The organism is Mesorhizobium sp. M1295 (assembly GCF_040318135.1).
Lineage (GTDB): Bacteria > Pseudomonadota > Alphaproteobacteria > Rhizobiales > Rhizobiaceae > Mesorhizobium.
The window spans coordinates 111712-169382 of sequence record NZ_JAMYLU010000004.1; the positions used below are offsets into that span (position 1 = coordinate 111712).

A 57671-nucleotide genomic window follows, 5' to 3' on the forward strand; every position below is an offset into this window, starting at 1 on the left:
TCTGGTTCATTTGCTGCGCCTTGAAGGCGAGGTCCGAAAGCGTGATCAGCGAAACCAGCGCTGTCGATTTCAGAAGCTCGATGAACAGATTGCCCCAGGGCGGGATCATCGCGACAAAGGCCTGCGGCAGGATGATCCGGCGCAACATCTGTGGGCGGCTCATGTTCAATGCCGTACACGCTTCCCGCTGCCCGCGGGCGACGGACTGGATCGCGCCGCGCACGCACTCCGATCCGTAGGCGCCGACATTCAGGCCGAGTGCGAGCACTGCCACCACGAACGCGTTGATCGTGACGCCGAATTGCGGGAGGACGAAAAACAGCCAGAACAATTGCACCAGCGCCGACGTTCCGCGAAAGATCTCGACATAAACCGTGGCCAGCCATCTGAGCGGCGTTGGACCGTACATCCTTGCAAGTGCTGCAAGCACGCCCATGATAATTGCGAGCAGGCTGCCGAGGACGGCGATCTCGACTGTCAGGACCGCGCCTTGCAGCAGCCCCGGCATGAACACTCGGTAGCTTTCCTGTGTTGCCAAGGCGCCGATCACGACGAGCGCGATGACCAGCATGGCAACGAGCGTACGGATACCCATGCGATTCCCCCGGGGAAAAAGGGCGGCGCTTTCGCGCCGCCAGCAGTTGGGAACCTATTTGCCAGCACAGAGCTCTGCGGTCGTCTTGTTGGGGAGATAGTCCTTGCCGAAGCCGAGTGGCTCGACCAGCGCGATATGCTCCGGCGAACCGAGGAACTTCTTCAGCTCGGCGTTGAACGCCTCCTGCAGGTCGGTGTCTTCCTTGCGGAAGCCGAAGCCGCCATGACCTTTCACCGACTTGCCGGCGACCTCGCCGAAGGGCTTGGTCGATTCGACGCCGTCGGCTTTCTTGGCCATGTCCGCGATCGAAAGAGCGGTCAGTGCGGCAGCGTCGGCGCGGCCCGACTGGACGGCGGCGACCAGGCTGGACTGGTCGGGCAAGGAGACGATCTGCCCACCGGCAACGCCCGCTTCCTTGGCGAAGCCGCCTTCGACGGCACCGGCCATCACGGCAAGCTTGAGATCCGGATTGTCCTTGATGCTGGAAAAATCCTTGATGCCTTTCGGATTGCCTTTTGCCACCAGCATAGCCTCGCCGATGCCGTAGGACGGCTCGGAGTAGTTGATCTCAGCGCAGCGCTTCGGAGTGATGAACATGCCGGCGGCGATGATGTCGAAGCGGCCGGCCTTGAGACCCGGAATGAGCGAGCCGAATTCGGTCAAAACACCGTCGACCTGCGGTATGCCCATCTTGGCGAGCACCGCCTTGGCGACTTCTGGCGCTTCGCCGGTCAGCTTGCCGTCTGGCGTGGCGTAACCGAACGGCGCCTCGTTGGCGAAACCGACGCGGATGTAGCCGTCCTTCTTGGCCCGTTCGAGGGTGGTTTCCGCGTGAGCGGACAGCGACGTCAATGACGTCGCGGCGAGCGCGATGCAGGCAGCCGCTTTCACGACCATGCGGCGCGATATCGATGATTTGAGCATGCTTTTCTCCCATTGAACAACTGTGGATGGTTCCCGGGGCGCGGCCTTCTTCGAGGTCGACGCCTGCTTGATCAGACGTATACAACTGCCCTAGACATTTCGCAAGCAGAGATATAGAAACCATGTAAATTCGGCGCTAATTCGTAGTTATCCAACAAACTTGACGTCGAGTTGTGCACAATTTCGCCTGGTTTGCCCATTTACAAGAGGGCAACAGCGTACCCAGAAGGCAGGACTTCGGTGGCGACCGCGAACGAGTTCGGGACATTCACGCAAGCGGAGTATGGGCAGCGCCTGGCCGGCGTGAAGACACGCATGCAAAAAGCCGGCTTCGATCTCGTCGTCTGTCAGGATCCAGCCAACATGTGCTGGCTGACCGGCTATGACGGATGGTCGTTCTACGTTCCGCAGTGCGTGCTCGTCCATCTGGAGGAGGACCGGCCGATCTGGTTCGGCAGGGCGCAGGATGCCAAGAGCGCACGCCTAACCACCGGCCTGCCCGAGACAAACATCGTGCCGTTCTCGGAACGGCTGGTGCAGCAGCCGGTCGAACACCCTTATGACGAACTCGCGCAACTGATCCGGTCGCGCGGCTGGGGAAAGGCCCGCATCGGCGTCGAGATGGACGCGCATTATTACACTGCGCGCTGCCACGCCCACCTTGTCGAGGGGCTGCCCGACGCGCACTTCGCCAACAACCACGATCTCGTCAATTGGGCGCGGCTGGTGAAATCCGAAGCCGAGCTGGTGCTGATCCGCGAGGCGGGTGCGATCTGCACGCATGCAATGAACCGCGCCATCGAGAAAATGCGACCCGGTGTGCCTCAGAACCATGTCATTGCGGAAATCTATCACGCACAGATCATGGGCGTGCCCGGAGCTGGCGGCGACTATGCCGCGATCTGTCCGCTGATGCCCGTTGGCGAAGGCACCAGCACGCCGCATCTGACGTGGTCCGACGCGCCGCTGCCGGACAGCGGCCTCGCCATTCTGGAGATCGCCGGCGTGCGCCGCCGCTATCATGCAGCCCTGACCCGGACGGTACATTTCGGCAAGCCGCGGCAAGCCATCCTCGACATGGCCAAGGCGATCGTCGAGGGCGTCGACGCTGGCCTCGAGAAGGCGCGCCCCGGCAACACCGCCGAAGAGGTGGAAGCCGTCTGGCAGGCAGTCCTGCGGAGGAACGGACTGAAGAAGGAAAGCCGCGTCGGCTATCCGGTCGGGCTCGCATACCCGCCCGATTGGGGTGAACGCACCGCAAGCCTTCGTCCCGGCGACACCACCGAGATGCAGCCTGGGATGTGCTTCCATTTCATGGCCGGCGTTTGGCTCGACGATTTCGGCATCGCCATCTCGGAATCGTTCGTCGTCACGGAACGCGGCGGCGAACGCCTCTGCGATGTGGCGCGCGAACTCATCGTTATCGATTGACATGGCGGCCGGGAAGCCGGCTGCCGAAAAGACCATGCCTGCCACCAAGCCGGCAACAAGCACGAGGACGCCCGATGGACCGTAATCCCTTTTCCGAAGCCGAAATCGCCGGCCGCCTTGCCAAGGTCCGTACTACACTGGCCGAGCGTGAGCTCGACGCGGCGGTCTTCGCCTCGCCGGAGAACGTCTTCTATCTCACCGGGCTCGATCACTGGGGGTATTTTGCCCCTCACCTGCTGATCGTCCCGCTCCAGGGAAAACCTGTCCTGGTCACCCGCTCGATGGAAAAGGTGACCATCGAGAAGCGGGTGAAGGCAGCGGAATTCCGTGGCCACTCCGACAGCGAAACGGCGGCCGACCTTGCCGCGCGGGTCCTTGCGGAGCTCGGCCTGTCCAGCAAGCGGATCGGCCTCGAATACTGGACGGCCGGCCTTAGCCATGGACTTGCCGTAGCACTCCAGATGCAAGCGGATGCCAAGTGGAGCGACGTCTCCGGTCTGATCGACAAGATGCGGCGGGTGAAGAGCGCCGAGGAACAGGTGCTGATGCGGCGCGCCGCAAAGGTGACGGACGCCGCCGCCGGTGCCGCGATCGCCGCGATCTCGGATGGCGCTTCCGAACAGGAGGTCGCCGCCCAATGTGTTGCGGCAATGATCCGCGCCGGCGGTCATGCGCCGGGCTTCGGACCGTTCATCCGCCCGGCCGCGCGCCTCGGTGAAGAGCACACGACCTGGGGCGACGGTATCTACCGCAAGGGCGAGCCGGCCTTCGTCGAACTGTCCGGCTGCATCTCACGCTATCACGCGCCGCTCGGCCGGCTCGTTCGCATCGGCCACATCAGCGACGAAGACGCCACAATGGCGACGGTGACCGCCAAGGCGTTCAACGCTGTCGTCGAGGCGCTGCGGCCGGGCGCCAAGGCGCGCGATGTCTACGCCGCCTGGCAGGCCGTCGCCGACGAGGCCGGTCTTTCCCACTATCGCCGCCATCACTGCGGTTACCTAGTTGGCGCTGGCCAGCCGCCATCATGGACCGGCGGCAATTCGGTGACCGGCTTGAGGCACGATTCCGACCTTGAGATCGAGACCGGGATGAGCTTCCACATCCTGTCGTGGCTGATGGGAACCGGTCGCGGCGATGACTTCGTCTCCAACACGGTGCTTTTGACCGACGCGGGTGCTGAAGTGCTCACCCGCACGCCGGCCGGCCCGATCGTTCGATAGGCCCGCACGTATGGCGCGCTACTCGGCACTCTCGATTTTCCGCAACGCGCTGTCTGGCCAGAAGAATTGGCAGCGCGCCTGGCGGGCGGCGGAGCCAAAACCGTCCTATGACGTGATCGTCATCGGCGGCGGTGGACACGGCCTCGCCACCGCCTTCTACCTTGCCGATAACCACGGTATCCGCAACGTCGCGGTGCTCGAAAAGGGCTATGTCGGCGGCGGCAATGTCGGCCGCAACACCACCGTCATCCGCTCCAACTACCTGCTCGACGGCAACACCCAGTTCTACGAATTCTCGATGAAGCTCTGGGAGACCATGTCGCGGGTGCTGAATTTCAACGTCATGTTCTCCCAGCGCGGCCAGCTCGTCACAGCGCATTCGGCCGATCAGCTCGACGGTTTCAGCCACCGCGCCAACGTCATGCGGCTGAACGGCATCGATGCCGATATCCTCGACCGCGAAGAGGTGCGCCGGCTGGTGCCCTATCTCGATTTTTCCGACACTGCCCGCTTCCCGATCCATGGCGCCATCTTCCAGGGCCGGGCGGGCACGGCACGCCACGACGCCGTCGCCTGGGGCTATGCGCGCGCCGCCGATAGCCATGGCGTCGACATCATCCAGAACTGCGAGGTGACAGGCTTCCTCCGCGACGGCGACAGTATCGTCGGCGTCGAAACGACGAAAGGCCGGATCGGCGCCGGCAAGGTCGGCCTCGCTGTTGCCGGGCATACATCCGTGCTCGGTGCCAAGGCCGGCCTTGAACTGCCGATCGAAAGCCACGTCCTGCAAGCCTTTGTCACCGAACCGCTGAACCCGCTGGTAGATCACGTCGTCGCCTATGGCGCCGACCACTTCTATGTCAGCCAGTCCGACAAGGGCGGGTTGGTCTTCGGCGGCAATCTCGACGGCTACAATTCCTACGCCCAGCGCGGCAATCTCGGCGTCGTGCGCGAGGTGGCGGAGGCGGCGATTGCATTGATGCCGTGTATTTCGCGCGTCCGCCTGCTGCGCCACTGGGGCGGCGTCATGGACATGACCCCCGATGCCAGCCCGATCATCTGCCGGACGCCGATCGACGGCCTCTATCTCAACGGCGGCTGGTGCTATGGCGGCTTCAAGGCAACGCCAGCTTCCGGCTGGTGCTTCGCCCACACGATCGCCACCGGCAAGCCGCATCCCTTGATCGCGGCCTACGGGCTCGATCGTTTCCGCACCGGCCACACGCTCGATGAGGCCGGCGTCGGCCCTTCCGCTTGGCTGCAATAGGAGGCGGAACAAAATGCTGCGCATCGAATGCCCCTGCTGCGGCCCGCGCGACCATGACGAGTTCCGCTACGGCGGCGATGCCTCGGTCACGCGTCCGGCCCATGACGATCCCGATCCGGAGGCCTGGTACCGTTACGTCTATATCAGGACAAACCCGGCCGGCCCGCACCGTGAATACTGGCAGCACGTGACCGGTTGCCGGCAATGGCTGGTGGTCGAACGCGACACCCGCAACCATGCCGTCGCATCAGTCGACTTCGCCAGGAAATCAACTCTCAGGAAATCACCGGCATGAGTTCGAACCGCAAACGCCTGCCGGTGGGTGGCCGTATCAGTCGCGAGGTGCCGCTCGATTTCACCTTCGACGGCCGCAAGCTGATTGGATATCGCGGCGACACCCTTGCCTCCGCGCTGCTCGCCAACGGCGTCACTCTCGTCGGGCGCAGCTTCAAATATCATCGCCCGCGCGGCATCTTTTCCGCCGGGCCGGAGGAACCGAATGCGCTGGTTACGCTCGGGATCGCAGGCAGGCGCGAGCCGAACCTGCCGGCGACGACACTGGAACTCGCCAACAGCATGGACGTGGAAAGCCAGAATCGCTGGCCATCGCTGGCCTTCGACGTACAAAGCGTCAACGGGCTGTTGGCGCCGTTTCTGTCCGCCGGCTTCTACTACAAGACCTTCATGGGCCCGACGCGCCGCGCCTGGATGTTCTACGAGCACTTTATCCGCAAGGCGGCCGGTCTGGGCAGAGCCGGCACCGGCCCGGATCCCGACCGCTACGAGGTTCGTCATGCTTTCGCCGATGTCGCAATTGTCGGCGGCGGCCCGGCGGGATTGTCAGCAGCGCGGGCAGCCGCCGCGGCCGGGGCGCGGGTCGCGCTGATCGAGCAGGATTTCCTGCTTGGCGGCCAGCTTCTGGCGGAACCGTCCGACAGCGCAGCGGCCGCATGGTTGAGGCAGGCCGAGGCCGAGTTGAAGGGCTTCGAAACCGTCGTGCTGATGAAGCGGACAACCGCTTTCGGCAGCTATGACGGCAATGTCATCGGGCTGGTCGAACAGCGCGATCCAACCGGTCCGAAGCCGAACGGCGAGGCGCGGCAAACGGTCACCATGCTGCGCGCCCGCTCGATCGTTTTCGCCACTGGCGCCATCGAGCGACCGATGGTGTTCTCGAACAATGACCGGCCCGGCGTCCTGCTTGCCTCAGCCGCCCGGACCTATCTCAACCGTTTCGCTGTCCTGCCGGGCAAGAAAATCATTGTCGCCACCACCAATGACGGTGCCTGGCGCACCGCCTTCGACTATGCCGCAGCCGGCGCGGAGGTGACGGTTGCGGATCTGCGCGCAGTCCCGCCCGCAGCACTTGCCGCGGAAGCCGCACGGCTCGGCGTAATGATACGGGCCGGGACGCGGATCGTCGACCTGCACGGCGGCCATGCCGTCAGGCACGTAACGCTCAACGGGCCGGAGGGCCAGTCCTCGGCCGCCTGCGACCTGGTCTGCGTGTCCGGCGGCTGGTCGCCAACCGTGCATCTCACCTCGCACCTCGGTGTCAAACCTGTCTATCGCGACGATATCGGCGGCTTCGTGCCGGGCGCGTTTCCGGCCGGCCGGCTAGGTGCCGGCGCGATGATTGGGGCCTATGCAACTGCCGATGCCATCGAGGACGGTCATCGCGCCGGCATCGACGCGGCAGCCTCCGGCGGCAAGTCGGCGCCGGTTCCCGCTCCGGCCAAACTCGATCTCGGCGACACCGCCACGACGCTACTTCGCGAAGCGCCTTCTGTCGGACATGGAAAAGCCTTCGTCGATTTTCAGATGGATGTGACGACGAGGGATATCGAACTCGCCCATCGCGAGGGCTATGAATCGGTCGAGCATCTGAAGCGCTACACCACGCTCGGCATGGGTACCGATCAAGGCAAGACCAGCAATTTTCCGGCGCTTGCCGCGATGGCGGCGCTGCGCAACGCAACGATTCCCGAGACCGGCGTCACGACCTTCCGCCCGCCCTATACGCCGGTTGCCATCGGGGCGCTTGCCGGGCGCGCCATCGGCCATCATTTCAAGCCGATCCGCCGCACGCCAATGCACGACTGGCACATGGCCAACGGCGCCGAGATGCTCGAGGTGGGGCTCTGGATGCGGCCCTATTTCTACCGGCAGTCCGGACATGACGTGAATGAAGCCTATGTCGCCGAAATGCGGAATGTACGTCAGGCCGCGGGGCTGATGGACATCTCCACGCTCGGCAAGATCGACGTCCAAGGCCCGGATGCGGCAATCTTCCTCGACCGCGTCTACGCCAACGGCTTTGCCAAGCTGGCGGTCGGCCGCGCCCGCTACGGCGTCATGCTGCGCGACGACGGCATCGTCTTCGACGACGGCACCACGACGCGGCTGGCGGAAAACCGGTTCTTCATGACCACTTCGACCGCCAAGGCCGCCGATGTGCTGTCGCGTCTCGAATTCCTGCTCGACACGGCCTGGCCGGATTTGCGCGTGGCCGTCACTTCGGTCAGCGACGAATGGGCGGCGATGTCGGTTGCCGGGCCTAACAGCCGCGCGATCCTGAATGCAGCGTTTCCCGCTCTCGACGTTTCCGACGCGGCGCTTTCGCATATGGGACTACTCGAAAGCGGATGGGGGGGCCGTGCGCTCCGCATCCTACGTCTCAGTTATTCCGGCGAGCGCGCTTACGAAGTCTATACCGGCGCCACTGCCGGTGAACAGCTCTGGAGCCGTCTGCTCGAAGCCGGCAGACCATTCGACCTGAAGCCTTACGGCGTCGAGGCGCTAGGTGCGCTGCGCGTCGAAAAGAGCCATGTCGCCGGACCTGAAATCGATGGACGCACGACGCTCGACGATCTCGGCCTCGGCCGCATGGCCGGCAAGCGCAGCGGCTTCGTCGGCGACGTCCTGCGACGGCGCCCTGCCCTCCACGCGCCCAACCGGCAGCGCCTGGTCGGACTGGAATGCATCGAGGACGGAAAACGCCTGCGCGGCGGCGCCATCCTGTTCCTGCCGGATGAGAAACCCTATGGCCATGGGCGCGGTCGCATCACCTCCGTCACTTTCAGCCCCGAGCGCGGCCATTATGTCGGGCTGGCCCTGCTTGCCGGCGATGTCGCGGCAGAAGGAAGCGAGGTCGTGGCGGTCTATCCGATGAAGGCCGAAACAGTTCGCGCCCGCATTGTCTCGCCAGTATTCCTCGATCCACAGGGAGAACGGCTGCATGGCTAGCTTGACCTCTTCTCGGGATTTCAGCCTATCCGTGGCCGATTGTCCGCTTATCCAGATCGAGGGCTGGGACGGGACACTGAGACAATTCGAAAAGAGCGTCTCGGCGTCGCTCGGCACGAAATTTCCCGCTTCGGTCGGAGAGACCGTTCGCCACAAGGGGCTTCTAATCATCCGCATTGCACCTCGCCGCCTCTGGCTGGTTCTCGACGAAGGCACGCAAGCGCCCGCGCTTTCCGTCGACCCCGATCTCGGCTGTTCTGTTCCCCTCGGCGAAGGTCGTGTTCGTTTGAAAATGGCCGGCCCTGACATCGCAAGGCTTCTGTCCGGCTGCATTACCGTCGACTGGCACGCGCCGGCCGCCGCTCCGGGCCGCGCCGTGCAGACATCCTTCCATCATGTCTCCGTGCTCTTCCTGCGCACCGGCGAGGCCGCGTGCGAACTCATCGTGCCGCGAAGTTTTGCCCGCAGCCTCTCGGATTGGATTGCGGATGGCTAGCCAATGGTGGTTTCTCGGGCAAGGATCGGCTTTAGCGGCCGATCCAAGCCGCTATCACGAAACCGTTACTCTCTTGCTGGCCAGTCTTGCAGAAGCGTAATCCCAAATTTCGGCGCGGCTGCTTTGAGCCGCTCGATATCGGCAGGCGTCGGCGGCCCGACCACCTCTCCCTTGCCGAGTTCATGGCCACCTTCGGCGAGGAACTGCTCGAACACACTTGGCGTGTCTATCAGGATGTAGCGAACGGGCTGGTTGCCGGGATTCACGAGCTGGTGCGGGATGCCGCGCTTCAAAAACATGCTCTCACCGGGCGAGAGCGTTCGGACCTCGCCGGCCACAATTGCGGCCAACTGCCCTTCGATGACGTAGACTGTCTCGTCGTCATTCGCGTGAACATGGATTGGTGTTTTCGTCTGCCCGTCGCTTCGGTTTTCGAAGAGACTCAACAAGCCTCCCGTCTGTTCGCCGGAGACCAGTCGCTTCATGACGATGCCTGCGAGCACGAATTCCTTTGGGTCAACATCTGTCATTGATCCAATCTGCCAGGTACATTCGGAGTAGGCCCGTACCGTGCCGTCAAGCAGACAAACTGCGCAGCGACATCCGGCAAACGTCGAACGGGCTCACGGGTTCCCGGTCGCCGGAGTTCCCTCTTCCCAAGCTCACTTTGGACGAAAAGCCGGCTAACCGGACATGCTGGCCGACACCGACATACGCCAACTCGAGGGCGCCGCAGAGGTCCGTCTAATTGACGGCGAAGCTGCAACGGGCTGCCAGGCTCTCGCCAGGCCCAAGCACCGACAGTCCATTCCATTTGTCGATCGAACCACGATTGTGAGCATCGACCGCATGACTGACCGGTTCAAAACAGAAGAAGTCGCTCTCGTCCGATGGCGAATAGACCAGGTAGAAGTTCAAGGGCGACGAAGCTTCAATCCGCAGGCTGCAACTGTGCTCCGGCCACGATATGGTAGCGACGCCGTCCCAGCCGGCAAACAGATTGTTTATCCATCCGCTCGGCAATACGGCCGGGGGCGCCGAAATCCCAATCGGGACGGGTTTTGACATCCACAAACCGTTCGGGGAGATGGCTGGGCAGTTCGAGACAAACCTGCGAGGCCGGCGCATGAAGCGCGGTCCGTGCCGTTCTCGGGAACCATGGATGGATACCAAGCCCGAACGGCAGCCTGACCGAGGCCCGATTGACGATGCGAAGCTTCAGCTCGAGCCCCTGTCCGGTCAGAGCGTAACTCACCTCGGCGCGATATCGATATGGGCCGGGTCCGTTGCTGATGAGCGACAGCTTTGCGTTATCTTGCGCCACGCTGTCGACGTCCCACTCGCTCGAAAATCCATTGCCGTGAACGGGAAATGGCTCGCCTGCAACATTGGCAGGCAGTTCGTGGAATTTGGAGTCGAATGTGAATCCGCCGCCCGAGATGCGATTCGACCACGGCAAAAGCAGGTTGCAGGCAAGGTCGAATGGGCTGCTGCTCCCGCCGTTTGGCCAAGGCCTGAAGATCGGCACGCGCCCATGGTCCAGTCTCGCAAGACCTGCCCCAAGCGACGGGACGATTTCAGCGGACAGGTCTCCGCTTCCGATTTTGATCGTTCGGACCATCAGCTTCAGACGGTATCGGCCTTGGCAGCGGCGATCGGCTGTGGATGGCAGCCTTTGCGAGCCACTGCAAGGAGGTCGTTCGACGCGATCCCGATGAGCGCCTTCATCTGATCGTGAGCGTCGTCGGCCCTGCGCATCCGGATTGCCTCCAGCACGTCGCCATGCGCGCTCAGCGTCTGCTGGTAATTAGCGGTGGCCGATGTGGTCAATCGGAAGGAGAAGCTGAGGGCGGCAGCAAGCATATTGCCGAGATTGGCGAACACCGGGTTGCGGCTGGCACGAAGGATGGCCGTATGAAACCTGACGTCGGCATCGAGACACGCAGCAAGGTCGTCCTGCGGAGCAATGCGCATGGCCTCATAGGCGGCTTCGATGACTGCGAGATCGCCTGACGTCGCCATCTTGGCCGCAAGGTGGGCGGCCGCGGGTTCGATGATCAGCCGCGCCTCGATCAATCCGCGGACGAAATCGAGATCGGGCTCGATATCGCGCATCCATTCCAGAACCTGTGCATCCAGCCTGTTCCATTCGCTCGACACGCGCACACGCGTCCCGGCCCGCTTGCGTGCCTCGATCAATCCTTTCGCCGAAAGCGTCAGAAGAGCATCGCGAAGCGCCGTGCGGCTCGCCCCGTAGATAACGCAAAGTTCAGCTTCCGTCGGCAAGACGGAGTGCTGCGCGTAGGAGCCGGCGAGGATTCGCTGTCCGAGATCGCGTGCGATGCGATCCTTGAGCGATGACGTGGCGCCATCTGCGGCAGGAATGTCCTGCTTGCCTTGGCCAGTCGAAGCGATCGCCGTGTCCATCGTCATGTCCTGTTCAAGTGGTACTCGGCAATTACCACAGCAAGTATCAGCAGCGAGCCCTTGGCAAGCAACTGATAGAAGGTTGGCACGGACGTCAGTATCATTCCGTTGTTGAGGACACCAATAATGGCGACGCCCAGTAGTGCGCCGACGATCGTGCCCTTACCGCCCTGCAAGGCGCAGCCACCCAGAACGGCCGCTGTGATGGCCTCGAGTTCCAGGCCTTGGGATCCGGATACGGGCTGCCCCGAGCCGGTACGGGCAGCCAACAGAATCCCGGCCAATCCGGCCGCCACTCCACTCATGATGTAGATGCCGACACGGTAGCGGTTGATGTTGATGCCGGAGAAGCGTGCAACAACGGGATTGCCGCCCAGGGCATAGATGTTGCGGCCAACGATCGAGCGGGCAAGGAAGAGATGGAACACGATCGCGGTCAGCAAAAGAATCCAGATCAGCAGAGGCAGGCCGAGGATTCGTCCGATCCCAATGAAGCGGAAAGTGTCGCTGAAAATCGCGATCGATTGCCCATCGGATATGATGAACGCGATGCCGCGGAAGATCGCCATCGTACCGAGAGTCGCGATGACAGCGTTGACCCGCCCGTAGGTGATGATGATGCCGTTCACGAGGCCGGCAAGACCACCCAGGACCAGGCCGGCAAGAATGCCCGCTGCCGGCGATCCGGTCGCCTGGATGGCCATTGCCGTCGATACTGTGGTCAGACCGACGATTGCGCCGACGGCAATATCAAGCCCGCCGGCGACGATGACCACGGTCTGGCTCATCGCCAGGACGCCCAGGATGGTAATGCCCAGACCGATGTTCAGCAGGTTTCGGCTCGAGAAGAACACGTCGCCTCTCAGAGTGCCGAAAATGAGCACGAGAATGGCGAGAGCAACCAGGAGGCTTATGTTGTGAATGCCGATGCGCTCTGCCATGCGCAAGGAAGCGCGTCTTTTGCCGGTTTGTGTTGTTGCTGTCCTGAGCTCAAGGCTGTTCACTGAATTTGTCCTCCGAGCGATGCTACAGATTGCGGCATGGCGTGCTTCAGGATCGTGGCCTCATCGATGTCTGGGCGGGAAAGTTCGGCCGTGATCCGGCCTCCAGCCATGACAAGCACCCTGTCGGCGAGCCCGATCAGTTCGGGCATTTCCGAGGAAATCAGGATTATGCCGATGCCGCTTGCGGCGAGTTCATCGATCAGGCGATAGATTTCCGCCTTGGCGCCGATGTCGATGCCGCGGGTCGGCTCGTCGAGGATGAGAAGCATCGGCTGCCGGGCAAGCCAGCGCGCGAGAACGACCTTCTGTTGATTGCCACCCGACAATTTCGAAACCTGTTCGTCGAGGTTGGGCGCCTTGATCGACATCTTTGCTGCAAGCGGTGAGACGATCTCCAGTGCCTTGCGCCGGTTGAAGAAGCCGAAGGTCGACGTCTTGTCGGGCACGCAAAGCGAAGCGTTGTCAAGAATGCTTCGGAACAGCAGCAGGGCCTCGTGCTTGCGGTCTTCGGGGGCGAAGCCGATGCCTGCCACGATCGCTGCATGCGGACTGTTGGGGCCAACGGGCACGCCGCTCATCGTTATGGTTCCGTCGAGGCGCCGATCATAGCCGACAATCGCCTTTGCCAGCTCGGATCGACCCGCACCCATAAGGCCGGCAATGCCGAGCACCTCGCCGCGGCGGACCTTGAGGCTCACATCGGTGACGTGGTCGGTGGTCAAGCCCGCCACCTCCAGCAACGGTAGCCCCGATTGCCACGTCTCGCGCGTAAACAGATCGGCGATGTCACGGCCGACCATGAGTTTGGCTATGGTCTGCTCGCTGGCACCGTCCGCGCGGGAATCGTCGACCAGCCGGCCGTCCCGCAAAACGACAATGCGATCCGCAAGGTCGATGACCTCGTTCAGCCTATGAGAGATGTAGACGATCGAAGTGCCCTCTTCGCGCAGCCGCCGAATTACTGAAAACAGACGGCGCGCTTCGTCGTCGGTCAGCGACGAGGTCGGCTCATCGAATGCGATCAGCTGGCCGCCAGCACGTATGGCGCGCATGATTTCGATCATCTGGCGCTGTGCCGGACCGAGCGTGCTGCAGAGTTGACGCGCCCGCATATCCTGCTGCATGCCGAAGGTCGCAAGCACCTTGTCGGTCTGCTCCTCGAGCCTATGCCAGTCGAGCAGGACGCCTGCCAGCCGCGGCAGTTCGCCGACGAAAATGTTCTCGGCCACGGTCAGGTTCGGAACGATCTCCGGCTCCTGATGGATGACGCGTATTCCGGCTCTGTGGCTGTCGCGCGGTTCGCTGAAAACGATCGGCGTGGAGCCATGCAGCACGGTGCCGGTGTCCGGTGCGAACACGCCCTCGAGAATTCGCATCATTGTCGATTTGCCGGCCCCATTCTCGCCAACCAGGGCGAGCACCTCTCCTGGCCGAAAGGCAATCGAGACATTGTCGAGGGCCTGCACGATGCCGAAGCGCTTCGATATCCTGTCGAGCGAGAAGAAATCCGATTGCATCAAAGCTCACTCCCGAGAAGCGATCCCGTGTCGGTGGCGTGTGCCCGCTGACGAACTGCCGATTTGAGCGTCATGCGCCTTGCGGCGCATGACGCGTGGCCGGTTCAGTGGCAGAGCTTGGCTTTATAGTCCGACGCAAAATTGTCGGCGGTGATGTATTCCGGGTCCGTGAAGGACTGAACGGGAAGCTTCGTTCCGTCCTTGATGGAGGCCAAGAGAATCTTCACCGCCAGCGCGCCATGATTTTCCGAATTGAGCCACATCGTACCACGGAACGCCGAGGGCTTTCCGGATCCGAAGGCGTCACAAGCGCGGCTCCCGTCGATGCCGATCCCCATGCCCTGGTCTGGGGTATAGCCCGCATTCTCCAGGGCTCGCGCACCACCCAGCACGCCATCATCGTTGCATGAATAGAATATCCAGTTCGTGACGCTGGGATTGGCCGTCAATGTGGTGGTCATCACGTCGATGGCGTTGACCATCGTATTGTCGTAGGGGACGCGAACGATATTGCCCGGCTTGAAATCGGGCACCGCCTTCAGGAATGCTTCTTCCGCGCCCTTGTTGCGCTGCATGCAGGTATCCGCTTTGCGGTCCTCGATCGAGGCGATGCGCACCTCTTTGCCGGCCCAGCCGTCGGCCTTGTAGAGCTTGGCAAGTTCTTCGCCCACCCGCGCACCGATGTTGTAGGCATTCATGCCGACATAGGGGACCTGAGTGCCGTCCTCGTAGTAGATGTCGTCATCGACCGCCACCAAGGGAATTTTTGCGGCCTTTGCTTTCTCGGCGATGACCGGTCCCAGCGCCTTGTCGGGGACGACAATGGCGATGCCTTTTACGCCATCGCCGACCATCGTATCGAAGGTCGTGATCGTCAAATTGGCGTCGAACTGAACGTCCTGCGACACGAACGCAGCCCCTGCCGCCTCGGCCGCTTTCTTGGCGCCGCCGACTTCGGCGACAAACCATGGATGGTCTCCCATCTTGTTGATGTAGCCGATCTTGATGTCGTCTGCGCTTGCTGCGCCACTCATCAGTCCGGCAGCCAATACCGCAAATGTCGCCAAAGCCTTTGTTGTGGTTTTCATGAAGATCCTCCCTGAGAGCTCGATGGTCGTTGCTAGTCGTGGTAGAGAACCGAGCGCCCACCATCGATGGTGATCGTCTCGGCATTTATGAACGGCGCTTCGTCCGAAGCGAGGAAAACCGCCGTCATTGCAACCTCGTCCGGCCGGCCAATGCGCTTGGGCGGATGAAGGTCGTAGGCTCGCCGCTTCTCCTCGGCGGGGTTCGGGAATGTGTTCCAGTAGGCTTCCGCGATCGGCGTCTCGATATAGCCGGGGGCGATCGCGTTCACCCGGATACCGCGCGCGGCATATTCGATGGCCAGCGAACGGGTCAGGCCCAAAAGTGCATGCTTGGCGACCGGATACGGGAATGTACGGGGAATGATCTGGAACGCGTGACAGCTCGCTATGTTGACGATAGACCCCGAGCCCTTCGCCAGCATCGTCGGCAAGACTGCCTTGGCGCAGAACCATGCGGCCTGGAGGTCTAGCTTGAGACAGCGGTCCCATTCCTCATCCGGCATCGCCAGTGGTTCGTAGAAGACGTTGGCACCGGCATTGTTGACGAGAACGTCGACGCCGCCATAGCTCGTGATCGTGCGGGCGACCATGTCCGCGACCGCGGATGCGTCCGTGACATCCGTCTCGACGAACGATACGTCGGCGCCTCCGACACGCAGTTCGTCGGCGATCGCTTTGCCGCTTGCCGCATTCAGTTCGGCAATGACGGTCTTTGCCCCATGCATCGCAAAAGCCCGGGCGGTGGCGGCACCGATGCCTTGGCCGGCGCCTGTGACGATTGCGATCTTTCCTTGCAGCCGGCCTGCCATTGCATTCACCAGTCGACCACGGTGCCGTCCGGCATGACGGCGTTGCGGGCATGCAGCACTTCCTGCTTGAAGGGGTGGCGCGCGATAACGTCCTCATTGACGGTGACGCCAAGGCCCGGCAGTTCGGGCAGATCCCAGCGGCCTGGCTTGCGCCGAATTGGCCAGGTAACGACATCGTCGTACCAGGCGACGGCACCGGACATCTCCTCCTGAATGACAACGTTTGGGGTCGATATGCCGAAATGAAGAGCAGCCACACCGGCGATCGGACCGAGGGGGTTGTGCGGCGCAAGGCCGATGCCTGCGGTTTCCGCCATGGCCGCGATCTTCTTTGTCTCGAGCAGACCGCCAGTGTGGCAAATATCAGGCTGGGCAATGTTGAAGGCGCGGGCTGCGATCGAGTGCGTGAATTCGCGGCGCCCGATCAGCCGTTCGCCGGACGCGATCGGCACGGCCGATCGCGCCGTGATATGCGCCAGTCCGGCAACATCTTCGGGCGGCACGGGCTCTTCCGCGAACATGATGCGGGCCGGCTCGATTGCCTTGAGGTAATCCATCGCCGCGTTAACCGATGCAGGGCGTCCGTGGAAATCAACCATGATGTCGATATCCGGGCCTACCGCCTCGCGAAGTGAGCCAACCATGTTGGCAACAGAATCGACTGCCTTCGCAGGAGACACGTAGTGGGTGTAGGGAATGCAGACGACCTTGACCGCATCGTAGCCTGCTTGCGTCACGATGCGTCCGCGTTCCACGATGGCATCCGCGGATCCGGTCTCATAGACCGCCTTCATGTCCCCGAGGCCGAGATGCGTATAGGTGCGCAGATAGTCGCGGACCCGACCGCCCAAAAGGCGCCAGACGGGGACGCCCAACGACTTGCCCAATATGTCCCAGAGCGCGATCTCGATGCCGCTGACGGCGGACATTCCCTCGACGCCAAGACGCCAAAAGCCGTGCCGCGTAAGTATCTGGTAGCACTGCTCCACATTGCGCGGATCTTGCCCGATGAGCAGGGCCTCAAGGTCCTGAAGCGCCCCAACGACGGCTCGGGTCTTCCATTCCAGCGTTGCCTCACCCCAGCCAAACAGCCCGGGCTCGTCGGTTTCGACGCGAACGAAGACCCAGTTGCGCATTTCCGCATTGCAGACGCGCGCCTTGATGGCCGTGATTTTCATTGGTCCTCCCAGACCTGCCGTCTTTTTTCGAGGCAATATGTATGATTTATTATGGATAATATGAACGAGTCAAGCGCAACATCGATGTGGACCAGCGCCTCGCCTCGACGTTCAGCGCAAATGCGCAACCATCATGTCCTCGCCACCCATCCAGCGCAGGCATCAGCAGCTCACTCAGCTTGCCTGATCAGTATTCGCTGACGTCGATGACAGCCTGGGCAAAGGCTTGCGGGGCTTCTTGAGGCAAGTTGTGGCCGATACCGCCGATGATGATCCGGTGCGTGTATCTGCCCGAGAATTTCTTGGCGTAGGAACTGCTGTCGGGATGGGGTGCACCATTGGCATCACCCTCAAGGGTAATGGTCGGCACTGTGATCACGGGAGCTTCGGCCAGCCGGTTTTCCAGAACGTCATATTCCGGCTCGCCATGTGCCAGGCCGAGCCTCCAGCGGTAATTGTGAATGACGATGCTGACGTGATCCGGGTTGTCCAGGGCTGCGGCGCTGCGCTGGAAGGTGTCATCGTCGAAATTCCACTGCGGCGAAGCGAGTTTCCAGATGAGTTTGGCGAAATCGCGCGTGTATTTCTCGTAGCCGGCGCGGCCGCGATCCGTGGCGAAGTAATACTGATACCACCATTGAAGCTCCACCTCCGGTGGCAGCGGCACCACGCCGACCTGCTGATTTCCGATTAGATAGCCGCTCACCGAGACGATCGCCTTGCAACGCTCCGGCCAGAGCGCGGCAACGACATTGGCCGTTCGGGCGCCCCAGTCGCAGCCGGCGATCGTGGCCTTTTCGATCCCCAGCGCATCCATCAGCGCGATCGCATCCGCGGCGAGCGCCGACTGCTGGCCATTGCGCATCGTCTCGTCCGACAAAAATCGCGTAGTGCCGTAGCCCCGCAGGTAGGGCACAATCACGCGGTACCCCTTTGCGGCAAGCAGGCGAGCGACGTCGGTGTAAGTGTGAATGTCATAAGGCCAGCCATGAAGCAGGATCACTGGGGCACCTTCGGCGGGCCCTAGCTCCGCATATCCGACGCTCAGCTTTCCGGCATTGACCTGGCTGAGCGAGCCGAATGATTTCTGCCTGGGTTGCATCGCGGATGCCTTCGCCTCGACCGTCCAAGTGGCTGCCGGTGCGTTCAAGCCGAGTTCGGTGGCGGCGAACGTCATTGCCGTTGCACCAACAATGCGTCGGCGGCGATGATCGACCGTCTCGGGAGCTTTATTCGCATTCATGATGAAGCCTCTATGATGACCAACAAGCGGGAGCGACCAGAACCCGCCGCCGTATCGGCCGACAGGAAATATTGCGCCTATTCCGACGGTGACTGCGACGAATCCAGGATTGTAACCGCTCGGCCAGGAGGCAGTGCGGCGAATTCTGACCGGATGCCGGTAAGGTCCAGCGTTTCCTCGATTTCCCTCCTGAGAAATTCGAGACGTAGGCCGTCCCCGCGCTTGGAAGCGGCTGGATGTAGCATCCGCAGAAACGGCAGCATGAGAATGACTCCTGATCTTTGTTGGGGTGAGAGGATATATTGCGTCTGATCTTATGCTCGGAGCCACCCTCGGCTTTTAGACGAGGCCCTCACGATCCATTGCGATGCGCACGGCCGGTCGCGCAGCCATTCGGGCGCGAAGCGCTTGCAAAGGCGCGGGAACAGGGACGTGGAAGCGGGCCGCCCAAAGCAGCATCACGAAAAGATAAAAATCCGCCACGCTGGGTTTGTCGCCGAACAGATAGTCGGTCTCGAGCCCGTCAGCGACGAACTCGAGTTGGCTCGTAATCGCCGCGCTCGCCTTGGCCTTTTCGGCATCGCTGCTTTGGTGCCACATCGGCTTGAAGCTTCGGTGTATTTCAGTTGAGACGTAGGCCAGCGCTTCGAGAACGCGGGTACGGCCCAACGGCCCCGCCACTCCCAGTGCCGGGTATTGTGACGCAATCCAGTCGAGGACTGCGATATTTTCCGTCAGCGCTTCGCCGCTATCCAGCACGAGGGCTGGAACATAGCCCTTGCGCGTGACGGTGGTGAAATCATCCCCGGAGCTCGTTCGTTTGGTTTTGAGGTTCACGCTTTCGCGCTCGAAGGAAACACCGGCCTCTTCCAATGCGATGTGATCCGCCAGGCTACAGGCGAGAGGGCTGTAGTAGAGTTTCACCGTTTTCCCTTTCTGACCCCGATTGAGTTCCGCAATTGGTCGTCGCCGGGCGAAAACCTGCCCAGCGCCACGCGAGACAACTGCTCCAAAAACTCGCACTTGGCGGGGACGACGACTACGACACCGACAGCTAGGCATGCCTGTGCCGAGGTATGATCGGGCTGAAGTTCGGGATCGCCGTGCGCAATGCCGGACGGTATCTCAGCTCAGTGGCCAACGGTTACCTGGAGGAATTCAGAACCTTCCATGACGGCGTCATCGCCAGCCCGGCCAGTCCTTCGCTCAGGAAATCATAAACGAAAGTATTGGACGCACGCGCCGTTGGCACGATGGCTCACACCCGGCCACGGCCGGCATATTCCGCGCGGCATGAGCAGACTGGAAGGCGAAAGCTGTGGCCTGCTTTTGCTCGATTGCCACCAACGCGATGACGCAGCTTCCAACATAGGAGTCGCCATCATGGCCGACCTTTCCGAAACCTCCACAGCCGAGCACACATTGCACGTCGAAGCGCCCGACGCGATCGAGGTCGACGTCTCCTCGCTGAGGCCAGGAACGTCGCTGATCGTCGACTGGCACGGCAATCCGGTGGTCGTGCGCAACCGCACTGAGCAAGAGATGAAGGACGGCCAGTCAGTCAGTCTCGCCGAGCTCAAGGATCCAATCGCCCGCAACGCCAACCTGCCGGTCGACGCGCCGGCAACCGACGCTAACCGAACTATGCCGGGCAAGGAAGCCTGGGTGGTGATGGTCCAGGTCTGCACCCATCTCGGCTGCATCCCGCATGGTCAGGAAGGCGACTTCGATGGCTGGTTCTGTCCGTGCCACGGTTCACAATACGACACCGCCGGCCGCATCCGCAAAGGTCCGGCACCCGAGAACATGGCGGTACCGGTGTTCCAGTTCGTTTCCGACACCAAGATCCGCATTGGTTGAGGCAGGGGGCATTTCGATGAGCGGCGACAAACACTCGACCTATACGCCCAAAACCAGAATCGCACGTTGGTTCGATGCCCGCCTGCCGCTGCCGCGGCTGGTGCACGACAGCTTCATCGTCTATCCCGTCCCGCGCAACCTGAACTACGCCTATACGTTCGGCGGCATTCTCACGATCATGCTGGTTTCACAGATCCTGACCGGCATCGTGCTGGCCATGCATTACGCTCCTGATACGGGACTGGCCTTCAATTCAGTCGAGGAGATCATGCGCGACGTGAATTCGGGCTGGTTGCTGCGCTATCTCCATTCCAACGGCGCGTCGTTCTTCTTCATTGCCGTCTACATCCACATCTGCCGCGGGCTCTACTATGGTTCCTACAAGGCGCCGCGTGAGCTGCTGTGGGTGCTCGGTTGCACCAATCTCCTGCTGATGATGGCGACGGCCTTCATGGGCTACGTGCTGCCTTGGGGACAGATGTCGTTCTGGGGCGCTACTGTCATCACCAACTTCTTCACGGCCGTCCCACTGATCGGCGACTGGCTCCAGCAGCTTTTGCTCGGCGGGTTCGCGGTCGACAATCCGACGCTGAACCGCTTCTTTGCGCTGCATTACCTGCTGCCATTTGTGCTTGCGGGCGTGGTGACCTTGCATATCTGGGCGCTTCACGTCGTCGGCCAGAACAATCCGACCGGCATCGAGGTCAAATCGAAAACCGATGTCGTGGACTTCACGCCCTATGCCACCGTCAAAGATGCCTTCGGCATCCTCGTGTTCCTGTTCTTCTTCGCCTATTTCGTCTTCTACCTGCCGAACTATCTCGGCCATCCCGACAACAACACGATCGCCAATCCGCTGAAGACGCCGGCCCACATCGTGCCGGAATGGTATTTCTTGCCGTTTTACGCGATCCTGCGGGCCATCACCTTCAATATCGGGCCGATCGATTCCAAGCTCGGCGGCGTGCTCGCGATGTTCGGCTCGATCGCGGTGCTGTTCCTGGTGCCGTGGCTCGACACCTCGAAGGTGCGCTCGGCGGTCTACCGCCCCTGGTACAGGGTGCTCTTCTGGCTGTTCGTTGCCAATGCCCTCTTTCTCGGCTGGCTCGGCTCCCGACCGGCGGAAGGCGCCTACGTCGTCATGTCCCAACTGGCGACGCTTTACTATTTTGCGTTCTTCGTCATCGCCATGCCGGTGCTCGGGCTGATCGAAAAGCCGCGACGGCTGCCGAATTCGATCACCGAAGCAGTTCTCGAAAAAGACAAGGCCAGCGGCCGAGGCCCGATCGCCGGGCCGGAGGCCAAACATTGAACTGTGAATGGCGGTGATCGTTCATGAACTGGTGGAACTCTCCTCTGGTCTACATCGTGTTGCTCGGCCTCGCCGGGATCGTCGTTTGGACCCTCATCCCCAGACGCTTCGCCAATGCGAAGCTGGTCGTCCAACTCAGCTTTTTCCTCGCGATGTCGGCCATGGTTCTCGACCTGCGCGTCGTGCCATACGAGGCCGCAGGGGACAACGAGACAACCGGAGGAGCGATCCTCATGGGCTCGGTCAAGCTGCTCTGGTGGGTTCACCTTGCCTGGGCGCTAATCGGATTTGTCCGTATCTATCTCGTTTTTGAGCGAAAGCCGCGCGAGGCACGTCTCCTGCAGGACGTCGTGGTCGGTATCGTCTATGCTGGAATGTTCCTGTCGATCCTGGCGTTCGTCTTTGCGGTGCCGGTCGGAACGCTCATTGCCACGTCCGGCGTGTTTGCCGTCATCCTGGGACTGGCGCTCCAGAATACGCTCGGTGACGTATTTTCGGGGATCGCGCTTAACCTCGGCCGCCCTTACGTACTTGGAAACTGGATCATTCTGAGCGACGGAACCGAAGGCCGCGTTGTCGAGACCAACTGGCGGTCGACCCAACTCCTGACCCCGACCCACAATGTCGTCGCGCTTCCGAACAGCCTTCTCGCCAAGATCGGGGTAACAAATCTAAGCGGTCCGGACGAGAGCCATGGACTTGCCGTAACCGTCAAGATGGCGCCAACGAAGACGCCGGCGATCATCGTAGACCTCATGCGCACCGTCTTGCTGAGCTGCAATTCAATCCTCCAGGACCCTTCGCCTTTGGTCACAATCAGAAGCCTGGATGCGGCAGCTATCGAGATCGAGTTGTTTTTTCGCGTCGCAAATCTTGACCAGCGAAGTGCCGCTCGGAACGAAATCTTCGATCTCATTTATCGCCATTCAAAGTCGACCGGCATGCTGCTGGCGGAGCCACTTTCGGCTTCGATTGCCATGACCAACCGGCTGAGCGACGAGAAGGCAGCCTCCCAAAGCTTCACCCCGATCGAACTCATCAGGTCCATACCGGTATTCTCGGCGCTAACGGATACCGAGCAGGAGTCGCTCGCCGCAGCGGCCTCGGTTCGCACCTACCATAAGGGCGAGATCATCGCACGACGGGGAGAGATGCTGCCGTCGCTCATGATCGTACGGACGGGAGTTATCGTCCGGCAAATTGGCGAGGACGATGCTCACCTGCAGGAGATCGGCCGGCTTGCACCCGGCGATTTCTTCGGCGAGACCGGCTTGCTCGCCGGCATTGGCGAGATGTCGAGTTTGCGGGCAATGACCCCCGTCGAGGTTTACGAGATAGACCAGGAAAGCTTTGCGCCGCTGCTGCACGAAAGGCCCGAAATGGCTGAAGATCTTGCGGCGATCCTGTCGAAGAGGGTGTCGGCTCTTAATGAAAGCGGCATCGCCGGACAGAACCACGCGAGCTCCAAATTCGCGCTCCTCAAAGCCATTCAGACAGTCTTTCGCGCCGCTCCGTTCAAGCGCGTTCGAGCACCTGGCTGACAAGGCATGCAGAAGGACAGAGATCCATGACCATCCGCCAAAGCGATATCACAGGCATCGATACAATCATCCAGCCGGCTATCCGTGATTTTGCCGACGGACTGAAGATAAGGCGCGTATTGCCCTCCTCGAATCGCCTGATGATCGGGCCCTTCATCCTGTTCGACCATTTCGGCCCCGCTATATTCGACGCAGGTCACGGTTTCGATATGGGACCGCATCCGCATATCGGCGTTGCGGCCGTGACCTACCTGATCGACGGCGAGATCGTCCACCGCGACAATTTCGGTAAAGTGCAGACCATCCGTCCTGGCGAGGTCAACTGGATGACGGCCGGGTCGGGCATCGTCCATTCCGAGCGCACGCCACCGGAAGTCCGGGCGTCGGGAAGCAATCTCTTCGGCGCTCAGGCTTGGATCGCCCTCCCCTCCCGCTATGAAGAAATTGCCGCCGACGTCGCACATTTTGGCGCTCCCGAAATACCCAGGATCTGTGCCGACGGCGTCGAGCTTACGTTGATCGCCGGCGCGTCCGACGGGTTGGTCTCGCCGGTAAGGACGTTCTCCGACATGGTCTATGCCGAAATTGTGCTCACGAGCGGTGCGCGATACCAGGTGAAACCCGAACACCGTGAGCGTGCAATCTACATCGTCGCCGGTGAGGTTGGAATTGTCGGCCAGTTCGGGACGTTTCATGAGGCCGAATTGATAGCTCTGGCGCCCGGCGCTGAGATTGTGCTCCAGGCGCCTGCCTTCCATGCGGCGAGGCTGATGCTGATAGGAGGCGAGCCCTTTTCCGAGCCACGTCATATCTATTGGAACTTCGTCTCCTCTTCAGCCGAACGGATCGAGCAGGCAAAGGCGGATTGGCGCGAACGCCGCTTCTCCGGCGTGCCGGGAGACCACGAGTTCATGCCTCTGCCAGATCGCAGCGTGTGAGGGATAAGGCAGCGGATGGTGACCTCAGCGCCGCGACAGCTTTACGCCGGTGGCGTAGGCAGACCACTACGATATCAAGTAGAGATCGTTCATCGTTTCCTCGTCGAGCAAACCGTCGAACCAGACGTCGAAGATTGTCTCGAGCAGGAACTCGTCGTTGCTTGCTTCGGAAAACAGCGTGAGGGACGCGTGCAACTTCTTCGCATCAACCTCACCGAAGACAGCGCGAGCGCTTAGGCCGGAGAGCCGCTGCAGGGTGCCAACACATTCCCGATAACGGCCTCCTAGGATCGGAAATGAGAGATAAGCGCTGGCTTCGTCGAGCGATGTGATTGAATATGGCTCAGGCGCAGTACCGCTTCGCCTGGTGGCCAACCTTGGGAAGATGAACTCCATATAGGGAGTGCACATCATTCCTTGACGGAGAATAGCCAGCGCGTCGTCGTAGACCGGATCCTGTGCGCTGACGAACCTCTGCAAATCATACTCGTCGTGCATTAGGATAGATCCCTGGGAAACCCTCAACATTCGTGCCCTGACTAGCCGTCGACGACATCTGCATAGTCCGGGTGCTTGGCGAAAAAGCGGCTCATGAAGGGACATTTCAAGATCGCTTTACGGCCGGTTTTGCGGAGCAGCTCGAAGGTGCCCTGCGCCAATCGCGACGCGATCCCTTGTCCGGAAAATTCCGACGGGACTTCGGTGTGTATCAGCGCGACCTTCCCGCCCTCGAGCCGATAGTAGGCCGCCGCAAACATATCGCCGGCGATCGGCAGCTCGAAACGGTCCTGTTCGACGTTTTCAACGACTTGTGCATCCATCTTTATCTCTCGATTGTATGTCACGTTTGTCACCGGAGGGAGATTGGCCGGCCGCTATCGCACCGCAGGCAACCGCAGAGTGACGGTCGTGCCTGCCCCAAGTGTGCTCTGAATATCGATGCTTCCGCCTGACTGCTCGGCAAAGCGCTTCACCATCGGCAAACCGACGCCGCCGAGGCCTTCGCTTTTGGTGGTGAAGAACGGATCGAAGGCGCAGACCATCGTCTCGCTGGTCATCCCGATACCGCTGTCCGCGACACGGATATCTACCTGACCGGCGGTAGAGCTTTCAGAGGCCAAGCCGGCATCGATCGAGATGAAGCCGCCGTCAGGCATTGCATCGCGCGCGTTGAACAGAAGATTCAGAACCGCATTTTGCAATCCAAGGCGATCGCATCTCACCAAAGGCAGGTCCGATCCAACCCGAAGCTCAAGACCGAAATTGGCATCCAAGGCGCTCCGCACGAGGGTTTCGATCTCAGCCAGGCAAGCACCTACGTTTGTGTATTCGATTTCCGCGGGGCTCTCTCGGGCCAGGCTGATGGTTTGCCGGACAAGGCCACCAGCCCGTTCCAAAGCCGTTTTGGCGCCGGCAACTACAGGCCCAAGCGCCGGAGCCGCTTGGATGCTCGGATCGCGGGCCAGGTGGTTCAACGCCGACGAGGCGACCTGAATGAGATTGCCCAGGTCATGGACGATGCCGGCCGTCGACATTTGCACGGACATACCACTTCCAGGACCATCGGACGGGCTGTCGAAGACATCTTCTTTTATGTCCGGACGAAACATTTCATTACCCCGTTGGCTCAGCCGACACCTATTTGCTTCAATACACTATAATTTATGGTATTTATTATCCATTATGTCTAAGAAGACTCCGATACATACTTCTGTATATCCAAACGCGAGACCATGATCTATTGATAGCCGATCCCGCTGATGTAGTTGGCAAGCAGCCGTTCCTGCAGTTCCTCTTGTTTGAAGAGCGCCTTCATCGCATCACGGATATCGAGGACGCCTAGCGGTTTCGAGTCAGCCCCGAGCACCGGCACATTCTGCAGGCCTTGCGCGGCCATGGTCTGCCAGACTGAATGAAGATCATCATCGGGACCACAGGACACGATGGACCGGCTCATCAATGCCGCAATCGGCGCTTCTGTTGGCCCTGAATTCGCTAGATGGCGGACAAGGTCGGACTTGCTCAGCACGCCTGCCGCCTCCCCACTGCCGTGGCACACCACGACCAGGCCTATTGCGGGCCTGGAAAGTGAGAGTGCTGCACTGCGGAGTGGAGCGTCGACGTCGATCACCATGAGACGGGCCGATATTACTGGATGCAGACTGTCAATGCGCATGACGCCCTCCTGAGAGCGCCTCGCGGCCGCGGCCGGGAGGCTGGGATCGGTTCCAGGGTTTGGTCGCCGAGGTCGGCGCCTTTGCCTGGCCGGTCAGAATGGCGCGAAAACAAGCGCCATTCTGACCCATTCCAAAGATTAGCTTAGCGCTGCTTTGCTCAGGCCAAACTTCGCATCCCCCGAGCCCGGGACCGGTTTGAAGCCGATGTTCAGACGGTTCCAAGAATTGACCGCCATGACGACGAAGGTCAGATCGGAGATTTCCTTCTCGGAAAGCTGCGACCTGACCCGATCGTAGATCTCGTCCGGGACACCCTGCTCGGGCAGCTTGGTCAAGACTTCCGTCCATGCCAAGGCTGCACGCTCGCGAGGAAGGAACAGGGTCGAATCCCGCCAGGCTGCCAGGTGGTAAAGGCGCAGTTCGCGCTCGCCATGAATCTTCGCCTGTTTGACGTGCATATCGAGGCAGAAGGTGCACCCGTTCAGTTGCGCGGCTCGGACGGCAACAAGGTCGCGGATCGGTTCTTCGATCGACCCCTCTCGCGTCTCACCAAGAAATTCAATAAATTTCTTCAGAAGTTCCGGCGACTGCTCCGCATAACTCGCGCGTTGGGCGACGGCTTTTCCTTTCGGAGCGACCGGTGACGCTGCAATATTCATTACTTATCTCCTTGAGGTGTTTGCAATCCATTGCATCGTAAGAATGACCGGTGAGCCAAACTGTTGCTATCGTGCCGATGATATGTATTGCCATTCGATCGGTTTGGGGCGCCTAAACCGAAGTATAGGAAGCGGTGGAAATTGGCACCCTGAACGCTGCCCTCGGCAATTCGCTTTGCCGCAGGCATGCGACAGGTGCGCGGCGTTTGGGTCACTTGAAGGGCGAGGCTGAACCGACCGGTGTCGATAGAACCTGGATCGAAACTGCGCTCACTCTTCGAAGGGAGCGTTCATCACAAGATCAACTGCCGAAGTCGCCTTGTAGCCTGAAACAAAGCGCTCGCCGAAGTCCCGGGCAAAGTTGTCGTAGGTGGTTTCCGGCCTGACCTCGGCGATATGGCAAAAGCATCGGGCCATCCGTCGCTTCATTTGGAGGCGTGGAAACTCACCGATGATCTTTGCAATCTCGGCTGACGAAACGAGGCTGTATTGCAAGCCGACGACATCGAGGCAGATGCCGGCTGTGCAAAGCGCCACCTCAGCCTCCTTGTAGAGGCCGATCGACGGCGTCGAGTTGAGGGCGATGCTGTCCCAGATCAATTGGGCGCGCCGCTCGTCGAAGCCGCCTTCCCGAACGAAGGTGCGGGCGAGATCGGCGCCTTCCACTTCGAAACGGCGCGGCCCGGCGAAGTCCTCATTGAGCGTGACGTCATGCAACAGAGTTGCAACGGCAACAACCTCCGCGTCGTGCTGGATATTCTGAATCTGTCCGATCCGGGCCGCGAAAAGCCAGGATCGGACCACGTGGTTGAACAAGTAAGGTTCACATCGCTCGCGAGCATGTTCGATCGCTCGGCCGACAAGCGGTGTATCGGGGACCGAAATCCCCGCAAGTGTGCGGCTGGCGATCGAATTCATGTCACTGACCGTCCCTTCGCATACGCCCCGATGGTCCGGAGGGCCACGATTTCATTTCGCGTTCGTCGTCAGTTCCGTCTCGCTGGTGTCGACGACGAAAATAGCAAGCAGACGAGCGCCTTCCGTCTTGCTGGCGTTTTCGCTGACGGCATGACGGTCGCCCGGGAATTCCGAGAAACTCTCGCCGGCGCTATAAGTCTTCACCGGCCCATCGTTGACCTGGCTTCGGATCGCTCCCTCCAGGACCGTGGCATAGATGAACGCGGATTTGGGATGGGTATGGGCCGGCGACGTACCCCCCGGCGCGTACTCGACGAGCACGGCTTTCATGCTCTTGCCGGGCACGTTTGGAAGGGCCTGGTCGTAGACAAGCTTCACACTGGCGGCGTCATTGGCCATTGCTGCGGTGACGGAAGCGGCGGTGAGCGCGGCGCAGAGAAGTGTTTTGATCATGTCTGGTCTCCTTGTTGTGCGAATGGTGGACTATCCGATGATTACTTATTTCGGTGGTGTGTATCGGCTGAGCCAATCATCGAAACGCACGGCGCCGATGCGCGCGTTCTCGCCGGGCACCAGCGTTCGATCGTCGATTGCCACCTGGCCGTAGTAGAGGGCGCCGGGATCCGGGACGACTTTGCGCGGGTCGTTGGTGGCCTTCAGGAAGCGCTCGACAAGTTCGCTCATGCGAACGCGCTCCGGGCCGGCAATTTCGATCATGCCGTTCAACGGCGCGGCAAGCGCGACGTCCGCCATCGCATCGGCAACATTATCAGCCGCCATGGGTTGGAAGTAGGCCGGTGACATATGAATGGTATCTCCGACAGCGCCCGTGTTTGCGATGGCGGCGGTGAATTCGAAGAACTGCGTGGCGTGAACGATCGTGTAGGGAATTCCGGACTCCCTGATCAGCTTTTCCTGAAGCAACTTGCCGCGGAAATAGCCCATGCCCTGCAGCCGGTCGGTACCGACGACCGACAGCGCCACGTGATGACGGACACCGGCAGCCGTTTCGGCGGCAAAAAGATTACGCCCGGATGCCTCGAAGAACTCCAGGGCAGCCTTTTCCTCGAACGACGGCGAGTTCGCGAGGTCGACGACGACCTGCGCACCGGAAAGCGCGGCGGCCAGACCCTCTCCCGTAACGGTGTTGACGCCCGAATTCGGCGACGCCGCAAGCACGTCGTGTCCTTTGTTTCGCAGTCTCTCCACGGTCTTTGAACCGATCAGCCCGGTTCCGCCTATGACGACGATCTTCATGTCTAGTCTCCTGGTGTTGCGTGTCTATTTTCGTTGCTCGATCGGATGCTGGGCGTTTCCGGCCTGCTACTGACTGACCGATGCAGCAGCATCCTCGATGAGTGACGTGACCTCGTCGGGATGCGAGACCATGAGCGCGTGGGACGCGCCCTCGATGACGACGGTCTTTACCGCGTGCGCACGCTTGGCCATGAAACTCATGACGGCTGCCGGGATGTTCCGGTCATCTGAGCCGTAGATCATGTAGGACGGCAGCGTCTTCCATGAGGCGACGCCCGAGGCTTCAGCCAGAGCTGCCTGCGCAACAGGGCGTTGAGTGGCAGCCATCAGCAAGGTCTGCTCTTCCGGAACGTCGGCGGCGAACTGGGCGCGGAACTTGGCCGGCTGGATGAAGAGGTCTTGTCCGCCGTCCGGCAACGCGACTGGAGCAAGCGCGCTACCCAAGGTGCTGCCGGGAAACATGCTGGACAATGTAAGGCTCGATTCGCCGGTATCCGGCGCGAATCCCGCCACGTAGACCAAGGCCTTCACATTAGGATTGCCATTGGCGGCCTCGGTGATGACAGGCCCGCCGTAGGAATGCCCCACCAGCACGACCGGCCCGGAAACCGACCGGACGATGGCTGAGACTGCTTTCGCATCGCTGGCAACGCTGCGGAGCGGATTGGCTGCGGCTATCGCTACATAACCGTCTTTGCTGAGTTTCGTGATGACTGCGTCCCAACTCGACGATTCCGCGAAGGCGCCGTGCACCAGTACGATCGTCGGCTTGGGCTGAGAATTCGCGGCCTGCGCCATCCCGCCGCCCGACGCGGCAAGCGCCGCAGTGAGCGCCAAGACTCGAGTTATGTTTCGCATTTGCTTTCTCCCGTGTGGCCTGTGGTGACCAATGCTCAGGAGAATGCGCCGATGCGGCCCGCCAACCTATTGTGCGGAAGGGTCTGTCATACAATGCCAAGGTGCAGGGTAGGTCACCAGGGAGATCAGGTGCCTTGCAGCATGATTGAGGTATCTATGCCGAGTGTGCACTGTCGGCAGCCGTCTGAGCAGACACTGAGGGCGCGCGCGGCCGGAGAGTGTTTGCAAGACGCCGCTGCCGCTGTGGCGAGAACCTGGCGCGGTCGATCCGTTGAGCGCTGGTGAGCCGGCCGGATCGAACACGGCGGCAAAGCCTCCTCTCGTCAACGACATAGTTCCTGGCCTTCGGCCCGCATCGCCAATGCCTTGGTATGGGTCAAACCGCCGGACCGTCTGATCGTGTCGCTGGGTCACGACATTTATATTTGTATGGGTGAATACCATCCAAGCTATTAATGGAGTTACTGAAATGAAAATGACAGTCCTTGCTGCCGTCGCGCTTGTTATTACAGCAGGAAGCGCCATTGCCGGAAGCGACCACTATGGATCAAACGGAGCCCAGCAGCCTGCGACTGCGTCTGACAACATGTATACATCCTCGATCAGAAAAATGAACAGCGATACCGGGGTGCCGAAAACCGTACGCAAGCCGACTGTTCCCAACGATGAATATGGCCAGGGCATCTGGGGTCACTGATCCCGACCTACAGAAAATTGAAGGACCGGGGCGAGACCTCGGTCCTTCAGCCGTATCGGCGAGCCGACTTCTCTCTTGCGCGTCGATCCCTGCAATGCGACTTGCCGCTTACAATTTGCACCACGTCGGCGAAACGTCTCGCCTCCACCTATTTGGAGGGATTCGTGCGGCAGCTTCCCGGAAAATCGTCGTGAGGAAGACCGATTGCTCAGGCATTATTCGGCCGTCTATTGGCGCGACGACTTCGCAGTCGTGGCTCAGAGCACTGCCATCCCGCCGTCGACCCGCAGATTGATGCCCGTGACGAAACTGCTCGCGTCCGAGGCAAGGAACAGGGCGGCTTTTGCCAGCTCTTCCGGCTGCCCCATCCGGCCCAAGGGTATTGCCTCAGCCATCGCCTTTTCAAACAGCCCGCGCTGCTCAAACGGTATGCCTAGCTTATCGAGAATAGCCGTATCCACCGGACCTGGGCTAAGCACGTTGACCCGGATACCGCGAGACTTCAGTTCGATCGCCCAAGCGCGCGCAAAGGCATTTATGGCCGCCTTGGAGCCCGCGTAAACAGCATGACCGTCCAGAACCTTCTCGCTGGCCAGCGAGCCTGTGAGGATGATTGCGCCGCCGTTCCGCATGATCGGAATCAGCTTCTGGACGCCGAAGAAGACGCCTCGCGTGTTGACGGCAAATTGCGCATCATATTCTGCCTCGGAGACGTCGGCCGAGTGGGTGATGGTGTTTATGCCGGCGTTCGCCATATAGATGTCGAGCGCCCCGAACCTCTGGAGGATCTGCTGCGCCACCTCATCATGGTGCGCCACGTCGGCCACATTTCCCTGAATGCCCAGCGCGCCTGCCCCGATCTGCGCGACCGCTTCCTCGACCGCCTGCCGCCGGCGGCCGGTAATGACGACTTGCGCGCCCTCGGCGGCAAAGATTTTTGCAGCCGATAGTCCGATCCCGCTGTTTCCGCCGGTGACCACCGCGATCTTGCCTGAGAGTGCGCCCATGTCGCTCCTGCCTTCGAAAAATTGTGCCGGTGCTGCTGCGATAGTCGCAACCGCTGGCCAAGAAAATTTCACGCCGAATTGAGACCGCCAAAATGAGCGGCAATCGCAAACGGCTACCGATTGATAAACTCGCGGCGCTTAGCCGGTTTGACGTCTTGGAGAGCGCATTGGCCTTCAAGGCAGAACAAGCGCGCGGCGGCGACCCCCGACAGCGCAACGTAGTGTCGAACACCGGCGATCGCCTCCGCGCTGCACAGGCGCGGTTGCCCGAATGGCAGCCGTGTCGCAGCACATGTTTCGCGCCTTTGCCAGCGCTCCAGCTCGATGGCGCAGTGGTTCGGTTCCACAATCCGGGATATGAGCCGGCAGAACCAGCATTCAGGCCACCGCTCGGCTATGCGAGCGCACAAGGTTTGACCTGGCGCGCCACCCGAAATGCGGTTCAGGGCGCGCGAAATATTGCCAAAGGTGGTCATCGGCGGCTCCAAGGAATTTCGGAAAACATGCGGTCGTGACTGAGGCTTGCTATCCTTTGATGAAGGCGAGCAGGTCAGCATTGACCTGATCCTGGTGCGTGGCCGTAATCCCGTGGGGTGCGCCGGGGTAATAGATATCCTTTGCGCCTTTGATCAATCGGGCCGACTTGACTGCCGAGTCCTTGACGGGGACGATCTGATCGTCCTCGCCATGCAGGACCAGGGTTGGTACGTCGAACTTCTTGAGGTCCTCGGTAAAATCGGTCTCGGAAAACGCCTCGACGCTTTCGTACGCGTTCACGAGACCCGCCTGCATGCTCCAGAGCCAGAACTGATTCAGAATCCCCTGGGAAACCTTGGCGCCTGGCCTGTTCGCGCCGTAAAACAACGGTGCGAGGTCCCGGTAGTACTGCGAACGATCCTTGACGAGGCCAGCCCTTATGCCGTCGAATACCTCGATCGGCAGGCCTTCCGGATTGGCCGGCGTCTTCACCATGATCGGCGGAACAGCGGCGATAAGAACAGCCTTGGCCACCCGCTTCGTCCCGTGCCGTCCGATATAGCGAGCAACCTCGCCTCCTCCGGTGGAATGGCCGACCAGCGTGGCGTCCCGGAGATCCAGCGCCTCGATCACGGCTGCAAGGTCGTCGGCATAGCCGTTCATGTCGTTGCCGGATGTGGCCTGGCTCGAGCGGCCATGGCCGCGCCGGTCATGCGCAACCACGCGAAAGCCATTATGGGCCAGAAAGAGCATCTGGCCGTCCCAGGCGTCGGAATTCAGCGGCCAGCCGTGCGAGAAGGTTATAGCCGGGCCCTTACCCCAGTCCTTGTAGTAGATTTCGGTGCCGTCCTTGGTCGTGATGGTGCTCATCGTCTTGGTTCCTTTGGTTGAGGGGGAAGAGGGAAGGTTTTGTTTTCGGCTCGCGGCCGAAGCAGCGCGGGGCAGTCCGGAGGCAACGGTGGCGATCAGGCCGGCCAACAAGACATCGCGGCGAGATCCGCCGACGGAGAAAAGTCCGTCGTTGTTCATCAAGTCCATCCATGTGCTTTGAACATCCTGCTCACCATCACGACCGTCGAGTCGGCCCGTGCGGTCGCGGTCGGGGAGGAGCGAGCGAGGAGCGGTAGAAACGCGACGGTCATGATGGCTTGCGAGGAACAGGATGCACCGATCCGGGCCGCGAACCTATTCTACGGAAGCATCTGTCATACAATGCCAAGGTGCAGGGCAGGCACGCCGAGGATTGGGGACGGGCCGAGGCAAGCTCTTATAGACATACCTCAATTTAGGCTTGGGTAGCGGCGCGGGACCGACGCGGCATGGCCGGCGTCAGTTGCTGTTGCATGAAATGTTGCGAGTTTGTCGGTCAGGCTGGCGCCGCAAAAGAGCGCCGCTCAGTGGTAGCGATGTTGGCGCGGGCCTTGCCGCAAAACACCCAATAGGACCACCGATGTACATCAGGATCACCCGCAGCAGCAGCGTGCCGACGGGCAGGAAGGCCTGCGCGCGCTGAAGAAAGCAATTTCCCACAGCCTGAAATGGCCGGGCGCGCTGGGCGATCCTATTGGATGGAGCATGGATCGGCTTGTGCCAATTCTAGACCTCGCGCATCGGCGCGGGCAGCGTTTCCCACGCCCGGATCAGCTCACCGATGGAAGCGGCTTCCATCTTGCGCATGACATTGCCGCGGTGAAGCTTGACGGTCACTTCACTGATGCCAAGGTCGAAGGCGACCTGCTTGTTGAGGCGCCCGCGCGCCACTTCACGCAGGACCTCGCGCTCGCGCGGCGTCAGCGTCTCGACGCGCTCGATGTTGCGCTTGACGATCACGGCATCCGCCCGCCGTTTGGCATCCACCGCAATGCCGGCGATCACAGCGTCAAGCAGCGTCTGATCCCGCACCGGTTTGGTGAGAAAGTCCACGGCGCCGGCCTTCATCGCCTGGACAGTCATCGGGATGTCGCCATGCCCGGTCAGGAAGATGATGGGTTTGGGGTTGCCGTTTTTCGCAAGATGGTGCTGCAGATCGAGACCGCTCGTCCCCGGCATGCGCACGTCGAGGATCAAGCAGCCGGGGCTCTCCAACACATCGGCGTCAAGCAATTCACGGGTTGAGGTAAAGCACACCGGCAGGAAACCCGCCGATAGGATCAATTCAGACAGGGCCTCCCGAACAGAGGCATCATCGTCGACGATAATGACCAGCGGCTGCTCGGCTTCAGCCCTTCGCTGCTGTGATGACGGCGTCGATCTCGGTAAGGGCAATTGGTCAACTCTCATGTTTAGCCTCCGTTTCTGGGTTGCGTAAAGCGTCGCCGATCGCCGCAAGCAGTGCCTGGCCATCGAACGGCTTGCGGAAAAGCCTGCCAATGCCCTTGGCGCGGTGCTGATCCACTATCTCGTGGCGGCCGGTGATCAGGAACACAGGCAGGTCCGGACGCGCCTTCTTGACCAGGTCACGAAGTTCAAAGCCGTCCATGCCGGGCATCCCGATGTCGGTGATAAGCATGTCCAATCCAGACAGGCCGCTGACCAGCAATGCCCCCGCCGACGAGAAGCTGCGTGCCACATAGCCGGCGGACTCCAAGAGGTCCTCCAGCGACTCGAGCAGTCTTGGGTCATCGTCGACAATCGCCACGACAGGCCTCCGCTTGCTCACCCTCAGCTCCCCCCTGCCCGGCGCGAGTGCGTGATCGGTATTCCCAATCGCTCGGCGATGCGCACGAGGTCGGCGAGCGACGCCGCGACCATCTTCTGCATGACGTTCCTTCTATGAATTTCCAGCGTAACTTCGCTGATCCCCAGCTCAGCGGCCGCCTGCTTGTTGAGCAGGCCGCTGACCACCAGCGGCAGCACCTCACGTTCGCGCGGCGTCAGTTCGAGATAACGTTGCTTCAACACGCCCAGCTCGGCGCGCTCCGATCGCTGTGCCCGATCCTGGGCAATCGCTGCATGGATTGCGGCCATGAGGTCTGCATCGCTGAAGGGCTTAGTCAGGAAATCCACGGCGCCGTGCTTGATCGCACGCACGGAGGACGGGATATCGCCATGTCCTGTCAGGAAAACGATCGGCGGATGATCGCCCTCGGCAATCTGCCGCTGCAGATCGAGGCCGTTGATATCCGGCAACTCGATATCGAGGATGAGGCAGGCAGGGACGTCCGGCTTGTCAGCGCGGATATAATCGCCCGCCGATCCGAACGCTACGGCACGCATGCCGTGCGCAGCCAGCAGCTCACTGAGCGCCTCCCGGATGCGTTCATCGTCATCTACGATGAAGACAATTTGGCCGTCCGTCGTCATGACGCCGCTTTCGCTTCAATCGGCAACGTGAAGATAAACGTCGCTCCACGTGGTTCGTTCTTCTCGACCCATAAACGCCCGCTGTGCGACTCGATGATCGAACGGCAGATCGCCAGTCCCATGCCCATCCCTTGCTCTTTCGTGGTAAAGAACGGTTCGAATATCCGGTCGGGAAACTCGACGCCCCGGCCGTGATCGCTGACTTCGGTCTGGACAACATCCCCGATATGGCGCACGCGGATTTTGATAACTCCGTCGTCCGCACCAGAGTCCATCGCCTCCATGCCGTTGCGGATGAGATTGACCAGAACCTGCTGGATTTGGACGCGATCGAACGCGACTAGCGGAATGTCGCTTCCGATATCAACGCTGATGCGAACGCCCCGCCGCATCGCTTCCTCGGTCACGAGGTCGCGTGCCTCTGCGATGACACTGCTGAGCGTCGCATTGGTTCTCGTCTCGGTGGATTGCTTGAACAGCGCGCGAATGCGGCCGACGACGTCCGCCGCCGAGTTGGCGTCCCGGATAATGCGCTCGGCCGTAATCTTCGCGCGTTCGACGTTCGGCGGTGCTGCGGACAGCCAACGGTGGCATGCATGGGAGTTGGCGACGATCGCAGCCAGCGGCTGATTCACCTCGTGGGCGATCGAAGCCGAAAGCTCGGCGAGACTTGCAGCCTGAGCCGCTTGCGCGAGTTTGTCGGACGCTTGTCGCAGCGCTTCCTGGGCGCGCACCTCTTCGTCGATGTCGAGGGAAACCCCGTACCATTGCACAACCGCCCCGTCCTCATCACGCCGCGGCTCCACCCTGCACTCCGCCCAGCGATAGCCATCTGTTTCGCGCCAGCGAAACCGCATCGCGGAACCGCCGCCTGTTTCGAAACAATTCAGCAACGTGCTCAGCACCTCGGGAGCATCTTCGGGATGAACCAGTTCTTGCAGCAATTCCTCGATGCGCGGCTCTCCGAGTGCTTCGAAATCAGCGATCACGGAGCGGAAATGGTCCTGGTACCGCTTGTTGAAGTAGACCGGCCCGCCGGTCGGCACCGCGCTCCAGATGCGGACCGGCACAGCGTCGATCATCTGCTGAAGCTGCAATTCGCTCCGCCGCAGGGCCTCTTCAGCTTGCATTTGATCGTCTATGTCGTGACAGAGGCCGTACCACTGGACGATGCGGCCAGTGTGATCGCGCATCGGCTCCGCCCGGCTCGACATCCAATGATAGACGCCATCGGCGCGGCGCAAGCGATACCTCATGGAGAAGCGCTCGCCGGTGGCGAGGCAGTGACTGAGCGTATCGCCGAATGCTGCTGCGTCGTCCGGATGGACGCCGGCCTTTATCATCGCAGCCAGCCGGCTGATGCCCGGTTTGTCCAAATCCGTTACGTCCAGGCCGAGAAAGTCGACCATGCGCTTGTTGAAAAAGGTCGGATCGCCATCGGGCCTCAGGCGCCAAACGTGGCTCGGAACCATGTCGACAAGCTGCGAGAGCTCCCGCTCCCGGTCGCCCAATGCCTCAAGACTTTCACGCAAAGTGAGCACCGCCGCCTGATGCTGCCGGGATATGGCGGCCACGACGAGCGCCGAAAATGCCGAGATGGCCAGAAAAAGCTGCAGCATGATCTGGTTGTGCTTCTGGGACTCGGGATCGCCGGCAAATTGGCTGGCGCCGGATATCGTGAATACCGCCGTGATCAGAGCGAGAACGGTCAATGCTACGGCGGCGCCTCTGAACTCAAAGCGCACTGCGGCCCAAAGAAGAGGCGGCATGATGATGTAGGCGAAGGGCAGATAGCCGCTCAAGGAAAGGGCGGCGATACCAAGAAAGATCAGCCCCAGGACGCAAGCTTCCATCCACCGCGCTGCTGAGAGCTGCGCCTTGCCGCGCCAGTTCTGGAACACGACCAGCGCCAGTGGCGCTACGATCAGGACTCCCGTCGCGTCTCCGATCCACCACAGCGGCCAAGCCGTCGCAAAGGTTTGCGATTGTATGCCAAACCACGCAAGCGCCGCACTTCCCACCGTCGCGCTTGCAACTGGCGCAATTCCAGCGGCCAGTACGACGAATGCGAGAACGTCGCGCAAGGTTTCCAGCCGAACTGGGCGCTTGCAGGTCTGGTTCACGAGCCATGCGCCGGCCACCGCTTCAAGAGCGTTGCCGGCAAAGATCAGGAAGGCCGCGGGCAGCGGAGTGTGGAACCACAAGAAGTTGCTGAACAGTTCGGCCAGACAGGCCCCCAGCACCCACCACGGCCAGCTATACCTGGAGGCGAAGACAAGCGTAGCGATGAACAGTCCGCTCGGAGGCCAAATGGAAATCCCTGTTCCAGGTATGATTGCGAGCGACTGGGCGAAGCCGCAGCCCAGGACATAGACCGTAATAAAAAGCCCCAGATGCAAGAATTGGGGACGGTGCGACCAGACGCGCGATAACCTGCCTCTTTCAAGATCGCTGATCATGTTGCCGCGAATCAGGCCTGGTTCACTCGTCGCCAAAGATCGGCCACTTCCTTGCAATCCCGGTCCGGATCGGTCGAAGTCATGCTTTAACGCGCCCGTTGCGTTGGAATCGGTCTCGCCAAGTGAGTTGGGCGCTGTCGTCATCGGGTGCCCCTGACGGACAAACAAACTCTGGAGATTGTCGGCGCTTCGTATAGCACTTGCTCTTGGTAGCTGGATCTGGGCTGACGGACTCACACCGTCACCCTAATCCCGCCACGCCCCAACCGCACCTCATGGAAATCCATGCATTGCGTGGGGGCAGCGACGCCCTTTACCGAAAGGAGAATAAACCAAGCGTTTGCTGAGCGCCGCCGGATACGTTCAGCATCGTCCAAGATGAGGACGATTGTCGTCGTCCGGCATCATTGCACAGCTTTCGCTTCAACCGGGAGAGTGAAGATGAATGTCGCTCCATGCGGCACACTGTTCTCCGCCCATAGGCGTCCGCCGTGAGACTCGACGATCGAACGGGAGATCGCCAGCCCCATGCCCATCCCATTCCCTTTCGTCGTAAAGAACGGCTCGAATATCTTGTTAGGACGTTCGATACCCGGGCCGCGGTCGCTGACCTCGGTCTGGATCGTGTCCTCTATCCGGCGCACACGCAGCCCGAGAACCCTGTCCGTGGTGGAGTCCATCGCCTCCATGCCGTTGCGAATGAGGTTGACCAGGACCTGCTGGATCTGGACGCGATCGAAGGCGACGAGCGGAAGATTGCTTTCGACATCGATGTCCATGCGAACGCGACGCCGTATGGCTTCCTCGGCCATGAGGTCACGCGCTTCGGCAATAACGCTGGGGATCGGCGTGCTGGTTCTCATTTCAAGCGAAGGTCTGAACAAGGCACGGATGCGGCTGACGACATCCGCCGCCGAGTTGGCATCGCGGATGATGCGCTCGGCCGTGATTTTCGCGCGCTCGACGTTCGGGGGCACGGCGGACAGCCAACGGTGGCATGCGTTGGAGTTGGCGACGATGGCGGCCAACGGCTGGTTCACCTCATGAGCGATGGATGCGGAGAGTTCGGCAAGGCTCGCCGCCTGGCTCGCACGCGCAAGTCTCTCTTGTGCCAGTCGAAGCTCCTCTTGTGTTCGCACCTCATTTTCGATGTCGAGGCAGATAACGTTCCACTGCACGATGGCACCTTCAGCGTTGCGCATCGGCGCGGCGCGCGTCTCGACCCAGCGATATTCACCATCGAAGCGCCGCAGACGGTGCCGTCGCGCATACGGCTCGCCGGTGGACAAACAATGGGCATATCTCTCTTTGACACCTGTCAGGTCGTCGGGATGAACACCGGCGTCGAGTGTGCCGGCCAGCCGGGACTTTCCCGCTTCGTCCAATTCCTCAAGATTGTATCCGAGGAATTCGCGGAGCTGCTGGCTGCGATATATCGGTTCGCCATCCGGAGCGGCGCAATCGATCATTGCCGGCAGCGTTTCAACGAGCTGCCAGAGCGCACGTTCTCTCTCGCGCAGCGCCTCTTCGACGCGCAGCTGGTCGTCGATGTCGTGCGTAAGGCCGTACCATTGGACGATGCGTCCACCTTGGTCCCGCAGCGGCTCCGCGCGGCCCTCCATCCAGCGATAAACGCCGTCGGCACGCCGCAGGCGATACTTCATGAAGAAGCGCTCGCCGGTGGCGAAGCAGCTGTTGAGTGCTTCCCTCAGGCTGGCGGCATCGTCGGGATGGACGACGGTGGCAATGAAGGCCGCCAGCCGGCTCGTGTCCGGCTTTTCCGCGTCCGCTATGTCCAGGCCGAGAAAATCTATCAGGCGCCTGTTGAAGAAGGTCGGCTCGCCGTTCGAAGACAGCCGCCAGAGGTAGCTCGGAACCATATTGACGAGCTGCGAGAGCTCTCGTTCGCGGTCGTGCAATGCGGCTTGCGTGGTCACCAGGTCATGGATGTCGACGCTTACGCCGTACCACTGGAGGATGCTGCCATCTTCGTCGCGCAACGGCTCCGCGCGAGTCTCGGTCCAGCGATAGCCGCCGTCGGCCCTCCGTTGGCGATATCTCTGAACGTAAGGCACGCCCGTTGCGAATGAATGGCGGATCGCCTGCCGTGCGGTGTCGATATCGTCTGGATGGATCACGCTCAGCGACGGCGATCCGTCCGGGGCGGTGATGTCATGGAGCGTGGCCCCGGTTACATCGGTGAACCGCTTGTTGACGTAGGATGGCCTTCCTTCCCGTGTCGTACTCCAGATCAAAGCGGGCACGGTGTCGATGAGCTGCCGAAGGCGCCGCTCACTTTTGCGCAACGCCGCCTGCGCGCGCACCTCATCGTCGATGTCGAGAGAAACCCCGTACCATTGCACGACCGTTCCGTCGTCATCGCGCCGCGGCTCCACCCTGCACTCAGCCCAGCGATAGGTGCCGTCTTTTTCGCGCCAGCGAAACCGCATCGCGGAGCCGCCGCCAGTTTCGAAACAATTCGATAACGTGCGCTGCACCTCGGGAGCATCTTCGGGATGAATAACCTCGTGCAGCAGCGTTTCGATGCCCGGCTCGCCGAGCGCATCAAAGTTCGCGATAACGGAGCGGAAATGGTCCTGGTATCGCTTGTTGAAGTAGACCGGCCCGCCGGTCGGCATCACGCTCCAGATGCGGACCGGCACGGCGTCGATCATATGCTGCAATTGTCGCTCGCTTCGCCGCAACGCCGCTTCGGCGTGCATCTGATCGTCTATGTCGTGACAGAGGCCGTACCACTGGACGATGCGGCCGGCGTCATCGCGCATCGGCTCCGCCCGGCTCGACATCCAGCGATAGACGCCATCGGCACGGCGCAGGCGATAGCGCATGGCGAAGCTCGCACCGGTAGCGAAGCAACCACGGAGTGTATCGCCAAATGCTGCTGCATCGTCCGGATGGACGCCGGCCTGTATCATCGCCGCCAGCCGGCTCGTGCCCGGTCTGTCCATATCCGTTACGTCCAGGCCGAGAAAATCGACCATGCGCTTGTTGAAGAAAATCGGCTCGCCGTCCGGATCGAGCCGCCAGATGTGACTCGGGACCATGTCCACGAGCTGCGAGAGCTCCCGCTCGCGGTCGCGCAATGCTGACTCCGCCCGCTTCTGGTCCTCAATGTCTATTGTCGTGCCGTACCATTGAATGATGCGGCCCTGACCATCGCGAAAAGGTCGTCCTGAGCTTCGAAACCAGCGATAGACGCCATCGGCGCGCCGCAGACGATGCTCGGTGTCATAGTGATCGCCGGTTTCGAGGCAATGCCGCCATCTGGCGGCGACACGATCATAATCGTCGGGATGGACGGCTCGACGCCAGCCGAACTCATCGTCGTCTTCGGAGGTGTTGAGATCCTCATGCGTGTTGCCGAGGAACGCCACGGTGTTTGGGCTGACAAAGGTGAATCGTCCGGCGGCATCGGCTGCCCACGCGTGGCCGGGCATACTCTCGATGATTTGCAGCGCGAGCGTTGCTTCGGGGTCGATTTCGCCAAGTGAGTCGGACGCTGCTGTCATTGGCTTCTCCTGTCGGACAAAGAAAGCCTGGGGACGGTCAGCGCTTTATATAGCACTTGTTTTCAATATCTGGACAGGCGAACTCACCGCCTAAATCTAGTCCCGCGATGCCCCGGCTGCATCTCATGGAAATCCATGCATTGCGCGGAGATATCGCCGCTGCGGCGGCCCGGCCGCTACGGCGCGCCTAACGATCGCCTCGGGCAAGAAGCGACGCGGATCGACGCGTCAACACCCACCACTGGGAAATACGAGCCGGACAGGTAAGACGCTCGGCTGCCTCTTCGTCGACTGCAGAGTGAAACCGGAAAAACCTCTGCATTCGTCATCCCTGTCTCGTCCGGTTAACACGGCTCATGAGATAATCTGGAAGCCTCGCCCGACCAAAACATCTGTTCCAAAGTATAGGGCGTGGACGCGGTTTTAGTTCTGCGGAGCGGCTTGGCGGCCGAGCAATTGCTTGGCGACAATCAGGCAGGGCACAGCGACCGCGAACAGCAGGACGAGCGCGAAGAAAGCTTCGTCGAACGAGATCGTGGCGACCTGCCTCTCAAGCGCGCGCTGCAGCAGCGGCAGCGCGGCCTTGGTTGCCGCGGCGCTGTCGATACTATTCGCCAGAACGTTCGCAGTGGCTCTCAAGCGCTGGTCCACGGCTGGATCGCCATTGACGAGGTGGGACGTCAGTATCGTCCGGTTGTGGACATTCTGGTGATCAATATACGTCTGCAAGAGGGCTGTGCCGGTCAGACCGCCCGCCTGCTTGCCGAAGTTGAACAGCCCGATGCCGAACGGCAGCGCATCAGGGGCAAGGCCCTGCAGTGTAATCAGCGTCAGTGCCACGAACAGAAGGCCGAGGCCGAATCCTCGCAGCAGCAGAGCAAGGGTCAGGTCCGGTGATCCGCTACCGCTCGTCGAAGCGGACAGCAGCCACATGGCGCCTGCGAAGAGCAGAATGCCAAACGGCGCAAGCGTGATCGGGCGCATCCCGGTGTTTTGGATGACGAAGCCGGACAACAGAAGTCCAAGCGCGAGCATGGCTCCGCTAGGCAGCAGAAGCACTCCTGCGCCCGTGGCGGTAAAATCGAGCACGTTGAGGGCAAAAGTCGGAATGAGATAGGCGCTGCCCGAAAGAGCAGAGCCGGCGACGAAGCTGACGAGAAGGCCAAAGCGAAAGTCCGGATTGCCAAGGGGCGAGATGGCCAGCAGTGAGCCTTCTGAACGAAGGCGGGTCTCCCAGACGGCCAGGAGGCCGGCAGCCGTCACACCGGTTGCGGCAAGGAAGGTGATGTCGGTGTCGTCGAACCAGTTGAACCTGCTGCCTTGCAGCAGGACGTAGGTCAAAAGCGCGGCGCTGATGCCGAGCAACGATATCCCGACGGCAGGAAACCTGGTTTTCCGCCAAAAGGTCCGATCGCCGTCCGCCGCCAACAGGACAAGGGAGACGATGCCGAGCGGAATGATGCTCAGGAATATCCACTCCCAAGTCAGATGGTCGACAAGCCAGCCCTGCAGGACCGGCGTGACGGTTGTCGGAGCCATGACGGCGCCTACGGCAAAAACCGCCTGAACGACCGGCTGATGCCGATGAGGGAAGCGAAAGAACAGCAGCGTCTGGCCGGCGACGAGAATTGTGCCGCCAGCCAGCCCCTGGACAATGCGGCAGATGCAAATCCAGGTGAGGTCCACCGACAACGTCAAGGCCGCGGATGCCAGCAGAAGGGCGACAACCCCCGCGCGCAGGCAGACGGTCGGCCTGGCTGCCGTTACAAGAAGCGGAGCGACAAGGAACGCCGTCAGCTTCGCCGCGATGAAAACCACGTCGACCATCGCCAGCTCGTCCGACGTTGCGTAGGTGTCGCCAAGCATGTCGATCCGGCCGATGGACAGTGCGGTGGATGCGACCGCGTCCATGAAGGCGGCCAGCACGACGCCGGTTGCTATCAAGGAAGCGCGCAGGGTACCGGGATGGCGCTGCACAGCCGCCGTTTCGGCGAGGTGCATCATTGCGCTGAGCGCCCGTTCGCGGTCCCGCCTGTCTGCATTTCCCGCGCTACTGCCGGAGCATCCCTGGTGCCGACGGTGATGGCAACACGAGCCGAGAGTCCCGGAACCAGGCGGCCGGGCAACGGATTGCGCGTCATCCTGATCTTGACCGGCACGCGTTGGACGACGCGGATGAAGTTGCCGGTGGCATTGTCCGGCGGCAGCAGGCTGAAGGCTGCGCCGCTGCCAGGAGCGAAGCTGTCGACAAGGCCGTCGATTTGCAGATCTGGATATTCATCAACCATGACGCGGACCCGTTGGCCGATCTCAACCTGCTTCAGCTGCGTTTCCTTGAAGTTTGCGACGATCCAGACATCGTTAACCGGAACGATGTCCAGGGCTGCCGTCCCTGGGGTGACATAGCGGCCGACCCGGATCTGGCGATTGCCGACGATGCCGTCGACCGGGGCCCTCACGACGGTGTTGGCCAGGTCTAGCATTGCCAGGTCGAGCGCTGCCTGTGCCTGCGACAGGGCTGCCTGCGCGCCGGACAATTGTGCATCCAGGACGCCGAGCTTCAACTTCTGAGCCAACAGATTGGCCTCTGCGCCGTCCAGCGATGCCCTTGCCTTGTCATGGCCGGCCTGCGCATCCTGCAGCTTCTGATCGCTTGCGGTTCCGTTCTTCTGCAGCGTGACGTAGCGGCTTAAGTTGGCGCGGGCGAATTGCAGGTCGGCTGCGGCAGATTGCTTCTGCGCCTCGGCCTGCGCGATCAATGCGTCCTGCAGTTCACGGGTCGCCTTGATGTTGGCGATTTCCGCCTGCCGGGCGGCGACGTTGGCTTTCGCCTGCTCCGCCTTGGCCTTGTAGTCGCTGTCGTCGATGCGAAACAGGACAGCACCCTTTGACACACTGGCATTATCGTCTATGTCGACTTCGACGACGTAACCGGCGAGCTTCGGAGCGATGCTGGTAATGTCTCCGCGGAGATAGGCGTTATCGGTCGTTTCCTCGAACCGGCCCCTTGTAAACCACTGCCAGCTCCAAATAGCTGCCATTGGCAGCACCATAAGGGCAACGAGGGCGATCGCGATCTTGCGGGGTTGGCTCATGATTGCCTCGACCCCAAGTCGACGCGCTCACTATCGAAGGAGATCTCCGCCTGCCGAAGAGCGAGCCGTTCGGCAAGGCTGCAAACCCACGGTGCGCAATAGAGTCTCACGAGAACGTCTCCGTCGAGCTGCGGCTCTGCAACAAGGCAGAACTGAAGAACGATCGCGGATTTCACGGCCTCGCCGCTATCATGCGGACGAACATCCCATTTGCCCTGATCGGTAGTTCGTACTGAACCTCAGCACAGGTCGTATTGTCAGTCGGCCGGATTCAGGCGCGCGAACGTGGCGGCGCGGATCTCCGTATTGCCGAAGACCGTCCACGAGAAAATCCACTTTGAAGTAAATTCCGGACATCCCGTGGCAGCAATGATCGCAGAGAGCGCCCTCTTGAAGAGTTTGGTTGTCTTAACGTTCACCTATTTTGTATTTTGACAAGCGCGCAACACGCGTTCGCTGTGCAGCAGTCACGACGGTTCATGAAAGCAACCCGCTACCTTGCCGCCCGCTAACGCGGTGCGACACGCAGCCCGGCGGCATCGAAGAGATGCATGCGCTCCGGCGGCAGAGCGAGGTTGATCGGCGGCCCTTGCGATTCAACGCCCTGCTGCTTGAGAACGGCGATAAGTTTGCTGTCGCCGGCAATGGTGGCGTGGACAACGGTTTCCGGTCCCAGCGCCTCGGCCAGCGTTATTCGCGCTTCCACCGATCCCTTGCTGCCATCCGAAAGTTGGATGTCGTGTGGTCGGATGCCAAGCGTCGCGTCGTCTCCCGGTTTCAGCGCGACCCCGTCGGCGGCGACCGAGGCCGACAGCCCGCCCGGACCTTCGACACACACCTCGGCGCCGCTTGCCGAACGCACCTTCACCGGCAGCAGGTTCATCCGCGGCGCGCCGATGAAGCCGGCGACGAACAGGTTGGCCGGCGCGTTGTAGAGATCGAGCGGCCGGCCGACCTGTTCGATCCGCCCCGAGCGCATGACCACGATGCGGTCCGCCAGCGTCATCGCCTCGATCTGGTCATGGGTGACGTAGATCATCGTGGTTGCCAGCCGCCGGTGCAGGCCCGCCAGTTCAGCGCGCATGGTGATGCGCAGTTCGGCATCGAGGTTGGACAGCGGTTCGTCGAGTAGAAAGGCGGTCGGATTGCGCACCACCGCACGGCCGATCGCCACGCGCTGCTTCTGGCCGCCCGACAATTGACCGGGCCGGCGGTTGAGATAGGAAGCAATTTCCAGCATGCGCGTCGCTTCCGTGATCCGCGCGTCGATCTCGGCTTTCGGCATACGGATGTTTTCGAGCCCGAAGGCGAGGTTCTGGCGCACGCTCATGTGCGGGTAGAGCGCGTAAGACTGGAACACCATCGCCAGACCGCGCTGCGCGGCCGAAACGTTGGTGACGTCGACCCCGTCGATCTCGATCTTGCCGTCGGTCGGCCGATCGAGCCCGGCAATCAGCCGCAGCAGCGTGGACTTGCCGCAACCCGACGGGCCGACGAGGACTAGCATCTCGCCGTCCCCGACGTCGAGGTTGATGCCGTGCAAGATCTTCATCTTGCCGTAAGCGCGATCGATGTTGGTCAGCGTTATCCGTCCCATGACATCCTCACTTCAGTCCGGTGCCGGCAATGCCGGAAGTGATGTAACGCTGCAGGAAGACGAAGACGAGGACGACGGGGATCATCGTCACCACGGTCATCGCCAGGATGTAGTGCCACTGCACGTTTAGCTGGCCGGCATAGGTGTTGAGGCCGACCTGGAGTGTGTAGAGTTCCTTGCGCGACAGCACCACCAGCGGCCACAGAAAGTCGTTCCAGCGCCAGACGACCGAGAAGATCGCCAGCACGGCGAGCGCCGGTGCTGCAAGCGGCAATACGATGCGCCAGTAGATCTGCCATTCGGAAGCGTTGTCCATGCGCGCCGCATCGAGCAGCTCGTCCGGGATGGTCAGCATATATTGGCGCAGCAGGAAGACGCCGGTCGGCGTCGCCACGGTCGGCAAGATCACGCCCCACAGCGAATCGAGCAGTCCGACGGCGCCCACCACCGAATAGAGCGGCACCAGGATGACCGACAGCGGCACCATCAGCGTACCGACGATCACAAGCATCGTCAGATCGCGGCCGCGGAACTTGTATTTCGACAAGGCGAAGGCGGCCATCGAATTGGTGAGCAGCGTGATCAGCGTCGCCATTGCCGTCACAAAGACCGAATTGCGCAGATAGCGCAGGAAGTCGAAATGGACGAAGGGCTCGGTGTAGTTCTCCGTTGCGAAGCCGATTTCGCGCACCGGCTGCCGGTCGGCGATGTTGACCTTGACGATATCGTTCGGCGCCTGCGGGTCCACCATTTGCGCCATGATGCCGATGCGCCGCACCTCGGCCAGCACCTTGGTCGAACCATCCGGAAGCTTCACCCTGTAGAGGGCCAGCGGCTTATCGTAGCCTTCGACCCTCGCCTGTTGGCTGACATAAGGCATTATGGTCGGCGGGAACTCGGCGAGCTGTGCCGGTGTCTTGAATGACGAACCCACCAGCCAAACGGCCGGACCGAACATGATGACAACGCCGCCGAGCAGCCACAGCCAGCTCACGATATCCGTCCAGTGCCAGCCGCGACCGCCGCGCCGGCGGGTCAGGAATGTCATGACGCTGCTCATTCGCGGGCTCCTTTCCGCTCACCCCGGCGTCCGACCTGCAGCTGAACTAAGGTGAGCACGACCAGCACCAACCCCATCAAGATCGAAGCCGCCGAAGCCAGCCCCGGATTGCGCAGCAGGGAGGCGAAGCCGATCTCATAGATGTACTGCGTGATATAGAGGGTCGAGGTTCCCGGCCCTCCACCCGTCAGCACATAGACTTCGTCGAAGATCTGCACGGCGCGGATCAGCGTCAGCACGATGACGACAAGCAGGTTAGGCATCAGCAGCGGCAGCGTGATGCGCCAGAACACCCGCGCCGGCTTCGTGCCGTCCATCTCGGCCGCTTCGTAAAGGTCGCGCGGGATCGCCTGCAATCCGGCAAGCAGGATAAGCGTATAAAAGCCCATATGGGCCCAGACCGAAACGCTGACGGCGGCGGTGAAAGCCCAGAAGCGGTCGGTCAGCCAGTTGTGCGGCTCGCCGCCCAGATCATGGACGATCAGGTTCAGCAAGCCCTGGCGTTGCAGGATCCAGCGCCAGATCAGACCGGTGACGACGGGCGACAGCAGCACCGGAAAGAAGAACACCGCGCGCCAGAAGCTGCGCCCGACGATCTCACGGTTGAGGATCAGCGCTGTCGCCATCGACACGACCGTCATCAGCGCCACCTGCACGACGACGAACAGGCGGGTATTGTGCACGGCCTTCCAGAAGAGATCCTCGTGGCAAGTGGCAGTGTCCAGGTAGTTGCCGCAATCGAGCAGGCGCTGGTATTGCTCGAGCCCGACATAGGTTCGGTCCTGCAGGAAGTAGGCCGTTCCTGACGTGGCCGAATAGAAGAAGTTGATGATCATCGGCACCAGGACGAAAATGCCGAAGATCGCCATGTTTGGGGCCAGGAAGAACGCGGCCATGCCGCCGGTGCCCGTCGCGCGCTGCCAGAACTTCAGCGGCACGTTGACGATCGATGCCAGCCACACGACCGGCGCCGCGAGGGCGGCGCCAATCCATGCCTTCAGTGTCGCGGCGGCGGTCACTTCGCCTCGGCAACCTTGTCGGCGATATCCTGGTCGATCCTGCCCCAGGCATCGTCGAGGCTGAGCTCGCCGGCCATCACCTGGCTGACGCGCGTCACCAGCGCGGCGAAGTAAGCATTGGCCCACTTCCACGGCGGCAGCGCATCGGCCGCCGGCAGGGTTTCACCCGCCGCCTTGACGAATTTGTCGAGCGCCGGACCGACATTCTTGTCGGCCGAGACCCATTTCAGCCCGCCCTTGTCTACGACGCCCTTGTGCGCGGGCAAAAACAGCGTGCGCTCGCTGAACTCTTCCACCACGTCTTCACGGGCCAGATAATCCATGACCTTGGCGACATCCTTGGGATTCTTCGTGTATTTGATGGCGACCAGCGCCGCGCCGCCTTTCACGCCCGAACAGCCTGTAGTACCGCAGGGCGAGCCGGTTGCCACCCAGTCGAAACTGTCGCCGATCTTGGTCGACAGATTGGCGACCTGCCAGCTGCCCGAATAGTAGAACGGGATCTGGGCGTTGATGAAGTCGTCGGCGGCCGCGCGGTAGGTCGAGCCTGCCGCCGACACCCAGGTATCCTTCAGCATCAGGCCCTTGGCGGTCCAGTCGACGAGCTTGCCGACGAACGCCTTGGTGCCGTCGTCCACTTTGGCCGGCATGCCATTGGGGCCGATATAGTTCGCTCCGAAGGAGACATTCGGACCCGAAATGCGGTGGCCGGAACGGTCGATGGCGAAGGCAGCCGGAAGCTGTTGGCTCTTCGCCACCTCGGCGGCGGCGTTGATCCAGTCGTCCCAGGTCGCCTTGTCGCCGGGCAGCGGCACGCCGGCCTGTTCGAACAACGTCTTGTTGGCGAAGCCGCCGGTGAGCGTGAGCTGGGTCATGAAACCCGGGATGGCGTTGGAGCCGTCGGGGCGCATCCAGTCCAGCGTGTCAGCGAAATTGTCCTCCCAATATTTCGGATCGGCCACCAGTGGCCTGAGATCGAGCCAGTGCTGGGCAAGCTCCTTGATGTTCGTGACGCGGGCGATGTCCGGGCCCTGGCCGGCTTCGAGCTGGATGGGCAGCTGCTCCTGGATCACCTTGTAGGCGACGTTGTCGAGCGTGACGTGGATGTCGGGATTGTCCTTCATGAAGCGGTTCAGAATGTCCTGAATGACATCGCCTTCGACACCGTCCGAATACCACATGATGCGCACGTCGCCGGCAAACGCGCTGGTCGATGCGAGCAGACTGACCGATAGCGCGGCCAGCAAAGTGCGGGACTTATTCATGCTTTCGTCTCCTCCTTTAGCGGGGCGGCGCCCCGATAGTTCAAGCCGCTACGCCCTCTCCTCTTGAGCGTCGCAGCCGATTCCTCCCTACTCTCTGTGCTTCATGCGCATCGCCTCACCGCGCACGGTCCAGTTGGCCGGATCGAGTGTACGTCCCTCGGCCACGATCCTTGCGTCGGCGAGGAAATGCACCGTGCCGTACTCCGGATCCTCGACGATCAACTCGCCGTCGGGACCCGACCGCACCGACAGGCCGGCAAAGGCGCCCGCCCAGGCGTCGAGCGCCGGCAGATTGGCATCCCTGTCACCGAGGCGAACGATCCATGTCGTCCTGCGTCCCGCCGCCCGCAACTCGTTGCCGGCCGTCGGGCCGGCCTCTACCTGCGTGAGCGGAACATCCGTCTTCAGCATGACGAAGGCGTCGCCGGATTGCGCGAACGCCCGATCGCCACCCACTCGCACGGCATCGAAGGCACGTGCGGGGAACCAGGCGTGCGTGAAGTCGGGCTGTTCATCCGAGCAGGAGAAGCTGACGATGGCGAGGTCGCGGTATTGGTGAAGCCGGGGCAACGTGCCTGAGCCACCCCAATATGATGGTCTGCCATATCCCGACTGCAGCACTTCGCCGGGGTGGTTGATCCAGATCTGCGCATCCGGATTCTTGCCCAGCCGGGCGTGAATGACGGTCTCCTGATAACCCCATTGATTCCAGCGATAGCCAGCGGCGCTGCCCATCGCATGGCCGCGCGTCTTGTAGTGGTAGAGCCGCGCGAAGCGGTCTTGTCCCTGCGCGAAAGTCCATTCCCACGCCGTATCGTCGGTGAGGGAAGCAATTGCTGCCAACCCGTCCGGAACGCTCAAATCGTGATCCCGCAGGCACAATGCCAGCTGCGGCAGCGCGTGAAAGCGCATGCCGTAATTGCCCTTGCCCCAAAGCATGCGGCAGATGCCGGACAATTCCAGGGAACGCGCGGCGCGCAGCGTGTGCTCGTAGGAGCGGCCCTGCGCCCCGGTGAGGATGCCGCGATGCGCCGAGCGGGCGACGATTTCAAGCAGGCGTATGACTGCGTTGCCGGCACGTTCGGCGATGTCCTTGTCCGGGGCCAGCGCGTAGAGCGCGCACAGGCCCTTGAGGTCGATCGGAAAATAGGGCGCCGAGTTGAACTCGGCCATCTCCCATGCCTCGAAATGATCGAGCCAGGCGCGTACCCGCGCGGCTCCCACCGCGGACTGTTCGCGGCCAAGGCGGCCCGACCGCACGAACCGCACATCAGGCAACAGGCTCCCAGCAATATAGGCGGCGGTGTGGAAGAGCAGCGCGTGGTTCTCGGAGAAGTACCACTGCACATCATTGCCGGGCTCGTCCATCCAGTAGCGATAGCCGAGGATGGCGTTGTCGATGCGCGCGCGCAGGCTCACTTCCAGCCGATCGCCATAGGCCTTGCGGCACCACAGCAGCGGCACCAGGATGAAGTCGGCGCAATCGTGACAATCCTCGATCGCCGGCAGCGTGCCGGAGATCATGGCGTCGGTCTCGGCGCCCTGCTGCCCGATCGCCAGGCGCGCCAGCGCGCGCACCGTATCGGCCTCGGCGTGATCGGCGACCTCGCGCAAAGCCTCATCTATACGCGCGGTAAGCGTTTCCGGCGCATCGCCCTGACGGTGCGCGTGGCATATCTCGACGCCGAAGACACGCGATACGGCATGGTCTGCGACCCTCAGCGACACCTTGAAATGGCGAAAGTCGGCCGGCAGCTGCTCGGTATCGGCGATCGGCAGCCGCGTCTGGCCCGTTGGCAGATCGAAGGCGAAGCGCACCGGCGTCTCGATCGACATGAAATCGCCTTCGATCTCGATCTCGACTTGCGCGTCGCGCGGCAGGGCCACGCCGGTGACGAGCGCCACCTCGCCGCCGTCATAGGCGGGACGGTCGAAATGCATGTCGTCGAGGGCTGCTTCCATCGCATCGGCAACGCCGCTCTCGACTTCGATCGGCAGTGCGACCGAAGCAGCCGGACCGGATAGATAATCGAGCTGGAAATAGTAGCGGGCGTCGCGCTCGGCGAGATCGTCGAACCATATGCGAATGTCGTTGCGGCCGACCCTCAGCACGATCTTGAAGTGCTCGGCACTTTCCAGATTGCGGCCGTAGGGCGCCATCCAGCCGGCTTCCTCGCCATTGGCAAAGAGTATGGCGCCGCCGCATGTACGCAGCCGTACCATCACCTCGCCACTCGAGGCCGCCTCGATGGTGGTCTCGGCCCAGGTCCCAAGCACCGTCGGCCGGAACCAGAAGCCCGACAGGTCGATGCGTGGCGAGGCGAAGGGCAACCAGATGCGCTCAGCGCCGAATTCGGCGCTGACCTGTGGTCGCTTGCCGCGTCGTTCCGCTGCGAACTGCGTGCGGCACGGATATTCATGGGGAATGAAATTCTTGTGCTTGGTAAGGAAGAAGAAGGGATCCATCTCGCCTTGCATGGGCTGGTCGGCCACGTCGTAGCGTTGCTCGGCGATAGACCCGAGCCGCCAATAGACGATTGGCTGCCCCGCCACGAGCGGCCGGCGCAGCGTAAAGTCCGTCCGAACGCTTTGCGCGGCCTCGCTCATCGCAAATCCTTCACGGGTACTGGATCGACATCGGTGTAGGCCTGGTTCTCGCCGGTCATGCCCCAGACGAAAGCATAGGGGCCGGTGCCGGCACCCATATGGATAGACCAGGCGGGCGACAGGACAACGTCACCGTCCGCAACCATCAGGTGGCGCGTCTTGTCAGGCCGGCCCATCAGATGGACCACACGGTCGGCCTCGGCGAGGTCGAAGTAGCAATAAGCTTCCATGCGCCGCTCATGCAGATGCGGCGGCATGGTATTCCACACACTGCCCGGCGCGAGGTCGGTGATCCCCATCAGCAAGAGGCAGGACGGGGCCACTTCGGGATGGATGTACATGCGCAGCGTGCGCCTGTTCGCGCGAGCCTCCTCGCCGAGCACAAGCGGCTTGGCTTCGCTGTTGACGATGAGACGGTGCGCAATAGCGGCGCCGGCCGGCACCGAGTTCATATAGAAGCGTGCCGGCCTCTCCGGATCGTCGCTCTCCAGCGTCACCTCGCGCGCTCCGCGTCCGATATAGACGATGTCGCGGTTAGCCACGGGAAAGCGCCTGCCGTCCACCGCGACGGCGCCATTGCCGCCGAGATTGGCGATGCCCATCTCGCGCGCGTCAAAGAAGAGCGGCGTGCCGACTTCGGCCCCGTTGCCGAATGTCAGCGGGTTGGCCAGCGGCACCGCGCCACCGACGATCATGCGGTCGACATGGGTGTAGACGAATTCGATCGCGCCGGGCCGGAACAAGCCGTCGACCAGGAACTCGGCCCTCAGCCGGTCCGTGTCCATGCCGGCAATATCGCCCGGCGACACGCCATAGAGCGTCCGCATCATGCCGCCTCCACCTTCGACTGCAGATGCCGGGTCCCTTCGGTCAAGCACAGAATGGCCAGCGCCTGTCCGTAGCCCGTCGGATGGATGGGTATATCGCGATAGAACTGCAGGTCGGCGCCCATGCGTGTGCCATAAGACACGTTCGCCACCACACCTTTGTCATCGATGTTGGCCACCACGGCTTCCAAGGCGCGGAGGCCGGCGGCACGGCACTCTGTCGAGCCGATTCCGAGCCGCGCGGCCTTCATCAACCCGTAGCCGAAGCCGGCCGTGGCGGAAATCTCCTCGTAAGACGTCGGGTCGTCGAGCAGAGTGTGCCATGCGCCCGAACCTGCCTGCACCTCGAGCAGGGCGTTGATCTGCGTCTCCAGCACGCCGAGCAGATAGGCCCGGACCGAGGGTGCAATTTCGGCGAACTCCACCAGTTCGAGGATACCGACGGTAATCCAGGCATTGCCTCTCGCCCAACGCGCACGGGCGAAATTGTGCCGTCCCGCGAACGTCCAGCCGTGAAACCACAGCCCTGATGCCGGGTCGGCGAGATAACGGGCGTGGACCAGGAATTGCCTTTCTGCTTCCTCGACGAAGCGACGCTGACCGGCAGCCTGGCCGTAGGATGCGAGGAACAGCGCCACCATGAACAGCGTGTCGTCCCACAATTCGTCGTCGTTGACCCGGTCCGAAACATCATGCTGGAAACCGCCTTCGGGCGTCCGTGGCAAGGCGGTGACTACCTGCTCGGCCCATTCGCGCAGGACCGGCTCGAAGCGCGGCTGGCGCCGGCGCCGCCACAATTCGCTTAGCGCCAGCAGAGGCGCCGTGGTGTTGACGTTCATCGCAGGGAGACCGGCAGCGATGCGTCGGTCGTACCAGGCCTCGATCGTCTGCAGCAGCCGATCGTCGCCGGTCTGCGCCCACAGCCGAACCAGCCCGTAGAGCCCGACGCCCTGCGGCCATTCCCAGCTGTCGAAGCTGACATAGTCGCCCGGCGTGCCGTCGAGATTCGGCTCATGGAACCGCCCGTCATGACGCAAGCCGGTCATGCCGGCCACGAGGCTGGCAAGCACGGAATTCAGGCGTTCGGCCGACAGCGGCATCACTCCTCCCGTTTCTCCCGCTTCATCGGAACTGTTTCACAGCCATTTTTCTTGCGCAATCTGAAAATTTTTTGCATTAATCGGGTGACTTGGCGGAGATGACGGAGCGGATGAATATCCAGGGCAAGCGCGGGCGCCCCAGCCGCCGCATTCGACTTGAGGAGATCGCGGCGCGTTGCGGCGTGTCGGTCAGCACCGCCTCCCGTGCGCTGAGCGGTGTCGGCGGCGTGAGGGACGAGCTTCGCACCAGGATCATCGAAACGGCGAAGTCGATGAACTATGCCATTCCCGCCTCGGTTGCCGGCCGCAAGGTCATCCTGGCCGCAAGCAGCGTGGCAATGGTGGACAGTGCCCGCAATCAGTTCACCTACCATGTCCTTGATGGGCTCAACGAGCGCGCCCGGTTGCTGGGCGTCGAACTGGTGACCCGGCCGGTTTCGGCGCCCGAGGACGAAATCGCGCTGCTGCGTGAATCCGAGCGCGACGACACCGTCGCCGGCTGCCTGTTTCTGACACTGGACGATGACGATGTGCTGACGCTGACAGCCGGATTCGCCAAGCCGATCGTGCTCGTCAACGGCGACGATCCCTCTATGCGCCATTCGAGCGTGACGCCCTGCAATCGCTCTGCCGCCATGCTTGCCGCGCAGCATCTGATCGGCCTCGGCCACCGCCGCATCCTGTTCCTGATGCGGCGTGGGCGGCGCACGATCGAGCGGCGCTACGAAGGTTGGCGCGACGCGCTGATCACGGCCGGCATTGTCGGCTTCGACGACTTCGTGGTCGAGGTGCAGGACTGGCTGCCGGAACTTGCGAGCAGGGCCGTGACCGAGCGCATCGCGGCCCGCGGCCTCGATTTCACCGCCGTGCTGACGGCCGGCGACAGCCTGGCGTTTGGTGCCATCGCCGGCGTCCAGGAGGCCGGATATTCGGTGCCTGGCGATGTGTCCGTGGTCGGTATGGACGACTTGCCGCTCGCTGCCTTCTGCAATCCGCCGCTGACGGCGATGCACATTCCCATGCGCGAGATCGGATCGGCGGCGCTTAGCCTGTTGCTCGACGACATGGCCCATTCGGGGTCGCCGCCGCGTCGCGTCGAACTTGCCTGCAATCTCGTGGTGCGCCAGTCGACGGCACCAGCCCGGAGCGGCGCCGGCGGTCATCAACTGGCCTCTTGAGCGCGCGACTTGCCGCCAGCAAAGAGCAACGGCAACCCCTCTTGCGTCTCCAGTTCAAGGACACGTCCAAGCAGGATCATATGGTCGCCAGCCGGAAAGCGGTCGGCGACGCTGCATTCGAACCGCGCCAGCGCGCGCGGCAGCAATGGCACGCCGTGCTCGCTCCATGACAGGTCAAGATCGGCAAAGTCCGTCCCCGACTTCGAAAAACGCCAGCACAGATCGATTTGATCTTCCGCCAGCACGTGAATGGCGTAGTGCGCGGAATTGGCGAAGGCTTCGAACCGGCGCGAGTGGCGGCCGATAGACCAGAGCACCAGCGGCGGGTCGAGCGACACGGATGAGAAGCTGTTGGCGGTGATTGCGACCGGGCCGTCGGCCGTGCCGGTGGTGACGACCGTGACGCCGGTGGCGAAACGCCCGAAGGCATTGCGCAAAAGGCCTGGATCGCACACGACATGCTCCATCAGCGGCGCTCCCCCGTTCCCAGTGGTGTCGCCGGGATCCGTTCGGGCACCCGGCCATAGGCGTGCGGGAGCGAGCATGTCTTGAGCTGGGGCAGGACCTTGGTGCCGAAATGACGCGCCTCGTCGAGATGGGGGTAGCCGGAAAAGATGAAGGCGCGCATCCCCATCTTCATATACGCCTCGATTTCCGACAGAACCTGATCGGTCGAGCCCACCAGCGCCGCGCCGCAGCCAGAGCGCGCCCGCCCGACCCCCGTCCACAGATGCGGCTCGACATAGCCTTCGGCATCGGCGATCTGGCGGTTCCTGGCCTGGTGCGATACGCCGAGCGATCGGGCGTCGAGCGCGCGCTCGCGGATCGCCCTGCCCTGCTCGTCGTCCAGCCTCGAAACCAGCTCCCGGGCATATTCCTTTGCCTCTGCCTCGGTATCGCGCACGATCATGTGGACGCGCAGGCCGTAGTCGAGCGTCCGCCCATGACGCTCGGCGCGCTCGTGGACTGCTCTCATGCGGCCGGCAAGCTCCTCCTTGGTTTCCGGCCACATCAGGTAGACGTCGCACTGTTCGGCGCAAAGCTCGAGCGCGTCGGGCGAATAACCGCCGAAATAGAGCAGCGGGCCGCCATTCTGCTGATAGGGCTTCGCCGGCGCCGTCGAGAGCCCTTTGTAGCGATAGACCTCGCCCTCGAAATCGATGCTGTCCCTGGTCCAGGCCTGGCGCAGGATCTGCACCACCTCGCGGGAACGCTGATAGCGGTAGGCGCTGTCGGCTGTCTCGCCCGGAAAGTCCGACGAAATGACGTTCACCGTCAGCCGGCCTTCCAGCATGTGGTCCAGCGTCGCAATCGTGCGCGCCAGCATGATCGGCTGCATCTCGCCGCAGCGCACAGCGGCAAGCAGATTGATCTTCGACGTGATCGGCGCGCAGCCGGCAACGAAGCTCAGCGTGTCCTGGCCGACCTGATAGGACGACGGACACAAGATGTTGCGGAAACCGAGTGCCTCGGACGTCTTCACGATCTCGGAGCAATGCGCCCAGCCCGAGCGCAGTGCGCCGTCCGGCACGCCGAGATATCGATAGTCGTCCGAGCAGAGTGCGGCGAACCACGAGACTTCGGCAGCATCGAGATCCGGCGAGGTGATTGGGACGATGCTCATTGCCACTCTTCAGAAAAGACGTCCGGGCCACTCAATGACGTCCGGAGCTGCGAATAGGGCTTGCGTAGCATTCGTTTCTGTGTAGATCAATACTGTATCAATTTTGGAGCCAAACCCGAAACCGAGATGCGATTGGAACACCGATGCATTTGACAAGGGCGGACCCAGGCCACCGATCCAGCCAGATGCGCGGGCCCTTGCCTGTGCACTTGCAGACCAGCGAAATGCTGATCCGCGAAATCGCGGCCGGACGGCTGCCCGACGGGGCGCGGCTGCCGCCCGAGCGCGAGATGGCCGCGAGCCTCGGGATTGCCGTCGGCACGCTCAGGCGCGCGCTGGCAGATTTGACCGAAAAGGGCCTTCTCGATCGCATCCAGGGCTCGGGTAACTATGTGCGAGCGCGCGGCGACTTGCTCGGGATCTATGCCTTCTTTCGCCTGGAGCGCATCGGCGGTGGCGGCCTGCCGAGCGCCGACGTGCTGTCCGTCGAGCGGCTGCCCAAGCCCGCCGACCTGCCGCAATTCGGCAGCACCGGCGAAGCCCACCGTATACGCCGGCTGCGGCGGCTTGACGGCGAGCCGGCCGCGGTCGAGGAGATCTGGCTCGACGTCAGCCGCGCCGAGCGGCTCAAGCGCGAGGACCTGTCGGAATCCCTCTATCTCCACTACCGGCTCGCGCTCGGCTTTTCGATCGTTCGCGCCGAAGACCACGTCGCCGTCGCGCCTGCGCCGGACTGGGCCCCGCTCGAGTTCAGGCCATCGCCGGGGACGGTCGTGGGTTTCATTGAACGTATCGCCTGGGCTGGCGACGGCGCCAGCGCGGAATATTCCCGCAGCTGGTTCGATCCGGGCGCGGCGC

At 61.9% G+C, this 57671-nt stretch carries 53 protein-coding genes and 2 pseudogenes (2 of these 55 only partly in view); 14 read left to right on the plus strand and 41 right to left on the minus strand.

What is annotated here, in order from left to right; translation table 11 throughout:
- Both ehuC and ehuB read right to left on the minus strand, forming a co-directional pair.
- Nucleotides 1-595, minus strand: the 5' portion of a protein-coding gene (gene ehuC, locus NKH29_RS07925; RefSeq protein ID WP_352999330.1) for an ectoine/hydroxyectoine ABC transporter permease subunit EhuC. The gene continues 134 nt to the left of window position 1, outside the view; 595 of the gene's 729 nt are visible here — the first part of the coding sequence; the start codon lies at nt 593-595; its stop codon lies off the left edge, out of view.
- Nucleotides 596-649: 54 nt separating this feature from the next.
- The gene (ehuB, locus tag NKH29_RS07930; protein WP_023717021.1) at nt 650-1519 is read right to left on the minus strand and encodes an ectoine/hydroxyectoine ABC transporter substrate-binding protein EhuB; all 870 of its coding nucleotides are present in this window, start codon (nt 1517-1519) and stop codon (nt 650-652) included.
- A 240-nt stretch (nt 1520-1759) separates the two neighbouring features.
- On the opposite strand from ehuB, the gene NKH29_RS07935 reads away from it, so the two are divergent.
- The 6 genes from NKH29_RS07935 (at nt 1760) to NKH29_RS07960 (ending at nt 9182) form a co-directional block, all read left to right on the plus strand.
- The gene (locus tag NKH29_RS07935) at nt 1760-2950 is read left to right on the plus strand and encodes a M24 family metallopeptidase (protein WP_023717020.1); all 1191 of its coding nucleotides are present in this window, start codon (nt 1760-1762) and stop codon (nt 2948-2950) included.
- A 74-nt stretch (nt 2951-3024) separates the two neighbouring features.
- Nucleotides 3025-4173: a M24 family metallopeptidase gene (locus tag NKH29_RS07940; protein ID WP_352788284.1), complete on the plus strand. Its 1149-nt coding sequence runs from the start codon at nt 3025-3027 to the stop codon at nt 4171-4173.
- Nucleotides 4174-4183: 10 nt separating this feature from the next.
- On the plus strand, nt 4184-5440 hold the full coding sequence (locus NKH29_RS07945) for a sarcosine oxidase subunit beta family protein (protein ID WP_352999331.1): 1257 nt from the start codon (nt 4184-4186) through the stop codon (nt 5438-5440).
- Nucleotides 5441-5453: 13 nt separating this feature from the next.
- Nucleotides 5454-5735 carry a sarcosine oxidase subunit delta gene (locus tag NKH29_RS07950; protein ID WP_023717017.1) on the plus strand — a complete coding sequence of 94 codons (282 nt, stop codon included), beginning with the start codon at nt 5454-5456 and terminating at the stop codon, nt 5733-5735.
- Entirely contained in the window at nt 5732-8686 is a 2955-nt protein-coding gene (locus NKH29_RS07955) for a sarcosine oxidase subunit alpha family protein (protein WP_352999333.1), read from the plus strand. Before NKH29_RS07950 ends, NKH29_RS07955 begins: the two co-directional genes overlap by 4 nt.
- Nucleotides 8679-9182 (plus strand): sarcosine oxidase subunit gamma family protein, encoded by a 504-nt coding sequence (locus NKH29_RS07960; RefSeq protein ID WP_352999335.1) that lies wholly within the window; start codon nt 8679-8681, stop codon nt 9180-9182. Before NKH29_RS07955 ends, NKH29_RS07960 begins: the two co-directional genes overlap by 8 nt.
- A gap of 65 nt (nt 9183-9247) precedes the next feature.
- Here the strand turns inward: NKH29_RS07960 and NKH29_RS07965 are convergent, their stop codons facing one another.
- From NKH29_RS07965 to NKH29_RS08010, 10 genes are all read right to left on the minus strand, one after another.
- A complete protein-coding gene (locus tag NKH29_RS07965) occupies nt 9248-9712 on the minus strand; it encodes a cupin domain-containing protein (RefSeq protein WP_023717014.1) in 465 nt (154 codons plus the stop codon).
- 401 nt (nt 9713-10113) lie between these two features.
- On the minus strand, nt 10114-10803 hold the full coding sequence (locus NKH29_RS07970; protein WP_352999337.1) for an aldose epimerase family protein: 690 nt from the start codon (nt 10801-10803) through the stop codon (nt 10114-10116).
- A 5-nt stretch (nt 10804-10808) separates the two neighbouring features.
- Complete coding sequence (locus tag NKH29_RS07975) at nt 10809-11609, minus strand: FadR/GntR family transcriptional regulator (RefSeq protein WP_352999339.1); 801 nt, start codon at nt 11607-11609, stop codon at nt 10809-10811.
- A 2-nt stretch (nt 11610-11611) separates the two neighbouring features.
- Nucleotides 11612-12613 (minus strand): ABC transporter permease, encoded by a 1002-nt coding sequence (locus NKH29_RS07980; protein ID WP_352999340.1) that lies wholly within the window; start codon nt 12611-12613, stop codon nt 11612-11614.
- On the minus strand, nt 12610-14130 hold the full coding sequence (locus NKH29_RS07985; RefSeq protein WP_352494354.1) for a sugar ABC transporter ATP-binding protein: 1521 nt from the start codon (nt 14128-14130) through the stop codon (nt 12610-12612). Before NKH29_RS07985 ends, NKH29_RS07980 begins: the two co-directional genes overlap by 4 nt.
- A 104-nt stretch (nt 14131-14234) precedes the next feature.
- Nucleotides 14235-15218, minus strand: a complete 984-nt coding sequence (locus tag NKH29_RS07990) for a substrate-binding domain-containing protein (protein WP_352999342.1) — start codon at nt 15216-15218, stop codon at nt 14235-14237.
- A 32-nt stretch (nt 15219-15250) separates the two neighbouring features.
- Nucleotides 15251-16027, minus strand: coding sequence for an SDR family oxidoreductase (locus tag NKH29_RS07995; RefSeq protein ID WP_352589065.1), 777 nt, complete (start codon nt 16025-16027; stop codon nt 15251-15253).
- Nucleotides 16028-16032: 5 nt separating this feature from the next.
- A complete protein-coding gene (gene dgoD, locus NKH29_RS08000; protein WP_352999344.1) occupies nt 16033-17205 on the minus strand; it encodes a galactonate dehydratase in 1173 nt (390 codons plus the stop codon).
- A 187-nt stretch (nt 17206-17392) separates the two neighbouring features.
- On the minus strand, nt 17393-18448 hold the full coding sequence (locus NKH29_RS08005; RefSeq protein WP_352483847.1) for an alpha/beta fold hydrolase: 1056 nt from the start codon (nt 18446-18448) through the stop codon (nt 17393-17395).
- Nucleotides 18449-18787: 339 nt separating this feature from the next.
- Complete coding sequence (locus NKH29_RS08010) at nt 18788-19372, minus strand: glutathione binding-like protein (RefSeq protein ID WP_023717005.1); 585 nt, start codon at nt 19370-19372, stop codon at nt 18788-18790.
- Between the two features lie 459 nt (nt 19373-19831).
- Here NKH29_RS08010 and petA point away from each other — a divergent pair, with 459 nt between their 5' ends.
- The 4 genes from petA to NKH29_RS08030 are packed head-to-tail and all read left to right on the plus strand — an operon-like array spanning nt 19832 to nt 24099.
- Entirely contained in the window at nt 19832-20308 is a 477-nt protein-coding gene (gene petA / locus NKH29_RS08015) for a ubiquinol-cytochrome c reductase iron-sulfur subunit (RefSeq protein WP_031193388.1), read from the plus strand.
- A gap of 16 nt (nt 20309-20324) precedes the next feature.
- On the plus strand, nt 20325-21620 hold the full coding sequence (locus NKH29_RS08020) for a cytochrome b (protein ID WP_352483846.1): 1296 nt from the start codon (nt 20325-20327) through the stop codon (nt 21618-21620).
- A 23-nt stretch (nt 21621-21643) separates the two neighbouring features.
- Nucleotides 21644-23161, plus strand: coding sequence for a mechanosensitive ion channel family protein (locus NKH29_RS08025; RefSeq protein ID WP_023717001.1), 1518 nt, complete (start codon nt 21644-21646; stop codon nt 23159-23161).
- A 26-nt stretch (nt 23162-23187) separates the two neighbouring features.
- Nucleotides 23188-24099, plus strand: coding sequence for a pirin family protein (locus NKH29_RS08030; RefSeq protein WP_023717000.1), 912 nt, complete (start codon nt 23188-23190; stop codon nt 24097-24099).
- Between the two features lie 66 nt (nt 24100-24165).
- Here the strand turns inward: NKH29_RS08030 and NKH29_RS08035 are convergent, their stop codons facing one another.
- The 9 genes from NKH29_RS08035 to NKH29_RS08075 all read right to left on the minus strand — a co-directional run bounded on the left by NKH29_RS08035 (nt 24166) and on the right by NKH29_RS08075 (nt 29968).
- On the minus strand, nt 24166-24597 hold the full coding sequence (locus tag NKH29_RS08035) for a DUF1810 domain-containing protein (RefSeq protein WP_023716999.1): 432 nt from the start codon (nt 24595-24597) through the stop codon (nt 24166-24168).
- Nucleotides 24598-24638: 41 nt separating this feature from the next.
- Entirely contained in the window at nt 24639-24920 is a 282-nt protein-coding gene (locus NKH29_RS08040; protein WP_352483845.1) for a GNAT family N-acetyltransferase, read from the minus strand.
- A 54-nt stretch (nt 24921-24974) separates the two neighbouring features.
- Nucleotides 24975-25709 carry a sensor histidine kinase gene (locus NKH29_RS08045; RefSeq protein WP_023716997.1) on the minus strand — a complete coding sequence of 245 codons (735 nt, stop codon included), beginning with the start codon at nt 25707-25709 and terminating at the stop codon, nt 24975-24977.
- A 128-nt stretch (nt 25710-25837) separates the two neighbouring features.
- Nucleotides 25838-26275 (minus strand): CBS domain-containing protein, encoded by a 438-nt coding sequence (locus tag NKH29_RS08050; protein WP_352483844.1) that lies wholly within the window; start codon nt 26273-26275, stop codon nt 25838-25840.
- 138 nt (nt 26276-26413) lie between these two features.
- Entirely contained in the window at nt 26414-26935 is a 522-nt protein-coding gene (locus tag NKH29_RS08055; RefSeq protein ID WP_352918619.1) for a carboxymuconolactone decarboxylase family protein, read from the minus strand.
- Between the two features lie 270 nt (nt 26936-27205).
- A complete protein-coding gene (locus NKH29_RS08060) occupies nt 27206-27652 on the minus strand; it encodes a hypothetical protein (protein WP_352483842.1) in 447 nt (148 codons plus the stop codon).
- 252 nt (nt 27653-27904) lie between these two features.
- On the minus strand, nt 27905-28306 hold the full coding sequence (locus tag NKH29_RS08065; RefSeq protein WP_352483841.1) for a cupin domain-containing protein: 402 nt from the start codon (nt 28304-28306) through the stop codon (nt 27905-27907).
- 45 nt (nt 28307-28351) lie between these two features.
- Complete coding sequence (locus NKH29_RS08070) at nt 28352-29110, minus strand: SDR family oxidoreductase (RefSeq protein WP_352483840.1); 759 nt, start codon at nt 29108-29110, stop codon at nt 28352-28354.
- A gap of 66 nt (nt 29111-29176) precedes the next feature.
- Nucleotides 29177-29968 carry an alpha/beta fold hydrolase gene (locus NKH29_RS08075; protein WP_023716991.1) on the minus strand — a complete coding sequence of 264 codons (792 nt, stop codon included), beginning with the start codon at nt 29966-29968 and terminating at the stop codon, nt 29177-29179.
- 469 nt (nt 29969-30437) lie between these two features.
- Here NKH29_RS08075 and NKH29_RS08080 point away from each other — a divergent pair, with 469 nt between their 5' ends.
- A complete protein-coding gene (locus tag NKH29_RS08080; protein ID WP_352483839.1) occupies nt 30438-30665 on the plus strand; it encodes a DUF680 domain-containing protein in 228 nt (75 codons plus the stop codon).
- 257 nt (nt 30666-30922) lie between these two features.
- Here NKH29_RS08080 and NKH29_RS08085 read toward each other — a convergent pair whose 3' ends face one another.
- On the minus strand, nt 30923-31672 hold the full coding sequence (locus tag NKH29_RS08085; RefSeq protein WP_352999346.1) for a glucose 1-dehydrogenase: 750 nt from the start codon (nt 31670-31672) through the stop codon (nt 30923-30925).
- Nucleotides 31673-31764: 92 nt separating this feature from the next.
- Between NKH29_RS08085 and NKH29_RS08090 the strand changes: the two genes are divergently transcribed.
- Entirely contained in the window at nt 31765-32187 is a 423-nt protein-coding gene (locus NKH29_RS08090) for a hypothetical protein (protein WP_352999348.1), read from the plus strand.
- Between the two features lie 10 nt (nt 32188-32197).
- On the opposite strand, the gene NKH29_RS08095 is transcribed toward NKH29_RS08090, so the two are convergent.
- From NKH29_RS08095 to bglB, 17 genes and pseudogenes are all read right to left on the minus strand, one after another.
- On the minus strand, nt 32198-33178 hold the full coding sequence (locus NKH29_RS08095) for an alpha/beta fold hydrolase (protein WP_502911224.1): 981 nt from the start codon (nt 33176-33178) through the stop codon (nt 32198-32200).
- Between the two features lie 567 nt (nt 33179-33745).
- Entirely contained in the window at nt 33746-34429 is a 684-nt protein-coding gene (locus NKH29_RS08100) for a response regulator transcription factor (RefSeq protein ID WP_352999436.1), read from the minus strand.
- Nucleotides 34419-34808, minus strand: coding sequence for a response regulator (locus NKH29_RS08105; RefSeq protein WP_352999351.1), 390 nt, complete (start codon nt 34806-34808; stop codon nt 34419-34421). Before NKH29_RS08105 ends, NKH29_RS08100 begins: the two co-directional genes overlap by 11 nt.
- Nucleotides 34809-34810: 2 nt before the next feature.
- Nucleotides 34811-35452 (minus strand): response regulator transcription factor, encoded by a 642-nt coding sequence (locus tag NKH29_RS08110; protein WP_023716982.1) that lies wholly within the window; start codon nt 35450-35452, stop codon nt 34811-34813.
- Nucleotides 35449-35844, minus strand: a complete 396-nt coding sequence (locus NKH29_RS32610) for a sensor histidine kinase (RefSeq protein WP_502896350.1) — start codon at nt 35842-35844, stop codon at nt 35449-35451. Before NKH29_RS32610 ends, NKH29_RS08110 begins: the two co-directional genes overlap by 4 nt.
- Before the next feature lie 87 nt (nt 35845-35931).
- Nucleotides 35932-36108, minus strand: a pseudogene (locus NKH29_RS32615) (histidine kinase dimerization/phospho-acceptor domain-containing protein); the annotation flags it as partial.
- Between the two features lie 30 nt (nt 36109-36138).
- Nucleotides 36139-37911 (minus strand): annotated as a pseudogene (locus tag NKH29_RS08115) (MASE1 domain-containing protein); the annotation flags it as partial.
- Nucleotides 37912-38315: 404 nt separating this feature from the next.
- Entirely contained in the window at nt 38316-41441 is a 3126-nt protein-coding gene (locus NKH29_RS08120; RefSeq protein ID WP_352999353.1) for a PAS domain-containing protein, read from the minus strand.
- A gap of 423 nt (nt 41442-41864) precedes the next feature.
- Nucleotides 41865-43445, minus strand: a complete 1581-nt coding sequence (locus NKH29_RS08125; RefSeq protein ID WP_352999354.1) for an MFS transporter — start codon at nt 43443-43445, stop codon at nt 41865-41867.
- On the minus strand, nt 43442-44536 hold the full coding sequence (locus NKH29_RS08130) for an HlyD family secretion protein (protein WP_352999355.1): 1095 nt from the start codon (nt 44534-44536) through the stop codon (nt 43442-43444). Before NKH29_RS08130 ends, NKH29_RS08125 begins: the two co-directional genes overlap by 4 nt.
- Nucleotides 44537-45044: 508 nt before the next feature.
- On the minus strand, nt 45045-46133 hold the full coding sequence (locus NKH29_RS08135; RefSeq protein ID WP_352999356.1) for an ABC transporter ATP-binding protein: 1089 nt from the start codon (nt 46131-46133) through the stop codon (nt 45045-45047).
- A 7-nt stretch (nt 46134-46140) separates the two neighbouring features.
- Complete coding sequence (locus NKH29_RS08140) at nt 46141-47193, minus strand: carbohydrate ABC transporter permease (protein ID WP_023716976.1); 1053 nt, start codon at nt 47191-47193, stop codon at nt 46141-46143.
- Nucleotides 47190-48212 (minus strand): carbohydrate ABC transporter permease, encoded by a 1023-nt coding sequence (locus NKH29_RS08145; protein WP_502906126.1) that lies wholly within the window; start codon nt 48210-48212, stop codon nt 47190-47192. Before NKH29_RS08145 ends, NKH29_RS08140 begins: the two co-directional genes overlap by 4 nt.
- Nucleotides 48209-49477 (minus strand): ABC transporter substrate-binding protein, encoded by a 1269-nt coding sequence (locus NKH29_RS08150; RefSeq protein ID WP_352494366.1) that lies wholly within the window; start codon nt 49475-49477, stop codon nt 48209-48211. Before NKH29_RS08150 ends, NKH29_RS08145 begins: the two co-directional genes overlap by 4 nt.
- Nucleotides 49478-49564: 87 nt before the next feature.
- A complete protein-coding gene (locus tag NKH29_RS08155) occupies nt 49565-52084 on the minus strand; it encodes a hypothetical protein (protein WP_352788339.1) in 2520 nt (839 codons plus the stop codon).
- Nucleotides 52081-52914: a 5-dehydro-4-deoxy-D-glucuronate isomerase gene (gene kduI / locus NKH29_RS08160; RefSeq protein WP_051409560.1), complete on the minus strand. Its 834-nt coding sequence runs from the start codon at nt 52912-52914 to the stop codon at nt 52081-52083. Before kduI ends, NKH29_RS08155 begins: the two co-directional genes overlap by 4 nt.
- Nucleotides 52911-54011, minus strand: coding sequence for a beta-galactosidase BglB (bglB, locus tag NKH29_RS08165; protein WP_352494368.1), 1101 nt, complete (start codon nt 54009-54011; stop codon nt 52911-52913). Before bglB ends, kduI begins: the two co-directional genes overlap by 4 nt.
- A 110-nt stretch (nt 54012-54121) precedes the next feature.
- Here bglB and NKH29_RS08170 point away from each other — a divergent pair, with 110 nt between their 5' ends.
- Nucleotides 54122-55189, plus strand: a complete 1068-nt coding sequence (locus NKH29_RS08170) for a LacI family DNA-binding transcriptional regulator (RefSeq protein ID WP_352494369.1) — start codon at nt 54122-54124, stop codon at nt 55187-55189.
- Here NKH29_RS08170 and NKH29_RS08175 read toward each other — a convergent pair.
- Nucleotides 55174-55656 carry a flavin reductase family protein gene (locus NKH29_RS08175; RefSeq protein ID WP_023716969.1) on the minus strand — a complete coding sequence of 161 codons (483 nt, stop codon included), beginning with the start codon at nt 55654-55656 and terminating at the stop codon, nt 55174-55176. The two genes, NKH29_RS08170 and NKH29_RS08175, sit on opposite strands and share 16 nt — an antisense overlap.
- Entirely contained in the window at nt 55656-56813 is a 1158-nt protein-coding gene (locus NKH29_RS08180; RefSeq protein WP_352999359.1) for an LLM class flavin-dependent oxidoreductase, read from the minus strand. The genes NKH29_RS08175 and NKH29_RS08180 overlap by 1 nt, the downstream gene beginning before the upstream one ends.
- 224 nt (nt 56814-57037) lie before the next feature.
- Between NKH29_RS08180 and NKH29_RS08185 the strand changes: the two genes are divergently transcribed.
- Nucleotides 57038-57671, plus strand: the 5' portion of a protein-coding gene (locus NKH29_RS08185) for a GntR family transcriptional regulator (protein ID WP_352589045.1). The gene runs 23 nt beyond the window's last position; the window shows 634 of its 657 coding nt (coding positions 1-634); the start codon lies at nt 57038-57040; its stop codon lies off the right edge, out of view.

What these genes read in the sequence shown, in the direction of transcription:
- NKH29_RS08175 (WP_023716969.1), bottom strand. Translation starts at nt 55,656, where the DNA reads ATGGAGCATGTCGTGTGCGATCCAGGCCTTTTGCGCAATGCCTTCGGG.
- NKH29_RS08120 (WP_352999353.1), bottom strand. Translation starts at nt 41,441, where the DNA reads ATGACAGCAGCGTCCGACTCACTTGGCGAAATCGACCCCGAAGCAACG.
- NKH29_RS08130 (WP_352999355.1), bottom strand. Translation starts at nt 44,536, where the DNA reads ATGAGCCAACCCCGCAAGATCGCGATCGCCCTCGTTGCCCTTATGGTG.
- NKH29_RS08135 (WP_352999356.1), bottom strand. Translation starts at nt 46,133, where the DNA reads ATGGGACGGATAACGCTGACCAACATCGATCGCGCTTACGGCAAGATG.
- NKH29_RS08150 (WP_352494366.1), bottom strand. Translation starts at nt 49,477, where the DNA reads ATGAATAAGTCCCGCACTTTGCTGGCCGCGCTATCGGTCAGTCTGCTC.
- NKH29_RS07970 (WP_352999337.1), bottom strand. Translation starts at nt 10,803, where the DNA reads ATGGTCCGAACGATCAAAATCGGAAGCGGAGACCTGTCCGCTGAAATC.
- NKH29_RS08005 (WP_352483847.1), bottom strand. Translation starts at nt 18,448, where the DNA reads ATGAATGCGAATAAAGCTCCCGAGACGGTCGATCATCGCCGCCGACGC.
- NKH29_RS07950 (WP_023717017.1), top strand. Translation starts at nt 5,454, where the DNA reads ATGCTGCGCATCGAATGCCCCTGCTGCGGCCCGCGCGACCATGACGAG.
- NKH29_RS08125 (WP_352999354.1), bottom strand. Translation starts at nt 43,445, where the DNA reads ATGATGCACCTCGCCGAAACGGCGGCTGTGCAGCGCCATCCCGGTACC.
- NKH29_RS08025 (WP_023717001.1), top strand. Translation starts at nt 21,644, where the DNA reads ATGAACTGGTGGAACTCTCCTCTGGTCTACATCGTGTTGCTCGGCCTC.
- NKH29_RS07965 (WP_023717014.1), bottom strand. Translation starts at nt 9,712, where the DNA reads ATGACAGATGTTGACCCAAAGGAATTCGTGCTCGCAGGCATCGTCATG.
- NKH29_RS07945 (WP_352999331.1), top strand. Translation starts at nt 4,184, where the DNA reads ATGGCGCGCTACTCGGCACTCTCGATTTTCCGCAACGCGCTGTCTGGC.
- NKH29_RS08100 (WP_352999436.1), bottom strand. Translation starts at nt 34,429, where the DNA reads ATGAGAGTTGACCAATTGCCCTTACCGAGATCGACGCCGTCATCACAG.
- NKH29_RS08140 (WP_023716976.1), bottom strand. Translation starts at nt 47,193, where the DNA reads ATGAGCAGCGTCATGACATTCCTGACCCGCCGGCGCGGCGGTCGCGGC.
- petA (WP_031193388.1), top strand. Translation starts at nt 19,832, where the DNA reads ATGGCCGACCTTTCCGAAACCTCCACAGCCGAGCACACATTGCACGTC.
- NKH29_RS07985 (WP_352494354.1), bottom strand. Translation starts at nt 14,130, where the DNA reads ATGCAATCGGATTTCTTCTCGCTCGACAGGATATCGAAGCGCTTCGGC.
- NKH29_RS07995 (WP_352589065.1), bottom strand. Translation starts at nt 16,027, where the DNA reads ATGGCAGGCCGGCTGCAAGGAAAGATCGCAATCGTCACAGGCGCCGGC.
- NKH29_RS08035 (WP_023716999.1), bottom strand. Translation starts at nt 24,597, where the DNA reads ATGCACGACGAGTATGATTTGCAGAGGTTCGTCAGCGCACAGGATCCG.
- NKH29_RS08080 (WP_352483839.1), top strand. Translation starts at nt 30,438, where the DNA reads ATGAAAATGACAGTCCTTGCTGCCGTCGCGCTTGTTATTACAGCAGGA.
- kduI (WP_051409560.1), bottom strand. Translation starts at nt 52,914, where the DNA reads ATGATGCGGACGCTCTATGGCGTGTCGCCGGGCGATATTGCCGGCATG.
- NKH29_RS07940 (WP_352788284.1), top strand. Translation starts at nt 3,025, where the DNA reads ATGGACCGTAATCCCTTTTCCGAAGCCGAAATCGCCGGCCGCCTTGCC.
- NKH29_RS07955 (WP_352999333.1), top strand. Translation starts at nt 5,732, where the DNA reads ATGAGTTCGAACCGCAAACGCCTGCCGGTGGGTGGCCGTATCAGTCGC.
- NKH29_RS08030 (WP_023717000.1), top strand. Translation starts at nt 23,188, where the DNA reads ATGACCATCCGCCAAAGCGATATCACAGGCATCGATACAATCATCCAG.
- ehuB (WP_023717021.1), bottom strand. Translation starts at nt 1,519, where the DNA reads ATGCTCAAATCATCGATATCGCGCCGCATGGTCGTGAAAGCGGCTGCC.
- NKH29_RS08170 (WP_352494369.1), top strand. Translation starts at nt 54,122, where the DNA reads ATGAATATCCAGGGCAAGCGCGGGCGCCCCAGCCGCCGCATTCGACTT.
- NKH29_RS07975 (WP_352999339.1), bottom strand. Translation starts at nt 11,609, where the DNA reads ATGGACACGGCGATCGCTTCGACTGGCCAAGGCAAGCAGGACATTCCT.
- NKH29_RS08070 (WP_352483840.1), bottom strand. Translation starts at nt 29,110, where the DNA reads ATGAAGATCGTCGTCATAGGCGGAACCGGGCTGATCGGTTCAAAGACC.
- NKH29_RS07960 (WP_352999335.1), top strand. Translation starts at nt 8,679, where the DNA reads ATGGCTAGCTTGACCTCTTCTCGGGATTTCAGCCTATCCGTGGCCGAT.
- dgoD (WP_352999344.1), bottom strand. Translation starts at nt 17,205, where the DNA reads ATGAAAATCACGGCCATCAAGGCGCGCGTCTGCAATGCGGAAATGCGC.
- NKH29_RS08040 (WP_352483845.1), bottom strand. Translation starts at nt 24,920, where the DNA reads ATGGATGCACAAGTCGTTGAAAACGTCGAACAGGACCGTTTCGAGCTG.
- bglB (WP_352494368.1), bottom strand. Translation starts at nt 54,011, where the DNA reads ATGCCGCTGTCGGCCGAACGCCTGAATTCCGTGCTTGCCAGCCTCGTG.
- NKH29_RS08075 (WP_023716991.1), bottom strand. Translation starts at nt 29,968, where the DNA reads ATGCGAAACATAACTCGAGTCTTGGCGCTCACTGCGGCGCTTGCCGCG.
- NKH29_RS08020 (WP_352483846.1), top strand. Translation starts at nt 20,325, where the DNA reads ATGAGCGGCGACAAACACTCGACCTATACGCCCAAAACCAGAATCGCA.
- NKH29_RS08085 (WP_352999346.1), bottom strand. Translation starts at nt 31,672, where the DNA reads ATGGGCGCACTCTCAGGCAAGATCGCGGTGGTCACCGGCGGAAACAGC.
- NKH29_RS08050 (WP_352483844.1), bottom strand. Translation starts at nt 26,275, where the DNA reads ATGCGCATTGACAGTCTGCATCCAGTAATATCGGCCCGTCTCATGGTG.
- NKH29_RS08045 (WP_023716997.1), bottom strand. Translation starts at nt 25,709, where the DNA reads ATGTTTCGTCCGGACATAAAAGAAGATGTCTTCGACAGCCCGTCCGAT.
- NKH29_RS08155 (WP_352788339.1), bottom strand. Translation starts at nt 52,084, where the DNA reads ATGAGCGAGGCCGCGCAAAGCGTTCGGACGGACTTTACGCTGCGCCGG.
- NKH29_RS32610 (WP_502896350.1), bottom strand. Translation starts at nt 35,844, where the DNA reads ATGCGGCGGGGCGTTCGCATCAGCGTTGATATCGGAAGCGACATTCCG.
- NKH29_RS08065 (WP_352483841.1), bottom strand. Translation starts at nt 28,306, where the DNA reads ATGATCAAAACACTTCTCTGCGCCGCGCTCACCGCCGCTTCCGTCACC.
- NKH29_RS08090 (WP_352999348.1), top strand. Translation starts at nt 31,765, where the DNA reads ATGAGCGGCAATCGCAAACGGCTACCGATTGATAAACTCGCGGCGCTT.
- NKH29_RS08180 (WP_352999359.1), bottom strand. Translation starts at nt 56,813, where the DNA reads ATGAGCATCGTCCCAATCACCTCGCCGGATCTCGATGCTGCCGAAGTC.
- NKH29_RS08095 (WP_502911224.1), bottom strand. Translation starts at nt 33,178, where the DNA reads ATGAACAACGACGGACTTTTCTCCGTCGGCGGATCTCGCCGCGATGTC.
- NKH29_RS08055 (WP_352918619.1), bottom strand. Translation starts at nt 26,935, where the DNA reads ATGAATATTGCAGCGTCACCGGTCGCTCCGAAAGGAAAAGCCGTCGCC.
- NKH29_RS08110 (WP_023716982.1), bottom strand. Translation starts at nt 35,452, where the DNA reads ATGACGACGGACGGCCAAATTGTCTTCATCGTAGATGACGATGAACGC.
- NKH29_RS07990 (WP_352999342.1), bottom strand. Translation starts at nt 15,218, where the DNA reads ATGAAAACCACAACAAAGGCTTTGGCGACATTTGCGGTATTGGCTGCC.